Source organism: Actinomyces sp. 594 (genome assembly GCF_019325145.1).
In the GTDB taxonomy this organism is placed as follows: Bacteria; Actinomycetota; Actinomycetes; order Actinomycetales; family Actinomycetaceae; genus Actinomyces.
In genome coordinates, this window is sequence record NZ_PIZC01000067.1 from 1 (window position 1) to 57,671 (window position 57,671).

Sequence of the window (57,671 nt, forward strand, 5' to 3'; positions counted from 1 at the left end):
GCGTGCACCCACCAACGACACACCCACCTTCCCGCACCATCCCAACGATCCCAACCCGCACCCCCTCAACCCTGATGAGAAACGCTCAATCTATAATGATTGGTACGACCTGGAGGGCGCTCTGGATGCTTGAGCGTACTGCTGGCCGCTGTCTGCCGGTTGATGCGCTCGTGCGTGACCTTACCACAGCATGCGGGGCGTATTGTCTTTGTGCTCAGGTGTTCAACGAGGGTCGCTAGTCAAGTCTTTCAGGAGTAACACATGGCTTATGTCTATTTGCATGAGGAAGACCTACGGGCATTCATTGACGCTCTGAAGAGTTTCGTTTCCTCGAATAACGATGAGTTGGACTCCATTAGCAGGAGTAACTACCAGTACGGCGATCCTGCCGAGATCCGTGACAAGGTCGAGTGGTGGTCGGTTCCCCGGACGCGTATCAGTGACCTGTCACGGACGGCAGAGGAGCTGCAGGTGCGGCTGGATCAGGCCGTGGAGATGAACTCCAACGGGATCACGCCGATGGACGGTGACATGATCTCCTACTACTTGCCCGACGGGGTGGAGGACACCCCAGGTAACGTCAAGGCCTACAACGGTAACGCGGTAGCCAACGGCGCGAAGGACGCAGAGGCGCTGCAGCAGGCACGTAAGAGCGCCGATGGCGTTTCCGAGGACGGGCGCACCGTCGAGGAGATCCTCAATGACATGGAGAACAACCAGGACGTGCCCGCCTACGGGTATGCGGTGGTTCAGACCCTGGGTGGTGTGGACGGGTACCTGGATGAGCTGCTGCAGCTGCAGTGGCATTACACGACTGCTAGTGGCGACCAGATCTCCATCGATCAAGAGGCTGTTGATCGGGCTGTCAATGTGTTGGGGCGGGTGCTGGCCTCGGCAACCCAGTCCGGCAAGGCGCCCGCGGGTCATGACTCCTGGTCGGATGCGATGTATCAGGCGGTGACGGTCAAGGGGCACCGGGGGCGGATGTCGGCACTGAACGCCCTGATGGCCGTGGATGGGGCGGTGTATGACACAGCCACGTTGGTTGATCTGGCCGACCGCTTGGAGGACCTGCCCTTCGATGGATCAGCCGCCAGCACCACCCCCAACTCCCTGCACGGCTGGAACCACCCCGTCTACGGCTTCATATACAACGAGGGCACCGCGCTGCAGGGCTACTCGATGGATCCCTTGTATGGGGTGACGATGGCCATGGGTAACAATCCTGAGGCTGCCTTCAAGTACCTCAACCCGGATGGGCAGATGAGTGGCGGGCAGTGGGTGCCTGGGGAGCAGTCCGAGAAGCGGTGGGAGTTGTTGACGGGGCGGGAGTGGGACAGTGAGGTCGGCCTGGACGGTTTTACCGCCGCCATGGCGGGTAACTCGGCCATGCGTGGCAGCGGGGATGCGGACACCGCCGCCGCGGCCACCTGGGCCGTGGCCAGGTCCATGGAGTTCGCCGTCGACCAGGTGCCCTTCGCGAACTACACCGAGACTATGAAGGAGAACCTGTCCGTGGTGGTGGCCAACACCGCCGATCAGGGCGTCAAAGTCGCCATTGGTGCGTCCCCCGAACAATTAAGCCTGGCTGGTGAGATGGATGACGCCAGTTTGTACAGCACGCTGGTCTACCGGCTCATTGATAACGAGAACGCCGCCGCCACTATCACCTCCGCCTTCACCAGTGCCGCCATGGCCGAGTACCCCAACATCACCGACTCGGAACAGCTTGAGGACAAGTACGAGGAGATCGGGTGTGTGTATGGGTATCTGGATGCGATCGGAAGTGAGCGCCTGGTTGATCTTGAGGAGGCCTCTGCGGCCGAGAAGAAGGCTGCCGAGGACGCGATGGGCACCATGGTGAGCGTGCTGACTACCGTGGTTGGTGCCGGCGTAACCGGCAAAGGTGTGAAACTAGCCTGGGATGTGGGCAAGACCGTGACCAAGCCGATAATGGTCGACCAGCTCACCCCCGACGACCTCCCCGATGTTGACGTCCCCGATACCGGCACCCCCTCCTCGCTGGAGTCACAGGCATACGCCGAGGCCGTCAACCAAGGGCTGATCACCGACCCGGAGGCCTTCGACTCAGAGTATCTCCAGCATTCGGGCAGCGGTAAGCCTTACTCGTGGTACACCACCAACCCCGACGGCACCACCACCTTCAACCTCGACAACCCACCTACAGATGAGCAGAACAAGCAGATCCACTACTGGGCCGACGATATCGGTCCCGAACATGACCCTGACAACGTCCTCACCGGTGCCGACGGAGCCATCGATGACGGTATTGGCAAAGGGCAGCGCCTGGTCCAGGGCAGTGACGGTGAAGGAGGTAAGGACGGTGATATCACCATCAAAAGGGGGTAAAATTACACGCTCTTGCTACAGTGCCCGGCGGCAGTCGCGCTGGTGGTGCGGTCGAGTCGCCGTGGCAGTGTGTCTAGTCGTTTCTTTGGCTGCGTGTGGTGTCTTTAGTGGTTCGGGTGAGCCCACGCCGTCTCCGGATACGCCGCTGGCGGATGAGACTATCTGTGGTGTCTTCCCCAACCGGGACCTCCAGGAGAGCCTAGGTTTCAACACCTACTGGTACAGCTACATCACCAGCCCCACATCGAACGTTGAAACCGGGGAGACCGGTTACAGCTACCGCTGCGATATGGACTCTGATCGCGATCCCTTCGGACTGATTGAAATCCGCTACGGCATCAGTATAAAGCTTTATACCAGCGATGGGCCGGTTATATTTGACGAGGTTCCTGCCTCGTACCCTGATACCGCCCGGGAGGTGGCTTTTGAGGGTGTGGAGGGTGAGGGCTGGGCATGGACCGACAGCGTTGAGATCTATGTGGCCTGGCGGTACAACGACACCCAGGTGCTGCTGGCTCGCCTGACCTACTGGGGCCCACCAGAGGACCTGGATGAGCAGGTGGACAGGTTCCATGCCGTTCTTGAGCCTGCCCTGGCGAGCATCCCCGAGTTGGCCTCCACAACCAGTACACGCGTCGTAGTTCCCTCCCCTACGCCTGAGGCCGAGGATGCGGCCACCAGCGCCGACGACTGATTCCTGTCACTGCGCCGAACCATAAGGAGAACCATTCAGCATGCAACCCTCAACCCGTGTATCGCGTCCCGGTCGGCATCGCCCGGCGGCTGTCCTGCTGGCACTGTTGCTGGCCTGTGCACCTCTGGTGGCGTGCTCGTCTGACTCCGATGACAATCCCTTGAGTATCCCTACCTATGATCCGGAGGCTGCGGCGTCAGCGGAGGCGTCGGAGTCCGCGTCGGCTGCGGCTTCCGCTGAGGCGGCCGGCGTGGTGACAGCCGAGTCGCTGTCCACCGACCGCTACCAGGTCACCTCCATCCCCGAGGACCTGGACGAGCTGCAGACCGAGGTACTCAAGGCCTTCATCCACTACGACCAGGTCACCTGGAACATCTGGTTCACCGGCACCGGTGTAGAAAACGCCGAACCCCTCATGGTCGAAGAAACCTACCAGAGTCTTAAAAACAGTTACGAGCAAGTCAAAGGTGAAACAGTGGAAGGCGACTTGCGTGTATCGGTCACTGCGGTATTTGTCTACGATGCGACTAACGCTCAGGTGCTAATTTGTGACGACCGGTCCGATCTGGTTTCGTATGACGCTTCAGGGCAAGATAATTCTGACCCGGAGACACTCCAGGGGCGCTATGAGGTCTTGATTACAATGACTTACGAGGATGGAACATGGAAGGAATCTGAGGAAAATCGACTCTCCCTCAACGAATGCGTGGTCGAGTAGTGAAGTTATATAGGCGATTGTCTGTTGTTGTTTCACCCTTTCTCGCCCTTTTGCTTCTGGTCGGTTCATCGCCTGCTTGGGCCAACCAAGTCAAAGGAATGGAAGTGAGTTCGTCTTCTGGTTCGGTTGTGCAGGGTGGGGATGGTTCGGTGACGATTAGTGTCATGGCGACCTCCACGTCGGCTGCGGCGGATGGGTCGGCTGGTTCTGGTGGTGGTGGCGCGATGGTGTCTTCGCAGTCGGTGACTACTGCGGTGCATCCGGTGTGCTGGTACGTGCGGCTGCGCTCGGGTGCGGATACGGCCGCGATGATCGAGGGTGGTGGGCCGGAGATGGCCGAGGCGGTCGGGGGGATGTTCGTGGGCTATGAGCAGTACGCCGACGACACTGGCGGGCACTGGTACCGTGCCACGTGCGACTACAAGTACTTCCTGGGTGATGACCCCAGGGATTACAACGACTACGCCCGGGCGTGGCTGGAGGGCAGGACTCCGGTCTACCTGCCTGACGGCCAGGCGCCCCCGGAGCCGGTGATCGACGGGGCGACTCTGGCTCAGGCTGCGTGGGATGCGGTGACGATCCCTACGGCGACGATCTCGTATAACCCGATGTATGGGGATGTGGGGGCCACGATTGTGGGCTGGGATACCTGGGTGTGGGCCACTGGTGACACGCCCAGGGAGGTGCAGGTGTCGGCTACGGCGGGGTCGACTACGGCTACGATCACGGCGACGGCTTCGATGCTGACTTTGCAGCCCAAGGACGGCGCCGCCAAGTGCACGGGGTTCGGGGTCCCGTGGAGCCAGGAGAACGACTCCAGGGGTACGGACTGCATGATCGTCTTCAACCGCTCCAGTGCCCACTTCAAGGACTCTGTGACGCCGGTGGACGTGAAGGTGTCCTACGCGATCAGCTACACCGCCAGCGACGGGGCCACCGGAACCATGGACACCCACACCATGTCGGCGACCACCAGCATCCCGGTGGCGGAGATCCAGGCCATCAACACCAGGCCAAGTACGGAGCCGTAGGGATGACGTGTGGAGGCTGGTGTCGATGGTGGGTGGTCCTGGTCTGTGGCGGAGAAGGGAGGCACGAATGGTGAGGCCGCAATCAAGCGAGACTAGACAGCGAGGTCATGTCATTCGGAGGCGTGCCGAATTGCGGATTCCAGGCAGACGTGCTTGGGCTGTTGTCGTTGCCTCATGCTTGGTCGTGATTTCGGCAGGGTGTGGGCTCATTAATGGTTCGGGTGAGCTCACACCGCCGCCGGATACGCCGCTGGCGGATGAGACTATCTGTGGTGTCTTCCCCAACCAGGACCTCCAGAACGCCCTCGGATTCGACACCTACTGGTACAGCTACAGCACCGGCTCCACGTCGAATGTGGAAACCGGCGAGTCAGGTTACCGCTACAGCTGCAACATGGAATCCGACAGTGACCCCTTCGGGTTGCTCAACATCGACTACGGCATCAGCACACCTTTTGATACCGGTTACGAGCTGGTGGAGTTCGATGATATTCCTGTTGAGTTCCCCGACACCGCCCAGGAGGTGACTTTCGAGGGTCTGGAGGGTGAGGGCTGGGCATGGACCGACAGCGTAGAGATCTATGTGGCCTGGCGGTACAACGACACCCAGGTGCTCCTGGCCCGACTGAACTACTGGGGCCCACCAGAGAACCTGGATGAGCAGGTGGACAAGTTCCACGCCGTTCTTGAGCCTGCCCTGGCGAGCATACCCGAACTGGCCTCCACAACCAGTACACGCGTCGTAGTTCCCTCGCCCACGCCCGAAGCCGAGAGCGAAGCCACCGACCCAGACGACTAACCAACCCCTACACCCCGCGCTGCAAAGGAGAGCTGTCTAGCATGCAACTATCAACACACCTGTCCCGCCCCTGTCGGCACCGGCTAGTAGTTGGCCTGCTGGCGGTGTTGCTGGCCTGTGCGCCTCTGGTGGCGTGCTCGTCTGATTCCGATGACAATCCCCTGAGTATCCCTACCTATGATCCGGGGGCTGCGGCGTCAGCGGAGGCGTCGGAGTCCGCGGCCGCCGGGTCGGCATCTGCGTCGGCTGCGGCTTCGGTGTCTGCTGCTGCGCCCACGCCGGAGTCGTTGTCTGATCAGGAGCTGGGCTATCACATGGTCTCCATCCCCAAGGACCTCACCGAGGCCCAGACCAAGGCACTGGTCGACTATGTCGCCTACGACCAGGTCACCTGGCGCATCTGGTCCACCGGCCAAGGCATCGAAAACCTCCCCGCCGTCGCAACAGGCGACGCGCTGGTCACGATTGAGCAGGACGCTCGCGCCCTGAACGGCCTGCGCCTGCACCCGCCCCTGCGAGTGACAATCACCGAGGTTTCCGTCGCCGATGACGGCACCTACGCAGAACTCAACTCCTGCAGTGACCGTACGCAAGTCACTGTCGCCGATGCCGACGGCAACGACATCACCGGGCCCGATTACCAAGGCTACGCGGAGTACCACGTGATCATGGTCCCAGGCCCGGACGGAAACTGGCTCACCACCGCCGAAACCACAGTCTCCAACGACAAGTGCACTGCGGAGTGATGGTCGATGCGTTCCCGGACGATCCATGCCCTGCTCGCCGCCGTCCTCGCCCTGGCGTCAGCCCTCCTAATCAACGGCAACTCATACGCGCAGCAGGTGGCTATAAACCAGGGCTCTCGGGCCGGCTCGCCGTCTGCTGGTGTGTCGTCGTCTGGTGATGGTGGTGGGTCGATTGAGGCTTCGGTGACCGTGACCTACACCTCCCCCGGTAGCACACCTGCCAGCCAGGCAGTGACTTCCTCCGGCCAGGTTGTGCAGGTTCCGCCCTCATGCGGGTACAAGCCGACCTACACCGGCCCCGAGATCGCAGCGATCTACCGCCAGGAGCCCGAGAGCTTCCGCAACGCCCCCGAAGACGCCCCCGGAGTCAAGCCCCTGTACGCCGACTGGGAGGACCACGCCGAGGACACCAATGGCAAGTGGTGGCGCTCCTACTGTGATCCCTCGGTGTTTCCCGACTCCCAGAGCTTCGTGAAGGCACAGCACGAGTTCAACAGCAACAACCCCACAGTCATCTGGGTCGCCACCGATGATTCCCCGCCGGCCCCGCACATCGACCCCGCCACCCTGGCCACCACCGTCTGGGAAGGCGCCAGCATCCCCGCCCCCACCATCGACTACAACCCCAAGGTCGGCAGCAGGCAGGCAACCGTGGTCGGCTTCGCCACCTGGATCTGGACCACCAACAACACCCCCAGCCGAGTGCAGATCCAGGCCACCGCCGGCTCCACCAGGCTCGACCTATCAGCCCCCGACAGCGAGGTCGACTGCACCGGATTCGGCATCCCCTGGACCCAGCAAAACGACCACCTGGGCACCAACTGCATGATCATGTTCACCCGCAGCTCCGCCCACCTGCAAGACTCCGTCACCCCACTGGACGCCAGCATCTCCTACACCGCCACCTGGACCTCAACCACCGGACAAGCCGGCACCCTCAACCCCCTCACCACCACCACAACCACCACCATCCCCGTAGCCGAAATCCAAACCCTCAACACAAGACCAACCAAACAACCATGACATCACAGGGAGGCTCGTGTGGGATGGGCCGGCGGCGGCGCCCCAGGTCGAGGGGACGGTGATGTAGGCAAAGACGGTGTCATTGCGATCAGCCGGGATTAGTCAGCCAGGTTAGGTTGCTCTTGGCGGTATGCCAGGCCGCAGGTTCGAGGCAGCGTGCTTGGGCTGTCGTATCCGCGTGTTTGGCTGTGACCTCGGCGGGGTGCGGGCTAATTGATGGTGCGGGTGAGCCTGCGGTTTGCCGCGGCGGACTTGGGGACCGCGTCCCGGTACCCGGCAACGGTACCGTCTGCTACGCCACTTCGGGGTTAACAACGCCCGTTAACGGCCTGCTGAAGGGCCCGCAGGTATACAGCAGCACGTTAAGTAGCGTTGTTAACGCCCAGCCGACGCACCAGACACCTCACTCGGGCACAACCACCACCCTCAAACCGGAAGAGCCAGTAGGGGAGGTGAACGCGCAACTCAACCGTGGCGCCGATGATGACCCGGGGTCAATTCATGGTCTGGACGGTCCGGGAGGAGGATCCGGCGCAATCACGATCACGCAGCTCTGACCGGCTAGACTCGCCGCGCACCGAGTGACCCGCAAGGAGAGGACTTGAGATGGCCGGGAAGACCGCCGAGGACGGTTACGGGGACATCCCCGGAGAAAGGGCCCTCACCGACAGGTCGGCGCCGGCCGCGCAGCGGATTGCTGACCTGGCGAAGGTTGCGGGGCGTCCCAGTAAATCCGTGCTGGTGGAGGACCCGGAGCCGCTACTGAATGCTATGCGGGCGGGGCTGAGGCTCTCCGAGGTGTATGTCCTGGACTCAGTGCGCCCGCCCCGGGAGCTTGTGGCCGAGTGCGAGCGTAGACGGGTTCCTGTCACTGTCATGGCCGCCGGCCTGGCGACTGAGCTATTCCGGTCCGACAAGCGCCCGGAGATATTCGGCGTGGCCCGCGTGCCTGCACCGGTGGAGCCCGAGCAGCTGCTTGAGGCCGACGGCGACCTGCTGATTCTTGACGGCGTGCGGATCGTTGGCAATATCGGGGCGATCGCCCGCAGTGCCTACGCCTTTGGCGCCGCCGGGATCGTGCTGGTGGGCTCCGGGCTGGCCTCCATCGCGGACCGGCGCCTGATCCGCGCCAGCCGGGGCTACGTCTTCTCGGTGCCGGTGGCGCTGATGGACTGGCCGCAGGTGCAGGCACTGATCGCCGACTTCACCCGCGCCGGCGGGCATGTGGCCGCAGTGGACGCCGGGGCGACGGGCTCGCTAGACCGGCTCTCGGCCTGGGAGGGCAGGCTCGCCCTGATCCTGGGGGCCGAGACTACCGGGCTGACGCCGCAGGCCCGGGCACTGGCGCAGGCGGCAGTGAGCATCCCGATGAACCCGGCGGTGGAGTCGCTGAACGTATCGGTTGCCGCAGGTGTGCTGCTACACCGCCGCGCCTGGCGCAACCTGGCGCCGACTGCCCAGTAGCCAGCACCGAACCGCAGCCCCGCGATGCGCGCCGCATAGCACGACGGCGGGCCCCATCCTCACCGGGAGGAGGAGGCCCGCCGTCGTTGTGGCCGGAGGTGCCGGGCGGATCAGGCGCGGGTTGTGCGGCGTACCTGGTCGAGCCAGGCCCGCCGTGCAGTCAGTGCCGCCTCGGCCTGCGCCTGCGCCTTGGCATCACCGGACTGCCTGGCTGCGGCCAGATCGGCCTCGAGCCCAGCAATGGAATCCTCCAGCTGGCTGGCCAGCCCCTGGGCACGAGCCTGAGTCTCCGGATCCGTGCGGCGCCACTCGGCCTGCTCCGCCCGGCGCAGAGCATCCTCGACGGCGCGCATGCGCGACTCCAGCCGACGCACCGCGTTGCGGGGCACGCGGCCCGTCTCGTCCCATGCCTCCTGGATGGGCCGCAGCGCCTTGCGGGCGGCCTTGGAGTCCTTAATCGGGAGCAGCGCCTCAGCCTTGGCGGCCAGCTCCTCCTTGACCTTCAGGTTGTCGGCGTACTCGGCGTCGGTAGCCTCGTCCTTGGCCCGGCGGGCGTCGTAGAAGACCTGCTGGGCGGCGTGGAAACGCTCCCACAGGGCGTCGTCCTCCTTGCGGGAGGCGCGGCCGGCCTTCTTCCACTCGTTCATGAGCTCGCGGTAGCGGGCCGACGTTCCGGCCCAGTCCGTGGAGTTGGACAGCTCCTCTGCGCGCTTGATCAGCGCCTCCTTGGCGGCCTTCACCTTGGCCTGCTTGGCGTCCAGTTCGCTGAAGTACTGGCGGCGGTGGCGGTCGAAGGTGGTGCGGGCGTGGCTGAACCGCTTCCACAGGGCGTCCTCTGACGAGCGGTCCAGGCGCGGGCCCCGGCGCTGCGCCTCCTTCCACTGCTCCAGCAGGGTGCGCAGCTGCGCACCGGAGGACTTCCACTGGGTGCGGGCCGGGTCCTGGGCGGCGACGGCCTCGGCACGTTCCACGATTGCGGTGCGGTCCTTCAGTGCCTGCTCCTTAGCGGCTGCGCGCTCCGCGGCGACCGCCTGGCGACGCTCCACGGCCACCGACTTCAGGGCCGCGAACCGAGCGCGCAGAGCCTCCAGGTCGCCGACGGCGGTGGGCTCCTTGAGGGACTCCTCCAGATTCTTGATGGTGGAGTCGATCTCCCGTACCGACAGGTGCGGCAGCCGGGCCGCGAACAGGTCCACGTTGGAGCTCAGGTCCAGGTAGCGGCGCACGTAGTAGGCCATGGCCTCGGCGATCGGGACGCCGGGGAACTGGCCGACTTCACGCTCGGTGCCGCCGTCCTGCACGTAGACGCGGCCCTCGCCGTCCACCCGGCCCCACTTGGCAGCGTCCATGGCGGCCTCCGGGTCGATCTCCGGCTCGGTCGGTGCGGGCTGCTCGTTGGCCTGCTGGCTGTCTGCAGGCTTGTCATCGGCTGCAGGCTGTGGCTCAGCCGTCGGTGCGGCGTCGTCCGACGCAGGCGAGTCCGCTTGCGAAGAGGACGCATCGGGCTGCGTCTGCTGCGGCGCCGTCTCTTCCTGAGGCTCAGTCGCGGCAGTGTCCTGCGATGACGTCTCGGCGGGTTCCGGCGTCGGCGCGGCGGACGACTGTACGGGCTGGGGGGCGTCGGTGGTGGTGGCCTGCTCGTCGGCAGCGGGTGCCGCAGGCGTAGTTGGGGTAGCAGCCTGCCCGGCGGCGGCCGCGGGCTCCACCTCGGGTGTGGTGGACTCGGCCTGGGGCTGTGTCTGCTCGGTCATTGCGCTCCTTCACGGATCTGACGGGGTTGGGGCGGGAGGTTCCGCTCCGTTCCGTTCACGTCCGGCACACGGCCGGACGACGACACGCCGCCGGAGGGCGGCAGTTGGTGCCGAGCCTACCCGTCGGCCGGGTGACGGGGAACCGCAGTGGTTGTTCGCGAATCACCCCGTAGCGGACAGTGCGGTGGCGTAAGCCACTCCTATAGTTCCGCTACGATTGCGGCCATGCTCATTGAGCGCACCCTTGCTGCCGTTTTCGGATCCAACTGTTACGTCCTGGCCGCTGAGCCGGGAGCCCCGGCGCTGGTGGTGGATCCGGGTGCCGGAGCCGCCCGCGGCGCGATGGCGCTGATGCGCTCGAGTCACCTGCGGTTGGGGGCCATCCTGCTTACCCACGGGCACGCCGACCACGTCTGGGACGCTCAGCGCCTGATCGACGCCGCAGTGACCGAGGGACGCGTGGATGCCGGGCCGGGCGGCACGGCGGACCCCACCAGCGTGCCGGTATACATTCCCCAGCCGGATCATTACCGCCTCGACGACCCCGCCGCCACTACTGGAATCACGGTTGACGGTAAGACCTTCGCGGACCTCGCCGGCAGCGCCTGGCTGCGCCCGGCGGATGTGCGTCCCTTCCCGCAGGACGGCTTTGTCCACGCGGTTGAGTTGGTTCCTGGTGTGGCCGTCCGGGCAGTGCCGGCACCCGGGCACTCGGAGGGCTCCACGCTGTTCTTCCTAAACGCCAGGCTTGGCGATAACCAGTTGCTGTTCGAGGCGGAGGCGCTGGATGATCCCGCCGACGCTGACGAACGTGACTACCTAGTAGCGCTGGACGGGGATGTGATCTTCAAGGGCAGTGTGGGCCGCACAGATCTGCCCGGCGGGGACCAGTACCAGATGTGGGCGACGCTGCGGCTGCTGGCCAGCGCCGTAGATCCCGACACAGTGCTGCTGCCCGGGCATGGTGCAGCCACCACCATGGCTCACGAGCACCATGCCAACCCCTACCTGGCCGAGGCCAAGGTGCGCGGCGGCGAGACCGGTGCGTGAGCGCCGGTCGGGGCGGGCACGGCGCAAGACACGGCGAGACCGGCGCGTGAGCGCCGGCACTCGCCTCTACTACGACCGTTTGCACCCTGGTGTGCGGCATATAGGCGTTCACCAGGGTGCAAAAGTTCGCAACAGAGGCAACGAGGCAACAGAGCCTGTACGCGTGCGCCTGGCGTCGGTTGTTGCCGGCGGTGTCATGGTTCGGCAAGACGGCATGACACAATGCGGCCCATGGCTCCAGCACAGGTCCGACAGGCGCAATCGTCTCTCTCAGGCTTCCCCGAGTGGCTTCCCGCCGCCCGCATCGTCGAGCAGCAGTTCCTCGACACCCTGCGCCGTACCTTCGAACTGCACGGATTCAGCGGGATCGAGACCCGGGCCGTCGAGCCGCTGTCAGAGCTGACTCGCAAGGGTGAGACCAGTAAGGAGGTCTACCTGCTCTCACGCTTGCAGGCTGATCCCGGCGAGGCGGAGGAGACGGACCCGAGCAAGCAGCTCGGCCTCCACTTCGACCTGACCGTCCCCTTCGCCCGCTACGTGCTGGACAATGCGGGCACCCTGCACTTCCCGTTCAAGCGCTACCAGATCCAGAAGGTCTGGCGCGGCGAGCGCCCGCAGGAGGGCCGCTTCCGCGAGTTCGTCCAGGCGGATATCGACGTGGTCGGTGATGGCAGCCTGCCGCTGTTCCACGACGTGGAGATGCCACTGGTCATGCACGAGGCTCTCTCCGCACTGCCGATCCCGGCCGTCACCATCCACGTGTCCAATCGGAAGGTCGCCCAGGGCTTCTACCAGTCGGTCGGCGTCGGCGAGGAGAAGCTGGCGGAGGTGCTGCGCGTGGTCGACAAGCTAGACAAGATCGGGGCCGGCCGGGTGGCCACCGAGCTGGTTGACGGCGTCGGCATCACGGAGGAGCAGGCGGACGCGGCCCTGCGGCTGGCGCGGATCACCGGCGCTGACGCCGAGCAGCTGCGCGCAGATGTCCTGGCCGCGCTCAACGGCGCCGACCCCAGCGAGTTGCTGGTCCAGGGCTTGGACGAGCTGGCCGAGCTGCTGCGCTCCGCCGCGCACCGCCGCCCCGGCGCCATCGTCGCCGACCTCAAGATCGCCCGCGGGTTGGACTACTACACGGGCACCGTCTACGAGTCCTTCATGGCCGGCCACGAGGACCTGGGCTCGGTGTGCTCCGGCGGCCGCTACGACTCCCTGGCATCCGACGGCAAGCGCACCTTCCCCGGAGTGGGCATCTCGATCGGCGTCTCCCGCCTGCTCGCGCGCGTAATTGGCGCCGGCATGCTGGACGTGACGCGCGCCGTGCCCACGGCCGTACTGGTCGCGGTCACCGATGAGGCGCACCGGTCTGCCTCCGACGCCGTCGCCGACCAGTTGCGTGCCCGGGGCATTGCCGCGGATGTGTCCCCGACGGCGGCGAAGTACGGCAAGCAGATCCGCTTCGCGGACAAGCGCGGTATTCCCTTCGTGTGGTTCCCGGGCGCCGACGGCGAGCCCGGCTCGGTCAAGGACATCCGCACCGGTGAGCAGGTACAGGCGGAGCCAGCCACCTGGTGGCCCGCCGATCAGGCGGACCTCGCTCCCAGGCTGCACGCAGCCGACGATGCCGCCGGCCGTGCGGGGGAGCGGAGCTGAGCCATGAGCGCTGACGCGGGAGCAGCGCAGGCGCCTGGGCGTGACGTGGACGGTGCCGGCGCCGAGACTGCCCTGCGCCGCCTCCAGGGGGACCTGGCGGCGCTGTCCCTGCCGTACGCGCTGCCGGATACAGCCGCGGCCGAGCGCACCGCCAGAATCGTGGGCGACCAGCTGGGCGACTACGTGCTGCCCCGCGTCAACGCGATGGACGCGCCTCTGCTTGCGGTGGTCGGAGGCTCAACCGGAGCGGGCAAGTCCGTACTCGTGTCCTCCCTCGTGCGGCGGCACGTGGCCGTCTCCTCGGCGGTTCGGCCAACAACGCGGCGCCCCCTGCTGCTGCACGCCACCGGTGACGGCGCCTGGTTCGACGGCGACCGGGTGCTTGGCTCGCTGGCGCACGTGCGCGTCACCGAGGGCTCGCCCCCGACGCCCGCGGGTGCACGCACGCCCCGGGAGGTTGAGATCCGGTCCTGCTCCGCGCTTCCGCAGGGGCTGGCGCTCCTGGACGCACCTGACGTGGACTCCGTGGTCAGCGACAATCGGGAGTTGGCTGCCACGCTCCTGGCTGCCGCCGACCTATGGATCTTCGTCACCACAGCCTCCCGCTACGCCGACGCCGTCGCCTGGGCGCACCTGCATGCCGCAGCGGCCCGCGATGTGGTCACCGCGGTGGTCCTGGACCGTGTCCCCGAAGGGGCGGCTCAAGCCGTCAGCGAGGACTTGCGCCGTCGCCTGCAGGCGGCCGGGCTGTCCTCCTCGCCGGTGTTCGTAATCCCGGAGACCGCGCTGGATCCAGACGGTTTCCTGCCCGACGCGAGTGTCGCACCGCTCAGGCACTGGCTCGGCACGCTTGCGGCAGATGCCGCCGTGCGACGTCAAGTAGCCCGGCGCACCCTCACCGGAGCGCTGGCCCGCGCCCTACAGGACGCCGCCACCGTCCTGGAGGCGGTGCGGGCGCAGGAGACTGAGCGCACGCGCTTGGCGGACACAGCCGCAGCGTGCCACGCGGAGGCCCGTGACCGGATCACCGCCGCCACGCAGGACGGCTCACTGCTGCGCGGTGAGGTCCTGGCCCGGTGGCAGGAACTGATCGGCACCGGCGAGCTCCTGCGGGGACTGCAGTCGCAGGTCAGCCGCCTGCGTGACCGCGTCACCGCCGCGGTGCTGGGGCGTCCCGCACCTGCCGAGCGTGTTGAGGAGGCCATCGAGTCCTCCCTGGCCTCACTACTACTCAGCCAGGTGCAGCAGGCCCGCCTGGAGACTGAGCGGGCCTGGAGGCGTGCGGGGTCCGCCCCGTACCCGTTGTCAGCCGCACTGTCCGCGCTGCCGCCGCCGACGCAGCAGGCTCGGCGCGCCGAGCAGCTCGTGCGCGACTGGCAGGGCGACGTGCTGGACCTGGTGCGCGCCGAGGGGGCGGATAAGCACCTGACCGCCCGCCTGCTGTCCCTGGGGGTCAACGGGATCGGTGTCGCGCTCATGGTCGTCGTATTCGCCCACACCGGTGGCCTTACCGGGGTGGAGGTGGGCATTGCTGGCGGCACCGCCCTGGTAGCGCAGCGCGTGCTGGAGGCGGTGTTCGGCGACCAGGCAATGCGTGACCTCGCCAGGCGCTCGCGCCTGGCCCTCGACGAACGGGTAGCGGTCTTCCTCAACGAGCAGCAGTCAGTCTTCACGCGCGCCCTTCCAGACCCGTCTCCACCTTCCGAGCAGCTGCAGGCGCGCATGCGGGAGACCGCCGTGGCAGTGGAGTATCTGACCGGGGGTGGAGCGTGAACCGGAGCCACCGGCGCCTGCCACCTATGCCGGACCCCATCTCGACCGCGGACCCCCTGGGGGTGCTTGCCCGCCTGGTTGAGGTCGGTGAGGGCCTCGTGCCAGCAGACCTGATCGATACCGGGCGCGCCCTGGTGGAGCGGGCCGGCCAGCGCCGCCTCATCGCCCCGGGCGTCGGAGTGGTTGCGCTGCTAGGGGCAACGGGCTCAGGCAAGTCCAGCCTCTTCAACGCGATCTGTGGGGCCGAGCTGGCGCCGGTCGCGGTTACCCGGCCGACGTCGACCCAGCCGATTGCCGCGCTGCCTACCGCGCCACCACCCGCGGTAGACAGCGCCGTCGGCAGGCTCCTGGACTGGCTCGGAGTCCACGAGCGCGTCCGGATACCCGAGACTCCCTCCTGGGGCCCGTCAGCCGTTGGGGTCGGACCAAGCACCGTCCTGCTGGACCTGCCCGATGTCGACTCCGATGTCACGCGGCATCGCGCCGTAGCCGAGCGGCTCGCCGGGCTGGTCGACGTCCTCGTGTGGGTCCTGGACCCGGAGAAGTACGCGGATGCCGTGATTCATCACGACTTCATCGAGCCGATGGCGGAGCACGCGGCCGTTTCCGTCGTCGCCTTCAACCAGGTGGACCGGCTCAGCGACCGCGACCGTGAGGCGGCGACGCAAGACCTGACCCGGCTGCTTGCCGCCGAGGGCATGGCGGGTGTGGACGTGATTCAGGTCAGTGCCCGCACCGGGCAGGGTGTACCGGAGCTGCGTGCCCGCATCCGTGCAGTGGCCGACGCCGAGGACGTGACTCACACGCGTCTGTGCGCCGACGCCAGGGCCTGGGCCGCGCTGGTGCGGGAACGAATCCCCCAGGAGGGGGTGGATGCGCCCGGACCTTCCGCGGATACCTCCCTTGAGGCGGTTGTGCAGGCCGCCGGCCGCGCCATTGGCGTGGAGCGTATAGCCGACGCCGTCGGAGCCTCTATGCGGCTCGGGGCAGCCCGCCGCGTCGGCTGGCTGCCTGCGCGCTGGGTGTCCCGGCTGCGCCGTGATCCGTTGCGCGCCATGCACCTGGGGGCCGATGTCCGCGGGCACCGACCTGCGCCTGACGGCCCCACGCCGGTGGTTGCGCGCACCTCATTGCCAGCGCCGGACGTGGCCGCCGACGCGGCCATGCGCGTAGCCACCGAGGCCTACGCCGCCTCGCGGACCCGCCAGCTGCCGGATGCCGCGCGGGAACAGGCCACAGCGCGCCTGCGTGAGGGCGCGAAGCAGCTCTATGATCAGCTCGACGCCGCCGTGGCCCGCACGGACCTGGAGCAGGCGGCTTCTCCGCGCTGGTGGGCGGTGGCGAATGCCGCGCAGGTGCTTACCACGCTGATGGCACTGGTCGGTGGGGCCTGGCTGGCGGTCCTGTACCTGATGGATCGCTACCTGCTGCTGCCAGTGGATCCGCCCCGCTGGGGACACGTGCCCTGGCCGACGATCCTGCTACTGGCTGGTTTGCTGGGAGGCCTGGCGCTGGCGGCGGCAGGAACAGCCCTGGCGCGCGTCGGCGCCGCCCGTCGTCGCGCGCGTGCGCGTGAACGGCTGCAGCGGGCGGTGGCCGAGGTGGTAAGCACTAGTGTGGAGACGCCCCTGGAGCAGGAGCTCGCGCGCTACGCAGAGGTGAGCGGCCTGCTGGACACTCTGTGCCCGCCGTCGCGTTGAGCCCGGGCTCAGGAGCCGTCGGCGTCCGCTGATGCGGGCGCATCGGTCCCCAGTGACTCAGCCGCACGGGCAAGCGCCTCACCGGCGCCCTCGTACAGGTTGATAACCACGTCGACGCCCGCGTCCCGCATGGTGGCGGCCTCATCGTCGTAGCGGGCGATCGCCAGGACCCGGCCGGCGAACCTTGTGCGGTCCAGCCATTCCAGCACGTGCACATTCGCACCCGGCGAGGACATGGCCAACACCACCGTGGAGACCTGCACGGCTCCCAGCCGCTCCCAGAACTGCCGGTCGGTGGCGTCGGCCTCAATGACGTTGAATCCCTGACGCGTCAGCTCCTCCACCTTGGTGGCGTCATTGTCGATACCGAGCACGCCGCTATGCCCGTCGGCGTACAGCCGGGTGTAGGTGGAGCGTCCGGCGCGCCCCATGCCGAACACGACCGTGCTGACGCCATCCAGCGGCAGGGGCTGCTCGTCCGGGTGCAGTGCGGCTACCGGCCGGTGGGGCAGGAGCGCGGACATCCACTGCACCAGTGCGACTGGCTTGTGGTTGACCGTGGCGGACACCACGAAGGACAGCGCTAGCGCCAAGGAGACCGCGGCGGGCCACTCCCGGCCCAGCAACCCGTGCTCGGAGGCCGTGCCCACCACTATCAGCGCGAACTCGCTGTATGCCGTCAGTGCCAGGCCGGTGAGCACCGAGGTGCGGCGCCGCATGCCCAGCGTACGCACCACCAGGGTGTACACGAGCGAGCGCACCGGCAGCAGGAGTAGCAGCACGCCCGCGAAGGCGAAGGACGCGGTCTCGGGGATACCGTCCAGCCCGATGGCGAGGAAGAACCCCACCAGCAGGATCTCCTTGATGGTGAACAGGGCGCCGGACAACTCCTTCGCGGCCGGGTGCGAGGCTAGTAGCGCGCCCATGATGAGGGCGCCCAGATCACCGTCGATGCCAACCAGATCGAACAGCAGGTAGCCGGGAAGCAGCGCCATAGACATGCCGAACAGGGCACGCATCTCCCGGTGGTCAATGCGGTCGAGCACTTTCCCGAACAGCCGGGATGCCGGCCACAGCAGCACCAGGGCGGCTGCCCACGGGCTCGGCGTACGCCCTGACACGGCGGTCATGTAGGCGACTGCAGCAATGTCCTGCAGCACGAGCACACCGATAGCGATACGCCCGTACAGGGAGCCGGCATCATCGCGGTCCTCGAGTAGCTTGACAACCACCACCGTCGAGGAGAAGGACAGGGCGAAGCCGACTGCCGCCACGCCCGCGGGTGTAGCGGCGCCCAGCTGCAGGCCCGCCGCCAGCATCGCCGCCACAACCGCCGTGCCGAGGACGGTCAGCACCACCATGACGATGAGTGCCGTGCCCGCTACCTCCCTGCGGCGCAGTACGCGCAGGTCAAGCTTGAGCCCAATGGTGAACAGCAGGACCGCAACCCCGAGGTCTCCCAGCACCTCTACGAACCCCAGGTTCGGCAGCGGCGATGATCCCAGCACGAATCCGGCGGCCAAGAACCCGACCAGCGGCGGTAGCCGCAGCAAGGTGGCGGTGAATCCGAAGACCACCACGGCCAGTAGATACACGGCGGGGATCATGCCCTCTCCTCTCTGCGGCCGGGTTCCTAGCCGGTACCGTCACCGCCCGTCGCGATTACCGCGGAAGCCTCCCTTGCGGCGGCCGTCCCAACCGCGGTTGTCCCAGCGCCCGCTCCTGTCATTCCTGTCGTTGCGGCGGTCATCACGGTCGTAGCGCCGCCTGAAGCCGCCGCGATCATAACGTCCGGAACCGCGGTCATTGTTCCGTCCGCCCCGGTACCCGCCACCGGAGCGACCACCCCGCGGACCATCCCAGCCGTGCCCGGGCCCCTCGTCCACACGAATACGCAGCTCCCGGCCGGCGAAGGTGGCGTGGCGCATGTTCTCCAGCTGCTCCTGGCTCAGCGGCGTGTGGATCTCCACCAGGGAGAAGGACTGCATGATGTCGATCTTGCCGATATCCGACCCGGAGATAGAGCCCTCATTGGCCAGGGCGCCGACGATCGCCCCCGGCAGCACCCGGTCTCGGTGTCCGACCTCAATGCGGTACACGGTGCCTGAGCCGTCCTCATGACGTCGACGCCCGCCGCGACCGGCACCCGGCTTGCCGTCGATGCGGTCTCCGCGGCGCCCGCGACGGTCGTCGCGGCCGCCCTCGAAGGACGCTGACACGAAGGAGCCGTCCTCATCCAGGAGCTCCTCACGGCTGCCGCGCCGCGGCCGCTCCCCATCGCGGCGTCGGCGCGGGCCCTCGTCACCAACCGCCAGCGCCAGCAAAGTAGCGGCGAGCTCGTCGGCGTCCACCCCCAGCTCCTCGCTCTTGGCGGCTACCAGCTCGGTGTACATCTCCAGGCGCCCGCGCTCGTACCGGGCTGCGGCCCGCTCAAGCAGCTTGCCGGCGCGGTGCGCCGAAACGTCGGCGGGGGAGGGGAGGGTGACCTCCTCCAGCCGGGTGCCGGTCAGGCGCTCGATCTGGCGGAGCTTGCCCTTCTCCTTCGGGGTCAGGAAGGTGACGGCCTCGCCGTGGCGACCCGCGCGGCCGGTGCGGCCGATGCGGTGCACGTAGGCCTCCGCCTCGCGGGGCACGTCAAAGTTGACAACCAGGCCGATGCGGTCCACGTCCAGGCCGCGGGCGGCAACGTCGGTGGCGACCAGTACGTCGAGGGTGCCGGCGCGCAGCCGCTCGACCAGCCGCTCGCGCTCGCGCTGAGGCACGTCGCCGGAGATCGCGGCCGCCTGAATGCCGCGGCCGGCAAGCTCGATGGCCACGTCCTCGGCGGTGGACTTGGTGCGCACGAACACCAGGGCGGCTTCAGCGTCGGTAACCGCCAGCACGCGCGCGGCCGCCCCGATCTTGTGGCGGAAGGGCACCACCGCGTAGGTCTGGTGGACGGTGTCCACGGTGGAGGCCTGACGGGCTACCTCCACACGCACCGGGTTGTCCAGGTGCTGGCGGGCGACCTCCTGAATGGCGGGCGGCATGGTGGCGGAGAACAGGGCGGTGCGGCGCTCGGCCGGAATGGTGGCGGCGATCGTCTCCACGTCCTCGGCGAATCCCATGCGCAGCATCTCGTCGGCCTCATCCAGGACGAAGTACTTCACCTCATCCAGGCTCAGAGCGCCCTTCTCGATCAGGTCGATGATGCGTCCGGGGGTGCCCACGACCACCTGGGCGCCGTCCCTGAGCGCCCCGATCTGCGGCCCGTAGGGCGCGCCGCCGTATACGGCGACGACGTCGAGTCCGCGTGAGCGGGACGCCATGTCGGTGATGGCCTCGGCGCTCTGCAGCGCCAACTCACGAGTCGGCGCCAGCACCAGGGCCTGTACCGCGCCGTCGCGGGCGTCGACGGCGTCCAGCAGCGGCAGTCCGAAGGCAGCGGTCTTGCCTGTTCCCGTCTGGGCGATGCCCACGACGTCGCGTCCGGACAGCAGTACGGGGATGGCCTCACGCTGAATCGGGGTCGGAACCTCGAAGCCCATGTCCTTTACCGCCTTCAGCAGGTCGGCCGGAAGCCCAAGAGCATCGAAGGTTACCTCTGCGGGAGCCTCCGCGGAGGCCTCCGTATCCTCCTGATCCTCCCGCGTCTGTGCCGCGTCGTCATCTTCCTCGACGTCCGCGTCTTCGGCGCCGGCCCCGTCCTCTGGGGCATCACCGGCGGCGAGGTCGTCATACTCGTCCTGCCCGGGGTCCGAGTCGGTCTCGGGGTACTCGGGGTCGTTCTCCGGAAGGTTCAGGTCGACGTCGTCCTCCTCGTGCTCGTCCTCGAGGCCCTCCGGATCCTCAGGGGAGTCGGAGGACGCCGGAGTGTCAAAGGAATCCGCCGACGGGGGCGAAACGAAGGCGGGGCCGGAGTCGGCATCGGCAGGAGCGGCGACGGTGTCCGCATGCTCGTCCGAGGCAGCGCCCTCCGGGCTCGCCGGGCTCGGTGCGGCGGAGACGTCAGAGGGTGATGTGCTTACAGGCGCGCCGCCGATCTGCGCGCTGAACAGGTCGTCGATGCCCAGGGGGGCCTCATCGGGGGTGCCGAAGGGCGCAGAGGGCCCAGTCGGGGTAGATGTCATCTTTGCTTTCCCGTATCTGGTTCCGCTGTGTGGAACCGGTCGCGGAGTGTGGGGGAGACCGGGCGGCCTCCGCTCTTGCCGCGCCGCACCCACCACAGCTGCCCGGCTTTCCGCCGCGTAGTACACGGCTGAATTCGCGGGCTTCACGTACATACTCACGGGATCACGCTCGGCGCCGCTGACTTGAGGCGGCAGAACGAGCCGTGAACGGGGTTCACAGCACGGATCACTCCTGGTACCAGCTTAGGGTTAGCGCGCCGCGGCGGGCGGGCCAATTGCGCTTGCGCGCAACAACTCACACGTGAGTCCGGTCTCTTCGGACCTGCGAATTGGGCTCTTTAGGTTTGCGGGTGCGCATTGAGGGCCGGGCCGCGGTGTGGTGGTCGCGCTCGGTTCGGCGGGGTCGCGCGCGGGGCGGCAGGGTCGGCCGTGTGGGCGGCGCGGAGGGGGCGTTGGAGTTGTTGAGGCCATGCGGCTGCTGGAGCGGGGCGGTGGCGGTTGGTGGCGCCGGCCAGCGACCGGTTCCGGCGCTTCCGGCGGTGCCTGTGATTCTGCTACCGCGCCCGGGCGCCGCAGGCAAAGACGTGCCCATGCGCGCGCACGTCACAGCCGGCGAGTGCCACGCCCACGGCGCCGTGCGGGCTACGCCGGTGTCAGCCAGCTACAGACAACCACGTATGGACCACGCCCACGGCGCCGTGCGCGCCACGCACCGCTGCGAGGAGCCGCGAACCGGGCCCGCTCACCCGTGCGCCCCCCGGGGGTGACCCCAACTCATGTATTCCCGGGCGGCGTCTGGTGGACTCGCTCGCGCACCCCGGGGGTGACACATCGGCGCTTCCCGCGCGGCGGCACAGCCCCAGCGTGACGGCACGGTCCCCTTGCGACGCTTCGGCACTTCGCATGACGGTTCGTACCTTTGCACCGACGCTACGTACCTTTCGGCGACGCTACGTACCCCTACCGTACGAACCGTCACCACAGAGTACGAATCGTCGACCAGAACGTACGAACCGTCAACCAGGGGCATACCAGCCGCCACGCCGAGCCACAAGCCGCCACCCACCCAGCGCGCACACGCACCCAACCACCACGCCCACAAACCGGAAGAGCCTCGAATCAACACGCCCATACATGACACCGAGATATTCGAGACAATACTGAAACCCGTGTTGCGCGCGCAGCGCAGGGGATGTGCGATGTGCGGAGTATTCCCCGGCATCGCGGGCAATATGCCGAGCGGCGCCGGGGGCTGCCGGGCCGGCGTCGAGGTCGAAAATGCGGGCTACGTCTCCCATGCGCCCAACATTTCAGTGTCTCTCAGACAATTTGGGCGGTACCATCGTGACGCGTTGGGCATGACCCGCGTGCGCCACTTCCGAGCTCCTCGAAGGCCCTGTATTTCGAGGCTGACGAGGCCGCCCGAGAACGCCTGCTGGTTGTACCCGTCGTCACCGTGCCCGCGTCGCAACGGTTCCCGAATAGACCAATAAACCAAGGCCAACAGACGAGTTCCGATTCAATGCCCCAACTTCCGCGTCACGCCAAGGCGATACGTCCGACCCGCAGACCACTGCTGCGGGCCGCGCTGACTCTGCCCGCCGCGCTCGGATTGGTCTTCGCGACTTCCGCCGGAGCCGGCGCCGTCGTCGGCGGGCACGCAGCACCCGCAGCGTACGCAGCCAAGCCTGCCGTAGCCGCTGTCTCGACGACGGCTACGGCAGCGGGATCGGGAGCGCCCGGAGGGGCCGGTATCGGGGCGGACATCTTCGTGACCGCCGATGCCGCCACGACCCCAGCCGACACGGCAGCGCCTGAAGCAGTAGGCGCCTCCCGGCAAGCGGCTCCCGTCGCAACCGCCTCGCAAGAGACGGAGGCCAACACGCGAGACGGCGGCGCGCTACTGCCTGCCGCAGACGATGCCGAGGCCGCCACGCAGTCGGCGACAGCTCCCGGTACTACGGCCTCTGCATCAGCGCACCGTGGCGCCGCGAGCACGATGATGGTGGCGGTGAGGGATCCCGGCGCCACCTACGTCTCCTCGAGCAGCAGTGACCGCCCACTACTGATGTTCTCCGGCTGGACTGACGCAGCAGGGCGGCCCCTGGGCGCGACGGGGTCGGTTACCGCCCCGGTTCAGATCCGGATTGTCGATGACTCCGGCTCGGTGCAATCTGCAACCATCTTCCCGGTGTTCACCGGCGGCCGCTCGAACTATGCCCTGCCGCTGTGGCCCTTCACGCAGGCCATGGAACCGCACGTTGGCGTATACACCATGCAGTGGCGCGGTTCGGCGCAGGAGCAGTGGTCGACCGTAGACACCCTGACCATGGATGTTCGGCTGCCCGAGCCGACGACCGGAGCCACGCTCACGTACTCCGACGGCGCGCTGATCGGCACCGGCTGGTCCTTCGACCGCAGTACCAACATCGCCGGAACCTTCAAGGTCGCTCTGACCGTATCCGATCCCGCCGGCAGTGCCAGAACTGTTAACGTGCGGGCCCGCTTCTACGGAACGCGCTTCGTGATCTCCGCCGGTGCCCTTGAGGCCGCAGGGGTGCAGCTGGCGGAGGGGTACACCGTGTCCGCAACTGCGACCGGGGGGCAGGCCGGTGCGGTTTCGGTGCGTATCCCCGCAGGCGGTGGGGGCTCGGCCCCCGCTACCCCGACCGCGGCGGCAGAGTCCCAGCCGACCGCGGGCCCGACAGCGGCTCCGAGCGCGCAAGCGACTGTAGCCCCGACCGTCGACGAGGTGCCCACCCCGGTCCCGACCGGCGAGGTCCAGCCGACCGAGGCCCCTACTGATGCGCCTACCGAGTCTCCGGAGACCGAGGCTTCTACTGATGCGCCTACCGAGTCTCCGACGGCACAGGCGCAGCCGACCGAGTCCTCGCAGCAGCCCACTGGTGAGCCGACGGCGTCGCCGAGCATCGGGGTGCCCGATGAGACGCAGCCCCCCGCAACTGGGGCGACCACCGCCCCGGCCGCCCCCGGGCTGCCGAGCGCGACGGCGTCACAGGCGTACACCGGCCCCGGGAGTCCTGCACCCGGCGCGCCGTCGGCACCTGCCGCCGATCCGCGCCCAACGGCTGTTCCAACTAGTTTCGAAACGCTCAATGAGGGCGTAGACGTGGATCCCCTCATCCTGCAGGAACCGCCCACCAACCCGCCTGCGGGCTCCCCGGCGCCGGACGCAGTCACTCCGCCGGAGGACTCCGGCTCCGGTCCCGTGGCGCAACCCGCCAACCCGAGCACCGCGGCCGACAGTATCCGGCCCAGTGCCGCCCCCGCATCCCCGGTTCAGGATGCCAGCGAGCTAGGCCCCGACAATGCGGGTTCACTGTCCGGAACCCGGCAAGGGGCCAGGATTACCCTGATCTTCCCGGTAGCCAAGGTTCATGAGGGCGACTGGGTTGCAGTGTTCGTGTTCCCCGGGGCGACCACTGCCGGCTGGGTCCAGGTAGACGCCGATAACTCCGTATCCGTGGACATCTCCACGCTGGACCCAGGAAGCTACAAGATCGCCGTGGGCAACCGCGATAGCGAGCTACTGGGATGGGCACAGCTGGAGATCGCCGAGACCGGCAGCACCCAGGACGACTCGGCGACGGGCGCGTCGGTCACCCTGATCACAGGCGAGGACCTCACTGGTAGCGACGCCGGGCTCGGGGCGGACGGCTGGAAGCTCGTATCCGCCGGCTTGCTGCTGGTACTGGGCGGGGCTTCCTTCCTGATACTGGCGGTCCCGACCCTGAACCAGTCGGGAAGGCGGATGACTGACCGATTCACCGGGCGATTCACCGGCTGATGACGTGTATGCTTGTTACAGCCGCGTAACGAGAGGAGGGGTGTGGTGAAAGGACTGCGGGTTGCCGTCCCGCGCACCCTTGGGGTACGCGCAGGCGCGTACGCGCGCGTACTCGCAGTGCTGCTCGCACTCCTCCTGACGGTGGTGCCCGGCGCGGCCGCCCGCGCCGACTCGGTGATGGGTGACTCGACGATGGGCACGGCGTCAACCGTCAGCCCGTCCACGATTGCGGTCGGCGGGACGCTTACCTACACGCTCTCGGGCTTCCCGCAGGGTGCCTCCGTGGAGATCCTGGTTGACGACCACGACTCCGCGCCCGGCGGAGACTCGGGTGTCATCGGTGAACTCACGGTAGGTGAGGACGGCACCTACGCCGGCGCTCTGGCACTGCCCGGGTACATTTCCAAGGGACCACACTGGCTGCGTTTCCGGGTCACGGCGGGTGAGGACATTCCGACCAACGCCGTGCGCACCCTCGACTACACCAACAAGAGCCCGTACTTCAACGTTGCCGACGTCACCATCATCGGCGGCGAGTCAGCGGCCAAACCGCCCGCACCAAGGCCCGCCGAGGCTACGGAGCCCGCGGAGGCTGCGGCGCCAACCGACACACCGACCAGTACCCGCGCGGCGGCAGGACCCGCCGCAGCCGGGGGCGTGTCCGGTAATTCGTCGTCAGGCGGGAGCTGGGCGGCGGCGTCATTGCCGGTGGTCACGACTGTGCTGTTCGCGCTGGGTGCGATCCTGCTGGTGCTCACCGTGATCGTGCTCATCGAGCGCCGTCGGCTAATCGCCTACGAGCGCGACCTCGAGTACGCGGCCCGCCGGTGAACCGTGGGCCGCTCAGCCGGGGCCGCGCTCGGCGTAGTATCGCGCCGGCGCCCGCCCGTCTCGCGGTGCGCCCCGCCGGGCGCCGGCTCAGCGCCCCCAACGGAAGGAAAACAGCACCGTGATGCGAACCCGTGACGCAGGTACTCTGCGCGCAGCCGACATCGGAGAAGTCGTCACTCTTGCCGGGTGGGTAGATCGCCGTCGTGACCACGGCGGCGTCGCCTTCATTGATCTGCGTGATGCCTCCGGCATCGCCCAGGTTGTCATCCGGGAGGAGGTCGCCCACGACCTGCGCGCCGAGTACGTGCTCCAGGTGACCGGTGAGGTCTCCGCACGCCCCGAGGGCAACGCCAACCCCAACCTGCCCACCGGGGAGATTGAGGTAGTCGTCTCCGACGTCGAGATCCTCAACCCCGCGGCGGCGCTGCCCTTCCAGGTCTCCGACCACGCCGAGGACTCCGGCCAGGTGGGGGAGGAGACCCGCCTGAAGTACCGCTACCTCGACCTGCGCCGCACCCCGATGCAGCACGCCATGCGGCTGCGCTCCAAGGTTTCCCGCGCTGCCCGCCGCGTGCTGGATGGACACGACTTCGTGGAGATCGAGACGCCCACGCTGACCCGCTCCACCCCGGAGGGCGCCCGTGACTTCCTGGTGCCGGCGCGCCTCGCACCGGGGTCCTGGTACGCCCTGCCGCAAAGCCCCCAGCTGTTCAAGCAACTGCTCATGGTGGCCGGCATGGAGCGCTACTACCAGATCGCTCGCTGCTACCGCGACGAGGACTTCCGCGCCGACCGCCAGCCGGAGTTCACGCAGCTGGACGTGGAGATGAGCTTCGTGGATCAGGAGGACGTCATCGCCGTCGCCGAGGACATCCTGAAGGAGGTGTGGGCTCTGATCGACTACGAGCTGCCCACCCCGATCCCGCGCATGACCTACCACGACGCCATGGAGCGCTACGGCACCGACAAGCCGGACCTGCGCTTCGGACTCGAGCTGGTAGACCTCACCGAGTTCTTCAAGGACACCACCTTCCGGGTCTTCCAGAACCCCTACGTCGGCGCCGTGGTCATGCCCGGTGGGGCCGCGCAGTCCCGCCGCACCTTCGACGCCTGGCAGGAGTGGGCCCGCCAGCGCGGGGCCCGCGGCCTGGCCTATGTCACGGTTGCAGAAGACGGCACCCTCGGCGGACCAGTCGCCAAGAACATTACCGACGCCGAGCGCGCCGGCCTGGCGGCGGCCGCTGGGGCGAAGCCAGGGGACTGCATCTTCTTCGCGGCCGGCACCGTGGACGCATCCCGCGCCCTGCTGGGCGCCGCCCGCCTGGAGATCGGCAAGCGCTGCGGGCTGATCGACGACGACGCCTGGTCCTTCGTGTGGGTGGTGGACGCACCCCTGTTCAAGCCGTCGGCCGAGGCCAAGGCCGAAGGCGACGTGGCCCTGGGCAAGTCCGCCTGGACCGCGGTCCACCACGCCTTCACCTCGCCCAAGCCGGAGTGCCTGGACACCTTCGACACCGACCCCGCCTCCGCCCTCGCCTACGCCTACGACATCGTGTGCAACGGCAACGAGATCGGAGGCGGCTCCATCCGTATCCACCGCCGCGACGTGCAGGAGCGCGTCTTCAATGTCATGGGCATTGGGCCACAGGAGGCACAGGAGAAGTTCGGCTTCCTGCTGGACGCCTTCAAGTTCGGCGCCCCGCCGCACGGCGGCATCGCCTTCGGCTGGGACCGCATCGTGTCCCTGCTCACCCACGCGGACTCCATCCGTGACGTGATCGCGTTCCCCAAGTCCGGTGGCGGCTACGACCCGCTCACCGACGCCCCCGCGCCGATCACGCCGGAGCAGCGCAAGGAGGCCGGCGTCGACGCCGTCCCCGAGTCGGCGGAGTAGGGAACCAACCGCGGGCGACCACAGCGAATGGAGATACCCGGGCCGGGCCGAGATGGCCCCGCCCGGGTTTTCGCAACCGGGCCGGCGCATGATTCTCTGGATCCTCCCACCGGCCTGCCGGACCTGCCCAGGTGTGAGCGATTCATTGCCGCAGCATTCGGTTACCGGTCAACAGTCCCCAGGCGATGACAACGGCACTGGCCACGAGCTGGGCGAGCAGTATCTGCTCCGGCTTGGCCACCCCCGCGGCGAGGAGCGCAGTCGGCAGGCCTACCAGTGCGGCCGCGTCGGGACCGCTGACCAGCATCTCGACCGCGCCCGGCGGCAGTGACCCGATCGGTGAGGCGACCAGACCCAGGGAGAAGTCCGGCGTGGGCCGGAATCCTGAGCGCAACGCCGCTCCGGCCCAGCCACAGCCCGCCACCAGCACCAGGCCCAGTACCGCCCACGCCTCACCGGCGGTCGCAGGCAGTCGGCCTGCGGTCAACAGGCGCACGAGCACCACCGGAACCGTCCAGAGGATCATCACCACCGTGGGCACCAGCAGGTGCCCGCACCGGACCAGCAGGGGACTGGCCGGCCAGGAGGCGTCGGCTCCACCGTCGAACCAGGCGCGCCGAGCAGGTTCGGCAAGAGTCAGCACCGCCACCCAGCCGCCGATCAGGTGGAAGACCAGCGCTCCCACGGTGCCGACCCCGCTGGACATCACGGGGAAGAGCGCAATGACCAGGCCCGCCAGCAGTTGCAGGGCCCGCCGCGGCTGGCGCCGCAGCAGCAGCCAATCCGCCTGGGCCACTCCCAGCAGGGGACGCAGTCCGCGCGGAAGGCGGAGGGCGAAGCGGACCAATGGCAGGCGAGAGGAGCCGGATGGGCGTCGCGCCGGAGCCGACAGCAGACGCCCCAACGCGCGCGTGTCCAGGGACAGCAGGGACACCTGTGCACCCAGATTGCGCGCTGCCACCTCCGCCAGGCGTGCGTCCGGCACATCGACCAGCCGAGTCCGCAATCGCCACCACCACGCCACGGCCGCCACGCCTGCCAGCAGCCCAGAGGCCGTGAATAGGGCTCCGCCCGCATGATCCGGGAAGGGAACACCGCCGACACCGGCGGCAAACGCGGTTGCCGCCGCAATCAGCACCGCCGCTCCCGCCCCGCGCACACCCGCGTCGTTCACCTGTGCCTGCACCAGCGCCAGGAGCAACAGCTCAGCGGTACTCCCGCCGAGCAGTATCATCCCGGCGGCCGTCGTCGGTTCGGCGCCCGCCACCACCGCCATCAGGAGCCCGGTGGCGGCGCCTACCGCCACCGCCAAGCTCATCTCCGCCCGCGCCACCGGATCAAGCAGACCGCGCCGGTCCCCGGGCATGGGCAGCCACCAGGTGACCTCGTAGGGACGCAGGAACAGCGGACCCAGCCGCCGCAGCGGATCCAGGAGCAGACGCGTCAGCACCAAGATCAGCAGCAGCACCGCCCACACCGGGGCCACGACGGTGGACCCGTTACCGGACGGCGTGGAGCCGGTCCCCAAACGCCCCAGGTACGGCGCCGCCATGGCGCCGATCACGGCGGCGGCCAGCACGGTGTCGTAAACGTCTCCGAGTAGCGCCCAGCGGCTGCGCGTGCTGACCGTGTGAGCGCGCGCCCATCTGCGCAAGTCCCGGCCCGAGGGCAGCTCGGCGGAGCGGTGCGCGGGCGCTTTCATAGCGTGCCTTCAGTGATGGCGCGTACTCCGTCGGCGACGCTGAGTGGGCGGGTGTCATTGCCGACCAGCAGTACCTCGGTCGCCGCGGTGCCTACAAACTCCGCGTCATGACAGGCGAGCAGTACCCCGATTCCCGCCTTCCGCTCAGCAACTAGCCTGCGGGCGAGGGCGCGGCGGGTGACGTGATCCAGACGCTGCTCCGGCTCATCCAGCACCAGTAGGCGGCGGGGACGGGCCAGTACCGCGGCCAGCGCCAGGCGGCGCCGCTGTCCCGATGACAACTCATCGGGCAGGGCATGCGCCGCAGCCGCCAAATTGAACTCGTCCAGAAGTTCGGCGGCGGTGCGCTCCGGCGCGGGGGTGGAGTGTCCATAGCAGACCAGGGCGAGATGCTCGGCGACGGTCAGGGTGGGGAAGAAGGACTCCTCGCCCAGGTCGCGCGCCACCGCCCGGCGCTGCCGCCCCGAGCGCGGGTCGGGCATCCGCCCCAGCAGCGTCACCTCGCCGTCGATGGGTGGGAGCAGGCCGAGGCAGGTGCGCAGCAGAGTGGATTTGCCGGCACCGTTGACACCGACCAGTGCCAGGACCTCACCGGGGCGGAGCGTGAAGCTCGCCGGGGCGCACACCGCGTGTTCGCCATAGCCCACGCTCAGATTACGGGCGGTAACCAACGCCTGGCCGCCCACTGCAGGTGTACGTGACCCGGGCATGGCGGTCCTCCTCGACCCTAGCGGTTGCGCCCGATGCTACCGGCCCGGGCAGCAAAGCGCGCCGCCGCGCAGGTCAAGAAAGTACCGGTGCCCGGCATAGGCGCCGGAAGACCGCCGTGCGCGTCCGGAACGATGCTTCAACCAGCAACCGCGGATTGAGCCGCGGCACCGACACGACGGAGTGAAACACATGCGCCTTGCACCCCCGAAGATCCTGATCCCCGGGCTGATCGCCATAGCCGTATTCATGACCGGTGACGGCTTCGAGCTGACCTTCCTGTCCAAGTACCTCGTCTCCCTCGGCTTCGCCGCCACCCAGGCGTCAACGGTCATCACCGCCTACGGCCTGATGGCCGCCCTGGCAGGCTGGGCATCCGGCGTCATGGCCGAGACCTTCGGGGTCCGCCGGATCATGCTCATTGGAGCCGGGCTGTGGATCAGCCTGCACCTGATGTTCATCGGCGTAGCCATCCCCTCGGGCCTCTACCCACTGATCCTGGTGGTCTACGCCGGCCGCGGACTGGCCTATCCGCTGTTCATCTACTCCTTCGTCGTGTACATCACCCAGAAGGTTGCGCCGGCATCCCGCGCCTCCGCCATGGGCTGGTTCTGGACCGCCTACTCCATCGGCATCGGCTGCCTGGGCTCCTGGATCCCCGCCCGCACCATCAACTTCATCGGCGAGCGGGGCACGCTGTGGTTCTCCCTGGCCTGGACCATCACCGGCGGCCTGCTCTGCCTACTGTTCGTCGGACGTGGCGAGCCTCAACCGGTGCGCGGTGACCTGCGCGACACGCTGCGACAACTGTCGGTAGGGGTGACCATCCTCGGTACCAACCGCGAGGTGGCCCTGACGGCGATCGTCCGCGTCATCTGCAACCTCAGTCTCTATGGCTTCCCGGTCATCATGCCGCTGTACCTGACCACGGCCGGTTACGGCGAGGAGTGGTTCACCATGCCGCAGTGGATGACCATCTGGGGCATCCAGTTCGCCGTCACCGTCTTCGGCAACCTCTTCTGGGGCTGGATCGGCGACCGCTACGGCTGGATGCGGCAGATGCGCTGGTACGGGTGCTGGTTCTGCGCCGCCGCCACCCTCGGCTTCTACTACGTGCCGCAGTTCCTGGGCGGCAACATGATCGCCCTAGGCGCCGCCGCCGTACTCCTGGGCATGGGCGTGACCGCCTTCGTCCCCATGGCCGCCGTATTCCCCGCCCTGGCGCCCGAGCACCGCGGGGCCGCCATCTCCGCCAACAACCTCGCCTCCGGCCTGACCACCTTCGTCGGCCCCGGACTGGTCACCCTGCTGCTGCCGCACATCGGCGTCGCCGGAGTGTGCTGGACCTATACCGCCCTGTACCTGCTGGGCTCCCTGATCACCGTCTTCATCCACCCCGACCAGCCCGGCTTCGACCGCAATGGGCGGCGCCTGCCGGCCACAGCCGACCGCCGCGTGACGGAGGTGGATGCCTGAACCCATCCAATCGCCGACCCTCCTTAAAGCCGCGAATCACACCAAACTCCCGCAACCAACCCACCAGGAGAAGAAACCATGAAGGCTGTAGTTCTAGAGAAGCGCAACGAGATCAACGTCCGCGAGGTTCCCGGTGACCTCGTCTGTGGCCCCGGCCAACTGCGCATCGCCCCGCACACCGTCGGCATCTGCGGCTCGGACGTCCACTATTACACGCACGGGCGCATCGGCAGGTACATCGTCGAGGCGCCGATGATCCTGGGCCACGAGGCCTCCGGCACCGTGCTGGAAGTCGGTGAGGGCGTCACCGACTTCGCCGTCGGCGACCGTGTGGCCATGGAGCCGGGCGTGCCGGACATGAGCTCGCGGGCCTCCCGCATGGGCATGTACAACGTCGACCCCGCCGTCTCCTTCTGGGCGACTCCGCCGGTGGACGGCTGCCTGGTTGAGGAGGTCATCCACCCGGCCGCCTTCACCTACCACTTGCCCGACAACGTCTCCTACGGGGAGGGCGCCCTGCTGGAGCCGCTGGCCGTCGGCATGCACGCAGCCACGAAGGCCGCCATTCACCCAGGCGACGTCGCCGTCGTCTCGGGCTGCGGCACGGTCGGCATGCTCACGGCCGCCGCGGCTCTCGCCGGCGGCGCCTCCACCGCCATCGTCTCCGACGTCTCCCCGGTCAAGCTCGAGATCGCCTCCCAGATCCCCGGCGTGGTCACCGTGGACCTGCGCGAGCAGCGCCTGCTCGACGTCGTGAACGAGCGCACCGCCGGCTGGGGCGCCGACGTCGTCTTCGAGGCCTCCGGCCACCCGTCGGCCTATGAGGACCTGTGGAAGCTGGGCGCCCCCGGCAACCGCACCGTGCTGGTCGGCATCCCCGTGGACCCGGTCACCGTGGATGTCACCGAGGTGCAGGCCCGTGAGACCCGCATCGAGACGGTCTTCCGCTATGCCAACGTCTACCAGCGGGCAATCGACCTGGTGGCTGCCGGCAAGATCGACCTCAAGCCCTTCATCACCGACACCTTCCCGATGGATCGGGCCAAGGAGGTCTTCGACCGGGTGGCCGAGGGCCGCCCCGGGGACGTCAAGCTGCAGATCACGGTGGGCTGAGCCGAGGCCACAACCGTGCAAAGGGCCAGCCATCGCAACCGGCCACGGGCCGGTGGGCGGGGCGCGCACAATGAACGCGTGTCCTCCCCACCGGCCCGCCCCGGCACGCTCCCACGCCCCTCCGCCCCGAGCGCCGAGTCCGCCTCGGGAGCGAAGTTAGACGTGGGTGACCTGGAGGTCATCGTTCCCGACGTCGGCACCTCGGTGCGCTGGTGGACGCACGGATATCCCGACCCGCTCGCACGCTGGCACCACCACCCCGAGATCGAGTTCCATCTGATCCGCGCGGGCTCCGGGCAGATGCTCGCGGGTGACCGCACCGTCGACTTCGACGCCGGCCAGGTCACCTTGATGGGCCCGCACCTGCCGCACAACTGGCTGTCGGACCTGGCCCCCGGGGAACTGCTGCCCGACCGTGACGTGCTGTGCCAGGTGCTGCCCGAGCGATTCACGGCGGCTTCCACGCAGCTGCCAGAACTAGCCGGCATGCGGGCGCTGGTCGACCGCGCACGTCGGGGCATCCTGCTATCCGGGGCGAGCCGTGCGCGGGCAGCCACACTGCTGGAGAGGATGGGACAGCGCGGACCCCTCGGGCGGCTAGCCGCGCTGCTAGAGCTGGTAGACGTCTTCCTGTCCGCACCCGACGACGAGGCGCGCCCCATCGCCACCGCCGGCTACATACCCAGCCTCGACGACGCCACCGCCGCCCGGATCAACACGGTGCTCGACTACGTCGAGGCCAACCTGGCGGGGGAGATCTCCATGACTCGGGCAGCGGAGCTGGTTGCGCTCAGCCCATCGGCGTTCTCCCGGTTCTTCCATGTCACCGCCGGGATCACCTTCTCCGAACTGGTGCGGCGACGTCGCATCGCACGGGCCTGCCACCTGCTGCGCACCACCGACCTGCCGGTGGCCCGGGTATGCGCGCTGAGCGGCTACACCAACCTGGCCAACTTCAACCGCCGCTTTCGGGACGAGACCGGCACCACCCCCAGCGCCTACCGGCGCGGAGGCGCCTGAGCCGGCCTGCACATGCAGCCTGGTGCGAAAGCAGCGCGGAACAAGATGACGTGATCCGTGGAACAATATGCCGCATGTCACGCTACATTGAGTTGCACCCCGTCACCCCGCAGGCACGACTGGTCACCAAGATCGTCGACCGGCTCCGGGACGGTGAGCTCATCGCCTATCCCACGGACTCCGGCTACGCACTCGCCTGCGCGCCCGGCAACAAGGAGGGCCTGGAACGCATACGCGCCATCCGCCAACTGGACTCCAAGCACAACTTCACCTTCGTGTGTGCCAACTTCGCCCAGGTCGGCCCGCTTGCGATCGTCGGCAACAACGCCTTCCGGCTGATCAAGCGGCTGACTCCGGGTCCATGGACCTTCATCCTCAAGGGCACCAAGGAGGTGCCGCGGATGACGCTCAACCCCAAGAAGCACACCCTGGGCGTGCGCATCCCCGACCACGCCATCGCGCAGGCGCTGGTCAAGGAATTCGGCGCCCCGATCCTGTCCTCCACCCTCATTCGTCCCGGACAGACCACGCCGGAGTCCAACGGCTGGGAGATTGAGGAGGAACTCGGCCACCTGATCGACGTCGTCATCGAGGGGCCGGTGACCTCCACCGAGCCAACCACCGTAATCGACCTGACTGCGGATGTTCCGGAGGTTGCCAGAGAGGGCGCGGGCGATACCAGCCTGCTGTGAGACTGGAAAGCATTCCGTGCTGGTCGCCGACGCATGCCGGTGACCAGCACGGAAAGGTTGCAGTACGCAACTCGACGTCGGCGGCGGACAGCCTCACTGGTGCCTGAGTTCAGGAGCGGGCGGCTGCGGGGCCCTCCAGACCGTATCGCTCGTACACGCGCCTGAGCGGCTCAGGCGCCCACCAGTTCAACCGGCCCAGCAGCGTCATGGTGGCAGGCACGAGCAGCATACGCACCAGGGTGGCGTCCAATGCGACGACGATCGCGAGCGCCAGCCCGATCTCCTTGACGATCAGCAACTCGCCGCTGACGAATCCCAGGAACACAATGACCATGATCAGGGCGGCGAAGGTGACGATACGGCCAGAGCGCTGCAAGCCCTTGGCCACAGCCGTGTCGCTGTCCGCTCCGGCGTCCCAGTACTCCTTGATCCGGCCCAGCAGAAACACCTCGTAATCCATGGCCAGGCCGAAGCCGACGCCGATCGTGGTGACCACCACGTAGGCTTCCACCCCGCCGATGGGGGTGAAGCCGAGCACGTCAGTCAGGTGCCCCTCCTGGAACACCCAGGCGAGCACGCCCAGGGATGCCGCCAGTGAAAGCAGGTTGATCACCAGCGCCTTCAGCGGCACCAGCAGGGAACCGGTCATCAGGAACAGCAGTGCGAAGGTAACCAGCACGATGAATCCGGCCACCCATGGCAGGGCCGCCAGCGTCGCCAGGCGGAAGTCGAGCTGACTGGCCGCCTGCCCCGTCACCCACATATCGGCGGGCGCTGCGAGCGTGCGCATGGTGGCTACTGCGTCCTCCGCCGCACGTGAGGACGACTCATCCGCCAGGTCGAGGTAGACCACCGTATAAGCGCCCGCGGTCGCCACGCGTAGCACCTGCGCTACGCCCTCGGACGTGGCCAAGTCGGCATTGATGAAGTCGGTTACCCGCTCGCCGGTGGCGGCAATAATCACGGTAGCGTCCTGCTGGGTGACGGCGGAGTAGTTCTCCTCCAGGACCGTCAGGTAGGTGCGCTGGTCGGAGTCTGCGGGCAGCAGCTCGGTTGTGGAGGTCAGCGAGTGCAGGTTCCGCGCGGGGGAGGCCAGCACTACCAGGGCTACCACGCAGGCGACCAGCACCACCCAGGCCATGCGCTGGACCTGCCTGGCGATCCACCGGAACACGCCCCGTTCACCGGTGGCGTCCCCCGTGCGGCGCAGTACGGCTCCGACCAGTGGGAGGCGCTGCAGAAGCGACGGGCGCAGCATCCGCCGGCCCAGCAGCACCAGTACCGCCGGCACCAATGTGAGTGCGGCGGCGGCCGCGATCAGGCACGACGCCAGGCATGCCACACCGATGGAGCGCAGGGTCGAGGTTCCCACAAGCACCAGCCCGAGCATGCAGGCGGCCACTGTCAGTGCGGAGAACAGCACCGTGCGGCCGGCCGTGGCCAAGGTCGTTGCCACGCAGTCTGCGATCAGTGTGTCCCGCCGTCCGGTGCGGCGCCGACGCTGCCTACCGCCGGTGCCTGCGCCCTCCGCGGCGTAGGAGCGGACCAGCTCCTCCCGGTACCTGGAGGTGACTAGCAGCCCGTAGTCGATGGACAGGCCTAGGCTGATCACCGTCACAATGTTGATGACGAAGGACTGCAGCTCCATGGCGAAGCTCAGGGCGTACAGCACTCCCATGGTTCCGGCGATCGAGACGAAAGCGCCCAGCAGCGGCATACCGGCGGCGAGGAAGCCGCCGAACACAAGCACCATGACAATCAGCGCCAGGGGGAGTGAGATCAGCTCGCCCCTGAGCAGGTCGCTGCGGACCTGATCGCCCACGGTGTCGACCATCAGGGCGTCATCGGAGACGATGCCGCGCACGGAGGGGTCCACCACGGTCAGTTCACCGGGCACCTGGGCCAGGCGTGCCTCGACTCTGGTGACCAGCTGGGCCAGCTCGCGGGCGTAGGCGGTGTCATCGGCGGGGGCGACTTCAGCGCCGTTGGGGTCGGCGGTAACCACGATCAGGAAGCCGTCCAGCTCTGCCGAGGCCAGCATCTGGGCGGCCGGCTCGGAGAGCATTCCGGGCACGACGAAGGGGTCGATCACGTTCTGCTCACCCACCAGTGCGCGCAGGTCAGCGTGCGCCTCCTCCAGCGCGTCGGCAACCGCCTGCTGGGACTCAGAGGCGGAGATATCGATGTCCGTGACCAGGAGCGTCACCGTCTGCGCGTCCCCCGACAAGGTCGCCAGGATCTGCTCGCCCTCGGCACTCTGGGTGCCGGCGACCGCGGTACTGCCTGCCGATGCGCGGTCGAACAAGTTGGGCCCGCCCAATCCCGTCACGGATGCGACCAGCAGCAGCAGCGCGACAACCAGCCAGGTGCCGACAATGATCCAGGCGTCCTTGACGACGCGGCGGGAGAGCCAGGCAAGCATGGGGCTAGTCTTACAGACCCTCCCAGCAGAAATGGGCCGCCGCTCGGTCTCGGCACGGATCGGGTGTTGAATCATATGCATGAATCAGGGCACCGACCTGTTTGAGAGCGCGAGTACCGACGACGTCGGCATCCCCTCCGATGCGCACGCGCCTTTAGCTGTACGCATGCGCCCGCGTACCCTGGACGAGGTACTCGGCCAGGACCACCTGCTTGCGCCCGGTTCTCCGCTGCGGCGCCTGGTCGAGCCGCCCTCCGGGCGTGCCTCCGGCGCGGGCGTGTCCAGCGTGGTGCTGTGGGGGCCGCCCGGCACCGGCAAGACGACCCTCGCCTACCTCGTGGCCCGCGGCTCCGGCCGCCGCTTCGTGGAACTGTCAGCCGTGACCGCCGGCGTGAAGGACGTCCGGCAGGTCGTCTCAGATGCTCGCCGTCGGCTGGCGGCGGGGGAGGAGACGGTCCTATTCATCGACGAGGTACACCGCTTCTCCCGCTCCCAGCAGGATGCGCTGCTGCCCAGCGTGGAGAACCGGTGGGTAACGCTGATGGCGGCCACCACCGAGAACCCCAGCTTCTCCGTGGTCTCTCCGCTGCTGTCGCGCTCCCTGCTGCTGACGCTGCACCCGCTTGGGGCCGACGCCGTACGTGCCCTGATCGACCGCGCCCTGACCGATGCCCGGGGCCTGGCCGGCGAGGTCTCGCTGGCTGATGACGCCCGCGAGCAGATCGTGCGCATGGCGGGATCCGATGCGCGCAAGGCGCTGACCGTGGTTGAGGCGGCGGCCGGCGCCGTGCTCGCCGCTGCTCCCGGTGGCGGTACTGCGGGGCCGGTGCCGCAGATCGGGCTGGCCGACGTCGAGCGCGCCGCGGATGTCGCCGCCGTGCGCTATGACCGTCAGGGTGATCAGCACTACGACGTGATCAGCGCGTTCATCAAGTCAATGCGCGGTTCGGACCCAGACGCCACCTTGCACTACCTGGCCCGGATGATCGTCGCCGGGGAGGACCCGCGCTATATCGCACGCCGCATCACGATACACGCCGCCGAGGACGTTGGCCTGGCGGATCCGACTGTGCTGTCAACGGCGGTGGCGGCGCAGCAGGCGGTCGCCCTGATCGGTATGCCGGAGGCGCAGCTGGTGCTGGCCCAGGCGGCGCTGGCGGTAGCCACTGCGCCGAAGTCGAACGCCGTGACCGTAGGCATCAGCGAGGCCATGGCGGATGTGCGCGCCGGCCGCGCCGGGCAGGTGCCCCCGCACCTGCGCGATGCCCACTACGCCGGCGCCGAGCGGCTGGGCCACGGCGCCGGCTACCGCTACCCGCATGACTTCCCGCACGGCCTCGTGGCCCAGCAGTACCTGCCTGCGGAGCTGGAAGGTGCCGAATACTACCGGCCTACCGGCAACGGCTTTGAGGAGCAGCTGTCCCGGCGGCTCGCCGCCGTTAAGCGTATCGTGCGCGCGCACCGGGACGCCGAGGAGGAGGGGCACAGGTGATGAAGAGGACGCGCACCGCGATCCGACGCCCCTGGGTGAGGATTGTTTTGACGGGGCTGGGCGCCGGGTTCCTGGCGGGGCTGTTCGGCGTCGGCGGGGGACTGGTAATAGTGCCTGCGCTGACGGCTTTTGTTGGCATGGATCAGCGCCGGGCCGCAGCTACTTCACTGGTGGCGATTGTGCCGACTTCAATCGTCGGCGCGGTCTCCTATGGCGTGCAGGGGCAGGTGTCGCTCGTGGCCGCGGTGTTCCTGGTCCTCGGCTCCCTGATCGGCGCCCAGATCGGCGTGCGACTGCTGCGCGCCCTCCCGGCGCGGATTCTGCCTTGGATCTTCGTCGCCTTCGCGCTGTTCGTCATCGTCTCGCAGCAGATCGTGGTGCCCGTGCGCGACGCCGGGCTCACGCTGACCCCGGGCAGCGGCGCCGCTCTCGTGGGCGTCGGCCTGGTGGCGGGCGTGCTGTCCGGCCTGGTGGGCGTGGGCGGTGGCGCGGTGATCGTTCCTGGCACGCAGTTGGCGGTCGGTATGGGGGACCTGCTGGCGCGGGGCACCTCCCTGGTGGTGATGCTGCCCACCGCGCTGTCAGGAACAATCACCAATCTGGGCCACGGCGTGGCCGACGTGCGCATAGGGCTCGTCGTAGGAGTAGCGTCGGCCGCTGCGTCCCCAGCGGGAAGCGTCGTCGCCGGCCTGGTCAGCCCACGCACGGGCTCGGTCCTGTTCAGTCTGTTCCTGGTGTACGTGATCATCTCCACCCTGCTGCGTGCCCGTGGCTCCTCCCCACGTAGTGCCGCGTAGGACGCAGGCGAAGTAAGGCGGCGCCTCTGCGTGAGGATGCGGTTGGCGAAGTCGAGCTTGACGAAGCCGGTCAAGCCCAGCTCTTCGCGTTTATGGCGTGTGGTGGTTCAGTGGCTGGGTGCGTGTGCGCGCTGGGTGGCTGACGGTTCGTACCTCGTGGCGGCGGTTCGCGTGCCCGTGGTTGGCGGTTCGTACCTGGTGGTGACGGTTCGTACGTTCTGGTCGACGATTCGTACCTGGTGGTGACGGTTCGTACTGTAGGGGTACTAGCGTCGTCGAAAGGTACGAAGCGTCGGTGTAAAGGTACGAACCGTCATGCGAAGTGCCGAAGCGTCGCGCGGGGCGCACGAGCCGTTCCGCCCCCCGACGTCGGCGCCCGCCGTACCGAAGATGTTCTCATCTGCCCGAGTACGACCTCCGCGCGGCGAAGACGACCTCATCAGCCCGAGAGCGTCCTCGGCGCGGCGAAGACGACCTCATCAGCCCGAGAGCGTCCTCGGCGCGGCGAAAACGTCCTCATCAGCCCGAGACCCTCCACGATGTGGAGGGTTTGGGGAGTATGAGGTCGTATTCGGTCGGTGTGGGGTGGTCGAGTACGACCTCATACGCCCGAAGACGTCCTCGTGAGCCCGAGAGCGTCCTCGGCGCGGCGAAAACGTCCTCATCAGCCAGAGTACGACTACCCGAACGCGACCCTCACACCACATCGCAGTCCGGGCCCCGCCCCAGCGCCGGGCCCAGCTCTAGCACCGAGTGCCGCCCGCGCAACCAACAACACGACCAGCCCCAACCCAAACACAACCACCATCCGCCCGAGAATGACCTCTGATCAGCCAGAACGTCATCATCAGCCAGAAACCCCCGCATGTGGAGGCCGTGTTCATCCCGATACAAATACCGCCGAGCGAGCCGATAGAAACACGTCGCCGACCTGCTCACTCCGGACGGACTCGGCTTGTTCCGGTGGACTCTCGGCGGATTGGCGTAGGGCAGGCGGTATCCGAGTGAGGAGCGGCTCACAACTGGTGGCTTCGGCGTGCATCTCTGGCCGCCACCGCGCTAATGTTTCCGGGTTGCCTGCGGCGCAGCACGACCAGCGCGTCCGGGCACTCCTGGGGTCTTAGCCGGCATGGCTGACCCCGCACCTGGGCATCCGCCCACGGTGTGCGAACCGATCCGACAGGAAGAAGTCTATGAGCTCTTCACGCTCCCGCCGCCAGGTGCGCCTCTCGCGCGCCCTCGGCATTCCGCTCACCCCCAAGGCCGTTCGCTACTTCGAGAAGCGTCCCTACGGCCCCGGCGAGCACGGCCGTGCCCGCCGCCGCACCGAGTCCGACTACGCCGTCCGTCTGAAGGAGAAGCAGCGCCTGCGCGCCCAGTACGGCATTCGTGAGGCCCAGCTGCAGAAGGTCTTCGAGGAGGCCCGCCGCGAGAAGGGCCTGACCGGTGAGTCCCTGGTCGAGCTGCTGGAGATGCGCCTGGACGCCCTCGTCCTGCGCGCCGGCTTCGCCCGTACCATCGCTCAGGCCCGCCAGAGCGTCGTCCACCGCCACATCATGGTTGACGGCAAGGTCGTGGACCGTCCCTCCTTCCGGGTCAAGCCCGGCCAGACCATCCAGGTGCGCCCCCGGTCCCAGGTCATGGTTCCCTTCCAGGTGGCTGCTGCCGGCACGCACCGCGATGTGCTGCCGCCCGTCCCCGAGTACCTCAGCGTCGAGCTGGAGAAGCTGCAGGCACAGCTGGTGCGTCGTCCCAAGCGTGACGAGGTCCCGGTGACCTGTGACGTGCAGCTGGTCGTCGAGTACTACTCGCGCTGATCCCGCGTCTTTCACGACGCCGGGACGCTCCGGACCGCATTCAGGTTCGGGGCGTCCCGGCGTTTCGGGGTAATCTCGCCCCGGCCCCAAACCACTGCGTGCCGCGCGCACGCCCGACCCGATACGAGAACAGGACGAGGCACCCTCATGCGCACGTCAGAGATCCGCTCACGCTGGCTCGACTACTTCGCCGCTAACGATCACGAGATCCGCCCCTCCGTGTCCCTGGTGTCCCCGGAGCCGTCGATCCTGTTCACCGTGGCCGGCATGGTGCCCTTCATCCCCTACATCCTGGGCACTGAGAAGGCCCCGTGGCCGCGTGCCGCCTCGGTGCAGAAGTGCATCCGCACCAACGACATCGACAACGTGGGTCGCACCACCCGGCACGGCACGTTCTTCCAGATGAACGGCAACTTCTCCTTCGGCGACTACTTCAAGGAGGGGGCTATCGACTACGCCTGGGACCTGCTCACAGGCAGCCGTGAGGAGGGCAAGTACGGCCTGGACGGCGACCGGCTGTGGATGACCATCTGGGAGGAGGACCAGGTCTCCTTCGACCACTGGACCCGGGTGATCGGCGTGCCCGCGGAGCGCGTGCAGCGGCTGCCCTTCGCGGAGATCTCCTGGTCCACCGGACAGCCTGGCCCCGCCGGCGCCTGCTGCGAGATCCACTATGACCGCGGCCCCGCGTACGGTCCCGACGGCGGCCCCGTGGCGGACACCGCCGGGGACCGCTTCCTGGAGATCTGGAACCTGGTCTTCGACGAGTTCATACGCGGCGAGGGTGAGGGCCATGACTTCGAGCTCATCGGCAAGCTGGACCAGACCGCAATCGACACCGGGCTCGGCCTGGAACGCCTGGCGTTCATCATGCAGGACAAGCCCAACATGTACGAGATTGACGAGGTCTACCCCGTCATCGCCGCCGCCGAGGCCATGAGCGGCAAGACCTATGGCCGTGGCGCGGCCGGCCCGGAGGCCGGGGACGCCTACCTGGACGACGTGCGCCTGCGGGTCGTTGCCGACCATGTCCGTTCCGCCCTGATGCTCATCGGCGACGGCGTACGCCCCGGCAACGACGGTCGTGGCTACGTGCTGCGGCGCCTGATCCGCCGCGCGGTGCGTTCCATGCGCCTGCTTGGCGTCGGCGAGGCCACCCTGCCCACTCTGCTGACGGCCTCCAAGGACGCCATGAAGGCCTCCTACCCGGAGCTTGAGACCGGGTGGGCGACCATATCCGACGTCGCCTACGCGGAGGAGGAGGCCTTCCGCCGCACCCTGGCCGCAGGCACCACCATCCTGGACACCGCCGTCGCCTCCGCCAAGCAGGAGGCCTCGGCGTCGGGCCGCGGCCGTCCGATCGTGCCCGGCAAGGCGGCCTTCGAGCTGCACGACACCTACGGATTCCCCATTGACCTGACCCTGGAGATGGCCGCCGAGCAGGGCGTGGAAGTGGACGAGCCCACCTTCCGCACGCTTATGGAGGAGCAGAAGGAGCGAGCCCGCGCCGACGCGCGCGCCAAGAAGGCCGGGCACACCGACGTGCGCGTCTTCCAGGACATTGAGAAGCAGATGGGAGGCGGCTCGGAGTTCCTCGGCTACACCGAGTCGGCGGCGGACGCCAGCGTCACCGGCCTGCTGGTCGACGGCGCACCCGCCCCGGTGGCCACCGCCCCAGCTGAGGTCGAGGTCATCTTGGACCGCACCCCCTTCTACGCCGAGATGGGTGGCCAGCTGGCCGACCACGGCACGATCCGGCTGGCCGACGGCGGTGTCATTGAGGTGCACGACGTCCAGGCGCCCATCGCCGGCCTGTCCGTGCACCGTGGCACGCTCACCGAGGGAACGGCCAGCCTGGGTGAACGCGCCTACGCTGAAATCGACACCGTGCGCCGCCTGGCCATCGCCCGCGCGCACACGTCCACCCACATGGTTTACGCGGGCCTGCGCAACGTGGTGTCCGAGGACGCCACCCAGGCCGGCAGCGAGAACTCGCCCGCCCGGCTGCGCTTCGACTTCCGGCACGGTACGGCGCTGACCGGTGGGCAGATGGATGACATCGAGGCCCTGGTCAATGACAAGGTCGCGGAGAACCTGCCCGTGACCACGGAAGTGATGGGCCTGGAGGAGGCCCGCGCCTCCGGCGCAATCGCCCTGTTCGGTGAGAAGTACGGCAAGCAGGTGCGAGTCGTGACCATCGGTGACGGGTTCGACCGGGAGCTGTGCGGCGGTACGCACGTGCCCTCCACCGGGCACATCGGCCGCGTGGCGCTGCTGGGCGAGGGGTCTATCGGCTCCGGCGTGCGCCGCATAGACGCGCTCGTGGCCGACTCCGCCTACGGCTTCCAGCGCAAGGAGCACGCCCTGGTCTCGCAGCTGTCCACGCTGGTGGGCGGCCGACCCGAGGAGCTTCCGGGAAGAGTGGAGGGCCTGATGGCCCGGCTCAAGGAAGCAGAGAAGAAGCTGGCCGCCGCCGAGCAGGCGGCCCTGGCTGCCCGCGCCGGCGAGATCGCAAAGTCGGCTGCCCGCGCCGGCGAGTACCTGCTGGCCACCGCGTCTCTCGGTGCGGTCGGCTCAGCAGACGCACTGCGCGCCCTCGCCCTGGACGTGCGTGGGCGGCTGCCCGAGTCGGAGCCGGTTGTGGTTGCCGTTGCCGCTGAGGCCAACGGCCGTCCACTCGTAGTCGTCGCCACCAACCCCGCCGCCCGTACCCAGGGCGCCCGCGCAGGCGCCCTCGTGCGCACCGCCGCCAAGACGCTCGGCGGTGGAGGCGGCGGCAAGGACGACGTCGCCCAGGGCGGCGGCCAGGACCCCGCCGCGATTCCGGCCGCCCTCACGGCCGTCAGCGCCGCACTGACGGCCTGACCGGCACGCAAATACCGGGGGAGGCGCTGTGAGGACCGGGGTGCGGCTGGCCTTCGACGTCGGCAAAGTACGGGTGGGAGTGGCCCGCTGCGACGCCGACGCCATCCTCGCCGTACCCGTGACCACGCTGCACCGCGACCGCTACGGTGCAGACCTGGAGGAGGCCGCCGATCTGGTCCAGGACCTGGACGTGCTCGAAGTGATCGTCGGTCTGCCCCGCTCCATGAGCGGCGGTTCCTCCCGCTCCACGCAGGACGCCCGGCGCTGGGCGGGCGAGCTCGCGGCGCTTATCTCGCCGGTGCCGGTGAGGCTGGTCGACGAGCGGCTCAGCACCGTAACCGCCCACCGCGAGCTCCACGAGTCAGGACGTCGAGAAAAGAGTTTCCGCAGTGTTGTAGACCAGGCCGCCGCCGTGGTCATACTTGAACAGGCCCTCGCCACCGAGCGCAGCACCCACGCGCCCGCCGGCGAGCCGGTCGTACCCATTCAGAGAGGCAGACAGTGACCGAGGACGACTTCTTCTCGGCGGTCGGGGCACAGGCGCCCGACGCCGGTCAGCCGGAGAACAGCCGCCGTCGGCGTCACCGGCGCCAGGCCGAACGCACTCGCAGGCGCCACCGGCGGCGTCGGCGGGCTCTGACTGCCTTCGTACTGGTGGTGGTACTGGCCGCGGTCGGATTCGTGGGCTACCAGGCGGTCGGTGTGATCCGGGGTGCCCAGCCGGCCCAGACCGCCGTTACCGACTACACGGGCGCGGGCACCGATGACATCGTGGTCACCATTCCGGACGGCGCCACCGGGGCGGACATCGCCCAGATCCTCGCGGACGCGGATGTGGTGGCCACGGCCGGGGCCTTCAAGAACGCCTACTCGGCGAACTCCAACTCGGCCAGCATCCAGGCCGGCACCTACACGCTCAAGAAGCACATGTCCGCAGCCAACGCCGTCGCGCTGCTGCTGGATCCCTCGTCCCGCTCCGACCACACGCTGACCATTCCAGAGGGCGCCACCAAGGCGCAGGTCAAGGAACGGCTCATGAGCGTGGGCGGCTACAGCGACGCGGATGTGGAGCAGGCCTTCGCCTCCGGCAGCGCCATAGGCCTGCCTGAGGCGGCCGGCGGTGACGTGGAGGGGTGGCTGGCCCCCTCCACCTACGACATCGCCGAGGACGCCAGCGCAACCGATGTGGTCGCCTCCATGGTCTCCACCACCCTGGCCCGGCTCAGCAAGGCCGGCGTGGCCGAGGCAGAGTACGAGCAGGTACTGATCAAGGCCTCCATCGTGGAGCGGGAGGTCTCCAACCCGACCTACTACGGGCAGGTCGCCCGGGTTATCGACAACCGCCTGGCGGACACCAAGGGCGAGACCAAGGGCATGCTCCAGATGGACTCCACCGTGCTGTACGGATTGGGCCGTACCGGCGGTATGCCCAGCGCCGAAGAGGTGGCAGACTCCTCCAACGCCTACAACACCTACCAGCACGCGGGGCTTCCGCCCACGCCGATCGGCAGTCCCGGCGAGGCCGTCATCCAGGCTGTTGTGGCGCCACCTGAGGGGGACTGGCTGTACTTCGTCACCGTCAACCTCGAGACCGGTGAGACCGTGTTCGCCACAACAAACGCCGAGCAGGAGGAGAACAAGAAGCGGCTGAACCAGTACTGCCAGGACCACCGGGAGGTCTGCTACCCGGAGACCGCATCCCCCAGTGCCAGGGCCACTGCTACGGCAGGCGGCGAGTAAGGCGCATGGCTGCAACCGGCCCTGCAGTGGGCCCCGTCTCCGCCCCGGCCCGCGCCCGGGGGCACCGTGCCGCCGTCATCGGATCACCGGTCGCTCACTCCCTGTCACCGGTGCTGCACCGCGCCGCCTACGCCGCTCTGGGCCTGGATGACTGGACGTATGAGCGGCGGGAGACCACGCCGGCGGATCTGCCCGCGCTATTGGAGGAACTAGCCGCGCCGGCCGCGGCGGGACCCGTGTGGGCCGGGGTCAGCGTCACCATGCCCCACAAGCAGGCGCTGCTACCCCGGCTGGACGTCGTCGACCCGCTGGCCGCCACCGTCGGCGCGGTCAACACGGTCGTCGCGCAGCGTTCCGGGCGGGGCGCCGCCCTGCTGGCCGGCTTCAACACCGACGTCGCCGGCATTGTCGGCGCCATGCGTGAGACCGGAGCCGGTACCGCTGGAGGCGTCGGCGGTCGGGCCGAAGCGGGCACCGGTGCGGGGCGGTGCCGCGCCGTCGTGCTCGGCTCCGGGGCCACCGCCTGCTCCGCCTTGGCCGCGCTGACCGAGTTGGGCGCCACCGACATCACCGTCGCCGCCCGCCGCCATGCCGGCCCCGGCCGCGTACTGACCGCCGCCCACCGCATGGGGCTGGAAGTGACGGCCTTGCACTGGCGGCCCGGTGACGCCGCCTCCGACGCCGAGGTGGCCGGGGCGGCCGCGCAAGCCGACCTACTGGTGTCCACCCTGCCCGCGGGAGCCGCCGACACGCTGGCGGCGCCGCTGGCGGCCGCCTTGAGCGGCGCCTGCCCCCGTGCCGGCGCGGTCATGCTGGACGTGGTCTACGCCCCCTGGCCCACGCCGCTGGCTCGGGCCTGGGCCCGCGCCGGCCGCCCGGTGGCGCCCGGCTGGCTCATGCTGCTGCACCAGGCGGTACCGCAGGTGACTCTCATGACCGGCAGGACCCCCGAGCTCGCGCCGCTGCGGCGCGAGCTAGAGGCAGCCCTGGCCGACCGCGCGGGCGTGGACACCGCCGGGGCTGCCGGCGCGGACGTGGGATGATCACCCCATGCTTCGATGGATGACCGCCGGAGAATCCCACGGCGAGGCCCTCATCGCGATCATTGAGGGCGTGCCTGCGGGTGTTGCCATAACCAGCGAGCAGATCCGTGCCGCGCTGGCGCGCCGCCGCCTCGGCCACGGGCGCGGCGCCCGCCAGAAGTTCGAGGCCGATGAGCTGTCGATTCTCGGCGGTATCCGGCACGGGCGGACCCTGGGCAGCCCCATTGCCCTGCGTATTGGCAACTCGGAGTGGCCCAAGTGGTCCACCGTCATGAGCGCCGACCCGGTCCCGCAGGCGGCACTGCGCAAGCATGCCGGCACCGGTGACGAACGCGAGATCGCCCGCAACCTGCCGCTTACCCGGCCGCGGCCCGGCCATGCCGACCTGCCCGGGCTGCTCAAGTACGACCTGCCCGAGGCGCGCCCCGTGTTGGAGCGCGCCTCCGCCCGGGAGACCGCTGCCCGGGTGGCTCTGGGCGCCGTCGCCGAGGCCGTGCTGGAGCAGGTGGCCGGTGTCCGCCTGGTCAGCCACGTGGTACGCATAGGCTCCGTCGAGCTCCCGCAGGCCGTGCCCGCACCCACTCCCGACGACGAGCAGCGGCTCAGCGACGACCCGGTGCGCTGCACCGACCCGGCCACCAGCGCCGCGATGGTGGCCGAGATCGATTCCGCCCGCAAGGACGGCGATACGCTTGGCGGCGTCGTGGAGGTTATCGCGACCGGCGTGCCGATCGGCCTGGGCACCCACGTGCAGGCGGACCGGCGGCTCGACGCCCGCCTGGCCGGCGCCCTCATGGGCATTCAGGCGGTCAAGGGCGTAGAGATCGGGGACGGCTTCGCGGAGGCGGCCCGCCGCGGCTCGGCCGCCCACGACGAGATTCTCGGGTTGGACTCCGGGGTGGTTGAGCGCGTCACCAACCGGGCCGGAGGTATTGAGGGCGGCATCAGCAACGGCTCCGCCTTGCGGGTGCGCGCTGCTTACAAGCCAATTTCTACTGTGCCTCGGGCCCTGCGCACCGTCGACCTGGCCAGCGGCCAGCCCGCCACGGGCCTGCACCAGCGCTCCGACACCACCGCCGTGGTGCCCGGCGCGGTGATCGCCGAGGCGATGGTGGCGCTCGTGCTCGCCGACTCCCTGCTGGAGAAGACCGGTGGGGACTCGGTGGACGAGGCGCGCCGCAACCTGTCCGGCTACCTGGCCCGCGTCTCGGAACGTACTCGTTGGTGAGTGCCGAATGGTGACTGGAGCCGTATGCATGCCCCCACGCCGAAGGAGCCATGAGCTATGACCCCCACCTGCGCCGACCGGTCCGAGCGCCTGGCGCACGTAGCCGTCGCCCCGGACCTCCTCCCGCTTGTACTCGTCGGCCTGCCCGGCTCGGGCAAGACCACCGTGGCACGGCTACTGGCCACCGCGCTCGGCGTGCAGGTCACCGACACGGATGCGGAGATCCGCCGTCGCGCCCGCATGACCATCCCGGAGATCTTCGCCGCCGAGGGCGAGGAGGGCTTCCGGGACCGCGAGACCCGGGCGCTGCGGGAGGTGCTGACCGGAGAGGCAGCCGCCCACGGTGTAGTGGCGCTGGGCGGCGGCGCGGTGCTGCGCGAGGAGAACCGGCGCCTGCTGCGGGGGCACCAGGTGATACACCTGGTGGCCAGTCCCGCCACGGCAGCTGCCCGCGTCGGTGACGGCGCCGGGCGGCCGCTGGTCGGGCGGGCAGGCCTCGCCGCTGACTCCGGTACGGCAAAAGCGGCCCCGGATGGTGCCCACGCCGATGTGCGCGCTCGCATGGAGACTCTGCACGGCGAGCGCGCGGACCTGTACCGGCAGGTCGCCACTCTCGCCGTGCCCACCGATGGGCTCACCCCCGAGCAGGTCGCCGCGCTGGTGCTGGTGTCCCTGGGGAAGGCGCCCTCTCAGGCTGCCGGCGCACTCGCCGCGACCGACGGCACCCAGCACGCCTCCCGGTCCGCGGCGCCCCGACAGCTTCACACCGGTGGTGTCACCCGCATCACCGTTCCGGGCGCGGCTGGCGCCCGCCCCTACGACGTGGTGGTGGGCACCGGACTGGCGGAAGCAGTTACCCGGGCCGTGGCGCAGGCACCCGGGGCCGCCGCCGGCGGGGTGGCGATAGTCCATGCCGACTCCCTGGCCGAGGTCGCCGCCGAGTACGCGGCCGCACTGGCCGGGGGCGGCCTGCGGGTGGCCCGCATCGAGGTGCCCGGTGGAGAGGGTGCCAAGCAAGCGGCTGTGCTCAACCGGATCTGGGAGCGGCTGGGCGAGTTCCACCTGGGCCGGGACGGATGTGTGGTCGGCGTGGGCGGCGGCGCCACCACCGACCTCGCCGGCTTCGCCGCCGCCACCTGGCTGCGCGGTGTGCCGATCGTGCAGGCGCCCACCACCCTGCTGGCGATGGTCGACGCCGCCGTGGGCGGCAAGACCGGCATCGACACCGAGGCCGGCAAGAACCTGGTGGGCGCGTTCCACCCGCCGGCCGCCGTTATCGCCGACCTGGCCGCCCTGGCCACGCTGCCCGGTGCGGAACTGCGTGCAGGCATGGGGGAGGTCGTCAAGTGCGGTTTCATCGCCGATCCGGTCATCCTGGACCGGGTTCTCGCCGCGCCCGGCCCGCCGCGTGCCGACTCCCCGGTGGTCGCCGAGCTGGTGACGCGATCGGTAGCGGTCAAGGCGGCCGTGGTGGGGGAGGACCTCACCGAGTCGGGGTTGCGGGAGATACTCAATTACGGGCACACCTACGCCCACGCCATTGAAAAGGTCACCGGATACACCTGGCGGCACGGGGAGGCCGTCGCCGTGGGCTGCGTATTCGCCGCCGAGGTCGCCCACCGCCTGGGATATCTGGACGCCGAGACGGTGGCACTGCACCGCCGTGCCTTCGCGGCCGCGGGCCTGCCGGTGGCCTTTCCAGAGGGGGCCGGGGACTTCGACACGCTGCACTCCGCCATGACCGCAGACAAGAAGGTACGGGCCGGCAGGCTGCGCATGGTGCTGCTGGACGGGATCGGCCGGCCGGCGCGCGGCGTGGAGCCCGGCCTGGAGGTGCTGCGTGCCGCCCACGAGGCGGTCACGGCTGTGCCCGCAGCAGATGCGGGAGGCCGGGAGTGAGGCCGTCCGGCGTCGTACTAATCGGCGCCCCCGGCGCAGGGTGCAGCAGCGTCGGCCGAGCCCTGGCGGACGCCACCGGGATGCCTCTGCTCGACCTCGGGCAGGAGACCGCCGCGGCACTGGGTACCGCGCCCGAGCTCGCCCTGGTGGCCGTTCCCGAGGAGCGCTACCGGCGCACCGAGAGGGCCACCGCCCGGTGGGCGCTCGCGCAGGCTGCGGGTGGTGCTGTCATCGCCCTGGGATCCGGCTGCCTGAGTGACGATGGCGTGCGGACGGCCCTGACACGGGCACGTGCGGAAGGGGCTTGCCTGGTGCACCTGACCGCCACCCCGCGGCGCCTGGCCACCCGCAACGGCCTGGACGCCCCGCGGTCCGTCGCCCTGGGCAACGTGCACCAGGCGTTCACGCGGATGCTGCGCGAGCGGGAGGAGGCCTGCGCTCGTGTGGGCGCCGAAGTCGTCGACACCACCGATACCACCCCCGCGCAGGCCGCCGCCGCGATACTGGACCTGGAGCGGTCCGCCAGGGGCGCCCTCGACCGGGGGACGGACGACGCATAGGCTGAGTGCATGTATGTGCCGCGGCACTTCGAACTGCCTGATGACTATGTCACTGAGTTCCTGAACGGTCCCCGTACGGGCAACCTCATCACCGTGCACGCCGACGGCCCGGCGGCCACGCTCGTGCCCTTCTACCGGGACACGGAGCGCAACGCGCTAGTGACTCACCTGGTGCGTAACAACCCCCAGGTGCGTGAGCCGATCACCGGTCCCGGGCTGGTGGTATTCGACGACGTCGACGCCTACGTCTCGCCCCGCTGGTACGCCACCAACGAGGTCAAGGCCAATGTGCCGACCTGGGACTACATCACTGTGCACGTTTTAGGGTCGGTGCGCATCGATCCCAGCCCCGAGGCGGCGCTGCGCGCGGCACGCCGGCTCACCGAGTTGTCCGAGCCGGACGACGTGCTCGGCGCGGTGGGGAAGGAGAAGCTGGAGCGGATGGCGCGGGCGATCGTGGCGGTCGAGGTCGGCATCGAGCGGGTGCAGGGCAAGGCCAAGATGAGCCAGAACCGGCACCCCGATGACATCCGCTCGCTCGCCGCCGAGCTGACCCGCCAGGGGCAGGACCGCATGGCCGAGTTCCTGCTGGAGGTCTCCCTGCCGTATGCCGAGCAGCGCTACGCCACGCTCGCTCGACTGGGCGAGGTGCACGCCCTGCGCGAGGACGTAAAGGGCGTCACCGACTCCCACTAGCCGCCCCCTCGCCGAGGTCGGTCAATGTGGCGCTGGGACATCGCGCAGGCCGTGACCGGCATGACAGAGCCCGTCCGGGGGAGCTGACAGGTGATGGCGGTAGGCTTAACCGGTCTAAGACTTCCAACAATCCTCTAGCGAGTTAGGAACCGCACGTGGCAACGACGAACGACCTGAAGAACGGCATGGTGCTCAACCTGGAGGGCCAGCTGTGGCAGGTAGTCGAGTTCCAGCACGTCAAGCCGGGCAAGGGCCCTGCGTTCGTGCGTACCAAGATCAAGAACGTCCTGTCCGGCAAGACCGTTGACAAGACCTTCAACGCCGGCCTCAAGGTGGAGACTGCCACCGTGGACCGCCGTGACATGCAGTTCTCCTACAAGGACGGCGACGACTTCGTCTTCATGGACGTCAAGACCTACGAGCAGACGTATGTGTCCGCCGACGTCGTCGGGCAGGCGGCCGACCTAATGCTGGAGGGGCAGGACGTCATCGTCGCCTTCCATGAGGACACCGTGCTGTTCGTGGAGCTCCCGGCGGCCGTCGTGCTGACCATCTCCCACACCGAGCCCGGCCTGCAGGGCGACCGCTCCTCGGCGGGAACCAAGCCCGCTACCCTGGAGACCGGCGCCGAGATCCAGGTCCCGCTGTTCCTCAACACCGGCGACAAGGTCAAGGTTGACACCCGTTCCCGCTCCTACATCTCCCGCGTCACCGACTGACCGCCGATGACCGAGTCCATACCGGTTGAGCCGGAGGCGGCGCAAGCGCCCTCCGACGACGCTGCCGCCTCCTCGGCTCAGCACCCCAAGTACCCGGTCACCGCCCGCACCAAGGCGCGGCGGCGTGCCGTCGAAGTCCTCTTCGAGGCCGACCAGCGCGGGTTGCTCCGCGGCGACTCAAGCGTGCAGAACCTCCGGGAGCTGGCCGCGGAGCGGGCATTCCACTCGGCCAACCACACCGAGGCCCCTGCGTATACGCGCCAGGCGCTGGCCGGCGTCGCTGATCACCTCGCCGAGATCGACGAGACCATCGAGACCTATTCCCACGGGTGGGTGCTCAGCCGCATGCCGGCCACGGACCGGGCCATCGCCCGCCTGGCCACCTGGGAGATCGTCTGGAACGACGACGTCGATGCGCCGGTAGCCGTCGACGAGGCGATCACGCTCGCCCGCATGCTGTCGACCGATGACTCCCCCCGCTTCCTCAACGGGCTGCTGGGGCGCATCGGCGACCTTGCAGACACGTTGCGCTGAGCGACGAACGTCCGCAGCCGCGACGCCGCTCCATCCACAACCTTCACCGAGAACGGCACAAGCAACACGCCCAGACCGGTCGAAATGGCACCGCCCCCACCATGCACGAACGTGCGGTGGGGGCGGTGACTGTTTGCCCCGCGGCAGGCACTATTGCCGTGACGATACAAGTTGGCCGGCATCGGGCCGGCCCGTCACGAAGGAGTGCTCTCATGGCTGAGAAGACTGAGCGGATTGTGCTGGCTGATTTGGATGATGGTGTGGGGTGGCTGATACTGCAGGTGGTGTGAGAGTGCCGCCGTCGGGGTCGCGCAGGCACACCGCCTGGGCGCGGCCCCACGGCGCGCGGGCGCCCACTTTGCATGGGCCCGCGCGGCTCAGGAGCATCCCCGTGCGTCGTCGGCGTGGCCGCGAGCGAGGAGAGACTGTCAAAATCGATGACAATCGCCCCCGTGCGCCCGGAATGCCTTCAACAGAATGGCGCGGTACCAACGATCATCGATATACGGCAGATGCCTAGAGGCCCCGTTTGTCATCAATTGTGACAGCGAGTTGATGATGAACCGGCCGCACGTGCATGGGGCGTGGTCGGCGGTGTGATGCCGTATGCGGGACTCCGGGCCTGTGCGCAGGGGACATCCGGCGCAGCTGATGGGGGACTGGCTAAGAGGGCGCTCGTCAGGGGTCGGCGGTCGCCCGGCGAGTGCCCGGCGGCCGACGTTCACCGGGCGGACACCTCCCGCACTCGCCGAGCCGCTGCGCTAACATCGCCCCGAACGACATCCTTGAAGCCCGTCCAGTGAGGCGGAGAAGGAGGTCCACGCACCGTGGCCGCAGCACAGTCCACCGGGAAGCAGATCCTCGGCGCAGCCGAGATTCAGCGATCCCTCGTCCGCATCGCCCACGAGATCCTGGAGCGAAACCACGGCAGCAGCAATTTGGTGCTTCTAGGCATCCCCTCCGGAGGAGTCCCACTGGCGCGGCGCCTGGCCGCCGCCCTAGAGGTCGCCGCCAAGGAGTCCGGCGACCCCGCCGGCGCCCCGCCGGTCGGCACCCTGGACATCACCATGTACCGCGACGACCTCGGCCGCCACCCGATCCGCGTGCCCCAGCCCACCCGCATCCCGGGGGAGAGCCTCGAGGGCCGCACCGTGATCCTCGTCGACGACGTGCTCTTCTCCGGCCGCACCATCCGCGCCGCCCTGGACGCCCTGGGAGCCATCGGCCGCGCCGACGCCGTGCAGCTGGCCGTGCTGGTGGACCGCGGCCACCGCGAGCTGCCCATCCGGGCCGACTACGTGGGCAAGAACCTACCCACCTCCCGCAACGAGAAGGTGGTTGTTTCCCTGACCGAGCTCGGCGCCGACGGCGACGCCGTCACCATCGTCGACGCCGCGACCCAGGAGGCTGCCCGATGAAGCACCTGCTGTCCGCCAAGGACCTGTCCCACGACGAGGCCGTGATGATCCTCGACACCGCCGAGGCCATGGCCGCCACCCAACGCCACGCCGTCAAGAAACTCCCCACCCTGCGTGGCAAGACCGTGGTGAACCTCTTCTTTGAGGACTCCACCCGCACGCGGCTGTCCTTCGAGGCCGCCGCCAAGCGGCTGAGCGCCGACGTCATCAACTTCTCCGCCAAGGGCTCCTCCGTGTCCAAGGGGGAGTCGCTGAAGGACACCGCCCAGACCATCATGGCCATGGGCGCCGACGCCGTCGTGGTGCGCCACTCCGCGTGCGGCGCCGCCCACCTGCTCGCACACGCCGGCTGGATCAACGTGCCCGTGCTCAACGCCGGCGACGGCACCCACCAGCACCCCACCCAGGCGCTCCTAGACGCCATGACCCTGCGCCGCTGGTATACGCCCGGCGGCCCCACCGGGGCCACGCGCGCCGGAGACGGCAGCCCGGCGCCCCAGGGCCGTGACCTGGACGGCGCCCGCGTCATCATCGTCGGCGACGTGCTGCACTCACGGGTGGCCCGCTCCAACGTCGACCTGCTCACCACTCTGGGTGCCCACGTCACCCTGGTCGCCCCACCCACCCTGCTGCCGGTAGGCATGGAGTACTGGCCCTGCGACGTGTCCTATGACTTCGACGCCGCCATCGCCGCCGTCGAGCCCGACGCCGTGATGATGCTGCGCGTGCAGCGCGAGCGCATGAGCGCCGCCGGCGGCGGGTTCTTCCCCAGTCCGGGGGAGTACGCCCGTGGCTATGGCCTCGGCGCCGCACGCCGCGCCGCCATGCCCGAGCACGCGATCGTCATGCACCCCGGCCCCATGAACCGTGGCCTGGAGATCACCGCCGACGCCGCCGACGACCCGCGCTCCCGCGTGGTCGAGCAGGTGGGCAACGGCGTCTCCGTACGCATGGCCGCCCTGTACCTGCTCCTCGCCGACGAAGGGAACCAGCTGTGACCGCCCATCTCCTGCCCGGGGTCCGCCCCTACGGCGAGGACGCCACCGACGTCCTCATCATCGACGATACGATCGCCGCCATCGGCCCCGACGCCGCCGCCCAGGCCCCCGCCGACGTCGTCCGCCACGACGACCTGGCCGGCCTGGTGCTCCTGCCCGGGCTCGTTGACATTCACACGCACCTGCGCCAGCCCGGTGGCGAGAGCGCAGAAACCGTCTACACCGGCACCCGCGCCGCCGCCGTCGGCGGCTACACCGCCGTGTTCGCCATGGCCAACACCACCCCCGTGCAGGACAACGCCGGCGTCGTCGAGCAGGTGCTGCACCTGGGCAACGAGGCCGGCTGGGTGGACGTCCACCCCGTCGGGGCTGTCTCCGAAGGGCTTAAGGGCGAGCACCTGTCCCAGATGGGTGCCATGGCGCACTCCGCCGCTCAGGTGCGCGTCTTCTCCGACGACGGCAAGTGCGTGTCCGACCCGGTGCTCATGCGCCGTGCCCTGGAGTACGCCAAGTCCTTCGACGGCGTGATCGCCCAGCACTCCCAGGACCCCCGGCTCACCGAGGGCTCCCAGATGCATGAGGGCCGCGTCTCGGCCGAGCTCGGCCTGGCGGGCTGGCCCGCCGTCGCCGAGGAGTCGATCATCGCCCGCGACGTCCTGCTGGCGGGGCATGTCGGAAGCCGCCTGCACGTGTGCCACCTGTCCACCGCCGGCAGCGTGGAGATCATCCGCTGGGCCAAGGACCGCGGCATCGACGTCACGGCCGAGGCGACCCCCCACCACCTGCTGCTCACCGATGAGAAGGCCCGCACCTACTCGCCGCTGTACAAGGTGAACCCGCCCCTGCGCACCGCCGCCGATGTGGAGGCGGTCCGGGCGGCGCTGGCCGATGGCACCATCGACGTGGTCGGCACCGACCACGCCCCCCACCCGCGTGAGTCCAAGGACTGCGAGTGGCAGGCCGGCGCCTTCGGTATGACCGGCTTGGAGACCGCCCTGCCGATCATCATCGCCACCATGGTCGAGCCCGGACGCATGAGCTGGCGGGACGTCGCCCGTGTCCTGTCCGAGGCTCCGGCCCGCATCGGCCGGCTGAACGATCAGGGCCGACCGCTGGCCGTGGGCGAGCGCGCCAACCTGGCAGTGGTTGACCCCGGAGTCCGCCGCGTGGTGGACCCGGACGCCCAGTGGACCCGTTCCAGTAACACCCCCTACGCCGGTATGGAGCTGCCCGGGCGAGTCATGGCCACATTCCTCCATGGCCGTCCCACCGTCCTGGATGGCGAGCCGGTAGCGCGGAACCCAGAGGTGACCGAACAGAAGGAGAACGCATGAGTGCCCTAAGCCCAACACCCGTGGCCGCGTACGGCGGCTTCACCAGCCCCGCCCTGCCCGCCTCCGCGCCGATCGAGCGCACGACGGCGCTGCTGGTCCTGGAGGACGGCTACGCGCTGACGGGTCGCTCATACGGCGCGATCGGCTCGACGACCGCCCGGATCGTCTTCAACACCGGCATGACCGGCTACCAGGAGGTCCTGACCGATCCCGACTACGGTCAGCAGATCGTAGTAATGACCTCCCCCCACATCGGCAACACCGGAGTCAATGATGAGGACGGCAAGTCCGACCGGTTCTGCGTAGCCGGAATAGTGGTGCGCGACCCGTCCCGGCGCGCCTCCTCCTGGCGGGCCCGCCGCGAGCTCGAGGCGGAGCTGGTCGCCCAGGGCATCGTCGGCATCTGCGAAGTGGACACCCGCGCCCTGACCCGCCACCTGCGGGACCACGGCACGATGCGCGCCGCGATCTTCTCCGGGGATGCCCTGCCCGACGGCGTCGCCGAGTACCCCGGCTATGCGCCCACCGAGGCGGCTATCGAGTCCTGCCTGCGCACCATGCGCAGTGCCTCCGCCGCCCCCGCAGACACCACGATTCCGAGCACCCCCCAGGAGAACGCCTGATGCCCCGCCGTACCGATATTTCCTCCGTCCTGGTCATCGGCTCAGGCCCGATCGTCATCGGCCAGGCCTGCGAATTCGACTACTCCGGCACCCAGGCCTGCAGAGTGCTGCGTGCCGAGGGCATCCGCGTCATCCTGGTCAACTCCAACCCGGCGACGATCATGACCGACCCGGACATGGCCGATGCCACCTACGTAGAGCCCATCACTCCCGAGGTCGTTGAGGCGATCATCGCCAGGGAGCGCCCCGACGCCCTCCTGCCGAACCTGGGCGGGCAGACCGCCCTGAACACCGCCATGAGCCTGGTGGAGTCTGGGGTCCTGGACAAGTACGGCGTGGAGCTGATCGGGGTACGGGCAGAAGCCATCAACGCCGGCGAGGACCGGGAGGAGTTCAAGCGCGTGGTTGAGCGCTGCGGCGCGGAGGTAGCGCGCAGCGTGATCGCCCACACCATGGACGAGTGCCATGCCGGGGTGGAGGCGCTGGGCGGCTACCCCGTGGTGGTGCGCCCGTCCTTCACCATGGGCGGCCTTGGCTCCGGCTTCGCCTACAACGCCGAGGACCTGGAGCGTATTGCGGGCCAGGGCCTGTCCGACTCGCGCACCACCGAGGTGCTGCTGGAGGAGTCGATCCTGGGCTGGAAGGAGATCGAGCTTGAGGTCATGCGCGACCGCGCCGACAACTGTGTGCTGGTCTGCTCCATTGAGAACGTCGACCCGGTGGGCGTGCACACCGGGGACTCCATTACCATCGCTCCGGCCCTGACCCTCACCGACCGGGAGCTGCAGCGGCTGCGGGATGTTGCCGTCGCCGTCATCCGTGAGGTGGGTGTGGACACCGGCGGCTGCAACATTCAGTTCGCCGTGCACCCGGAGACCGGCCGCGTGATCGTCATCGAGATGAACCCCCGCGTGTCCCGGTCCTCGGCACTGGCATCCAAGGCCACCGGCTTCCCCATCGCCAAGATCGCCGCCCGCCTGGCCATCGGCTACACGCTGGACGAGATCCCCAACGACATCACCGGCTCCACCCCCGCATCCCTGGAGCCCGCGGTGGACTACGTGGTGGTCAAGGTCCCGCGCTTCGCCTTTGAGAAGTTCCGCGGCGCCGACCCGACCCTGACCACAACCATGAAGTCGGTCGGGGAGGCCATGGCCCTGGGCCGCTGCTACACCGAGGCCCTGCAAAAGGCTATGCGCTCGATCGACAAGCCCGGCTCCGTGTTCCACTGGGACGGTCCGGCCCCCACGCCGGAAGAGCTGCCCGGGCTCATCGAGTCGCTGCGCACCCCCACCGAGCACCGGCTGGTAGACCTGCAGCAGGCCATCCGCGGCGGCGCCACCCCGGAGCAGCTCTTCGACGCCACC

42 protein-coding genes and 1 pseudogene (1 of these 43 running past the window's edge) are annotated in these 57,671 nt (G+C 68.7%); 37 read left to right on the forward strand and 6 right to left on the reverse strand.

Translation table 11 applies throughout. From position 1 onward, the window contains the following. Positions 1-261: 261 nt before the first annotated feature. The 8 genes from GZ998_RS11840 (at position 262) to GZ998_RS11875 (ending at position 8,845) form a co-directional block, all read left to right on the forward strand. Entirely contained in the window at positions 262-2,370 is a 2,109-nt protein-coding gene (locus tag GZ998_RS11840; RefSeq protein WP_219109944.1) for a DUF6571 family protein, read from the forward strand. Positions 2,371-2,455: 85 nt separating this feature from the next. Next, a complete protein-coding gene (locus GZ998_RS11845) occupies positions 2,456-3,064 on the forward strand; it encodes a hypothetical protein (protein ID WP_219109945.1) in 609 nt (202 codons plus the stop codon). 40 nt (positions 3,065-3,104) lie between these two features. Then, positions 3,105-3,782: a hypothetical protein gene (locus GZ998_RS11850; protein ID WP_219109946.1), complete on the forward strand. Its 678-nt coding sequence runs from the start codon at positions 3,105-3,107 to the stop codon at positions 3,780-3,782. Positions 3,783-4,006: 224 nt separating this feature from the next. Next, positions 4,007-4,813 carry a hypothetical protein gene (locus tag GZ998_RS13240; RefSeq protein ID WP_257505978.1) on the forward strand — a complete coding sequence of 269 codons (807 nt, stop codon included), beginning with the start codon at positions 4,007-4,009 and terminating at the stop codon, positions 4,811-4,813. A gap of 184 nt (positions 4,814-4,997) precedes the next feature. Further along, positions 4,998-5,612, forward strand: coding sequence for a hypothetical protein (locus tag GZ998_RS11860; protein WP_219109947.1), 615 nt, complete (start codon positions 4,998-5,000; stop codon positions 5,610-5,612). A 41-nt stretch (positions 5,613-5,653) separates the two neighbouring features. Further along, positions 5,654-6,358, forward strand: a complete 705-nt coding sequence (locus GZ998_RS11865) for a hypothetical protein (RefSeq protein ID WP_219109948.1) — start codon at positions 5,654-5,656, stop codon at positions 6,356-6,358. A gap of 6 nt (positions 6,359-6,364) precedes the next feature. Continuing rightward, complete coding sequence (locus GZ998_RS13245) at positions 6,365-7,381, forward strand: hypothetical protein (RefSeq protein WP_257505979.1); 1,017 nt, start codon at positions 6,365-6,367, stop codon at positions 7,379-7,381. Between the two features lie 606 nt (positions 7,382-7,987). Further along, positions 7,988-8,845 carry an RNA methyltransferase gene (locus GZ998_RS11875; RefSeq protein ID WP_219109949.1) on the forward strand — a complete coding sequence of 286 codons (858 nt, stop codon included), beginning with the start codon at positions 7,988-7,990 and terminating at the stop codon, positions 8,843-8,845. Between the two features lie 110 nt (positions 8,846-8,955). Here GZ998_RS11875 and GZ998_RS11880 read toward each other — a convergent pair whose 3' ends face one another. Continuing rightward, positions 8,956-10,596: a DUF349 domain-containing protein gene (locus tag GZ998_RS11880; RefSeq protein WP_219109950.1), complete on the reverse strand. Its 1,641-nt coding sequence runs from the start codon at positions 10,594-10,596 to the stop codon at positions 8,956-8,958. Positions 10,597-10,821: 225 nt separating this feature from the next. Here GZ998_RS11880 and GZ998_RS11885 point away from each other — a divergent pair, with 225 nt between their 5' ends. The 4 genes from GZ998_RS11885 (at position 10,822) to GZ998_RS11900 (ending at position 16,766) form a co-directional block, all read left to right on the forward strand. Further along, entirely contained in the window at positions 10,822-11,646 is an 825-nt protein-coding gene (locus GZ998_RS11885; protein WP_219109951.1) for an MBL fold metallo-hydrolase, read from the forward strand. Between the two features lie 222 nt (positions 11,647-11,868). After that, positions 11,869-13,293 carry a histidine--tRNA ligase gene (hisS, locus tag GZ998_RS11890; protein WP_161924081.1) on the forward strand — a complete coding sequence of 475 codons (1,425 nt, stop codon included), beginning with the start codon at positions 11,869-11,871 and terminating at the stop codon, positions 13,291-13,293. Positions 13,294-13,296: 3 nt separating this feature from the next. Continuing rightward, positions 13,297-15,066: a dynamin family protein gene (locus GZ998_RS11895; protein ID WP_219109952.1), complete on the forward strand. Its 1,770-nt coding sequence runs from the start codon at positions 13,297-13,299 to the stop codon at positions 15,064-15,066. A 26-nt stretch (positions 15,067-15,092) separates the two neighbouring features. Beyond that, on the forward strand, positions 15,093-16,766 hold the full coding sequence (locus GZ998_RS11900; RefSeq protein WP_219109953.1) for a GTPase family protein: 1,674 nt from the start codon (positions 15,093-15,095) through the stop codon (positions 16,764-16,766). 8 nt (positions 16,767-16,774) lie between these two features. Here GZ998_RS11900 and GZ998_RS11905 read toward each other — a convergent pair whose 3' ends face one another. Both GZ998_RS11905 and GZ998_RS11910 read right to left on the reverse strand, forming a co-directional pair. Continuing rightward, positions 16,775-18,373 (reverse strand): cation:proton antiporter family protein, encoded by a 1,599-nt coding sequence (locus GZ998_RS11905; protein ID WP_162679999.1) that lies wholly within the window; start codon positions 18,371-18,373, stop codon positions 16,775-16,777. Positions 18,374-18,412: 39 nt separating this feature from the next. Beyond that, on the reverse strand, positions 18,413-20,875 hold the full coding sequence (locus GZ998_RS11910) for a DEAD/DEAH box helicase (protein ID WP_219109954.1): 2,463 nt from the start codon (positions 20,873-20,875) through the stop codon (positions 18,413-18,415). 1,522 nt (positions 20,876-22,397) lie between these two features. Between GZ998_RS11910 and GZ998_RS13250 the strand changes: the two genes are divergently transcribed. The 3 genes from GZ998_RS13250 to aspS all read left to right on the forward strand — a co-directional run bounded on the left by GZ998_RS13250 (position 22,398) and on the right by aspS (position 27,408). Next, entirely contained in the window at positions 22,398-24,683 is a 2,286-nt protein-coding gene (locus GZ998_RS13250; protein WP_257505981.1) for a hypothetical protein, read from the forward strand. Between the two features lie 45 nt (positions 24,684-24,728). Next, complete coding sequence (locus GZ998_RS11920) at positions 24,729-25,514, forward strand: hypothetical protein (protein ID WP_308807248.1); 786 nt, start codon at positions 24,729-24,731, stop codon at positions 25,512-25,514. 118 nt (positions 25,515-25,632) lie between these two features. Next, positions 25,633-27,408 (forward strand): aspartate--tRNA ligase, encoded by a 1,776-nt coding sequence (gene aspS / locus GZ998_RS11925; RefSeq protein ID WP_161924075.1) that lies wholly within the window; start codon positions 25,633-25,635, stop codon positions 27,406-27,408. 142 nt (positions 27,409-27,550) lie between these two features. On the opposite strand, the gene GZ998_RS11930 is transcribed toward aspS, so the two are convergent. Together GZ998_RS11930 and GZ998_RS11935 are read right to left on the reverse strand one after the other, a co-directional pair. Further along, on the reverse strand, positions 27,551-29,110 hold the full coding sequence (locus GZ998_RS11930; RefSeq protein ID WP_219109956.1) for a DUF6297 family protein: 1,560 nt from the start codon (positions 29,108-29,110) through the stop codon (positions 27,551-27,553). Next, on the reverse strand, positions 29,107-29,820 hold the full coding sequence (locus tag GZ998_RS11935) for an ABC transporter ATP-binding protein (protein WP_162679577.1): 714 nt from the start codon (positions 29,818-29,820) through the stop codon (positions 29,107-29,109). Before GZ998_RS11935 ends, GZ998_RS11930 begins: the two co-directional genes overlap by 4 nt. 190 nt (positions 29,821-30,010) lie before the next feature. On the opposite strand from GZ998_RS11935, the gene GZ998_RS11940 reads away from it, so the two are divergent. The 4 genes from GZ998_RS11940 to GZ998_RS11955 all read left to right on the forward strand — a co-directional run bounded on the left by GZ998_RS11940 (position 30,011) and on the right by GZ998_RS11955 (position 34,119). Next, positions 30,011-31,294: an MFS transporter gene (locus GZ998_RS11940; RefSeq protein ID WP_219109958.1), complete on the forward strand. Its 1,284-nt coding sequence runs from the start codon at positions 30,011-30,013 to the stop codon at positions 31,292-31,294. Between the two features lie 78 nt (positions 31,295-31,372). Then, the gene (locus GZ998_RS11945) at positions 31,373-32,407 is read left to right on the forward strand and encodes an NAD(P)-dependent alcohol dehydrogenase (protein WP_161924072.1); all 1,035 of its coding nucleotides are present in this window, start codon (positions 31,373-31,375) and stop codon (positions 32,405-32,407) included. Between the two features lie 78 nt (positions 32,408-32,485). Beyond that, entirely contained in the window at positions 32,486-33,427 is a 942-nt protein-coding gene (locus GZ998_RS11950) for an AraC family transcriptional regulator (protein WP_162679576.1), read from the forward strand. A gap of 74 nt (positions 33,428-33,501) precedes the next feature. Then, a complete protein-coding gene (locus GZ998_RS11955; RefSeq protein ID WP_219109961.1) occupies positions 33,502-34,119 on the forward strand; it encodes an L-threonylcarbamoyladenylate synthase in 618 nt (205 codons plus the stop codon). Between the two features lie 109 nt (positions 34,120-34,228). On the opposite strand, the gene GZ998_RS11960 is transcribed toward GZ998_RS11955, so the two are convergent. Continuing rightward, on the reverse strand, positions 34,229-36,541 hold the full coding sequence (locus GZ998_RS11960) for an MMPL family transporter (RefSeq protein WP_219109963.1): 2,313 nt from the start codon (positions 36,539-36,541) through the stop codon (positions 34,229-34,231). Between the two features lie 79 nt (positions 36,542-36,620). Between GZ998_RS11960 and GZ998_RS11965 the strand changes: the two genes are divergently transcribed. The 18 genes and pseudogenes from GZ998_RS11965 to carB form a co-directional block, all read left to right on the forward strand. Further along, complete coding sequence (locus GZ998_RS11965) at positions 36,621-38,033, forward strand: replication-associated recombination protein A (RefSeq protein WP_219109965.1); 1,413 nt, start codon at positions 36,621-36,623, stop codon at positions 38,031-38,033. Further along, positions 38,033-38,830, forward strand: coding sequence for a sulfite exporter TauE/SafE family protein (locus GZ998_RS11970; protein ID WP_219109967.1), 798 nt, complete (start codon positions 38,033-38,035; stop codon positions 38,828-38,830). Before GZ998_RS11965 ends, GZ998_RS11970 begins: the two co-directional genes overlap by 1 nt. 1,193 nt (positions 38,831-40,023) lie before the next feature. Continuing rightward, a complete protein-coding gene (gene rpsD, locus GZ998_RS11975; protein ID WP_161924066.1) occupies positions 40,024-40,647 on the forward strand; it encodes a 30S ribosomal protein S4 in 624 nt (207 codons plus the stop codon). Positions 40,648-40,794: 147 nt separating this feature from the next. Further along, positions 40,795-43,512 carry an alanine--tRNA ligase gene (gene alaS, locus GZ998_RS11980; protein ID WP_219109969.1) on the forward strand — a complete coding sequence of 906 codons (2,718 nt, stop codon included), beginning with the start codon at positions 40,795-40,797 and terminating at the stop codon, positions 43,510-43,512. Positions 43,513-43,540: 28 nt separating this feature from the next. After that, complete coding sequence (gene ruvX, locus GZ998_RS11985; RefSeq protein ID WP_161924065.1) at positions 43,541-44,017, forward strand: Holliday junction resolvase RuvX; 477 nt, start codon at positions 43,541-43,543, stop codon at positions 44,015-44,017. Continuing rightward, the gene (mltG, locus tag GZ998_RS11990) at positions 44,014-45,252 is read left to right on the forward strand and encodes an endolytic transglycosylase MltG (RefSeq protein ID WP_162678549.1); all 1,239 of its coding nucleotides are present in this window, start codon (positions 44,014-44,016) and stop codon (positions 45,250-45,252) included. The genes ruvX and mltG overlap by 4 nt, the downstream gene beginning before the upstream one ends. Positions 45,253-45,257: 5 nt before the next feature. Next, a complete protein-coding gene (locus GZ998_RS11995) occupies positions 45,258-46,295 on the forward strand; it encodes a shikimate dehydrogenase (protein WP_219109971.1) in 1,038 nt (345 codons plus the stop codon). A 7-nt stretch (positions 46,296-46,302) separates the two neighbouring features. Further along, positions 46,303-47,523 (forward strand): chorismate synthase, encoded by a 1,221-nt coding sequence (gene aroC / locus GZ998_RS12000; protein WP_219109972.1) that lies wholly within the window; start codon positions 46,303-46,305, stop codon positions 47,521-47,523. A gap of 57 nt (positions 47,524-47,580) precedes the next feature. Next, positions 47,581-49,422, forward strand: a complete 1,842-nt coding sequence (gene aroB, locus GZ998_RS12005; RefSeq protein ID WP_219109977.1) for a 3-dehydroquinate synthase — start codon at positions 47,581-47,583, stop codon at positions 49,420-49,422. After that, positions 49,419-49,982, forward strand: coding sequence for a shikimate kinase (locus GZ998_RS12010; RefSeq protein ID WP_162678545.1), 564 nt, complete (start codon positions 49,419-49,421; stop codon positions 49,980-49,982). Before aroB ends, GZ998_RS12010 begins: the two co-directional genes overlap by 4 nt. 9 nt (positions 49,983-49,991) lie before the next feature. Next, entirely contained in the window at positions 49,992-50,678 is a 687-nt protein-coding gene (locus tag GZ998_RS12015; protein WP_162678544.1) for an FMN-binding negative transcriptional regulator, read from the forward strand. 155 nt (positions 50,679-50,833) lie between these two features. Next, a complete protein-coding gene (efp, locus tag GZ998_RS12020) occupies positions 50,834-51,397 on the forward strand; it encodes an elongation factor P (protein WP_162678543.1) in 564 nt (187 codons plus the stop codon). A gap of 6 nt (positions 51,398-51,403) precedes the next feature. Next, positions 51,404-51,931, forward strand: a complete 528-nt coding sequence (gene nusB / locus GZ998_RS12025; protein ID WP_161924058.1) for a transcription antitermination factor NusB — start codon at positions 51,404-51,406, stop codon at positions 51,929-51,931. A gap of 827 nt (positions 51,932-52,758) precedes the next feature. Beyond that, entirely contained in the window at positions 52,759-53,349 is a 591-nt protein-coding gene (pyrR, locus tag GZ998_RS12030; RefSeq protein ID WP_161924057.1) for a bifunctional pyr operon transcriptional regulator/uracil phosphoribosyltransferase PyrR, read from the forward strand. Further along, positions 53,346-54,347 (forward strand): aspartate carbamoyltransferase catalytic subunit, encoded by a 1,002-nt coding sequence (locus tag GZ998_RS12035; RefSeq protein ID WP_219109978.1) that lies wholly within the window; start codon positions 53,346-53,348, stop codon positions 54,345-54,347. Before pyrR ends, GZ998_RS12035 begins: the two co-directional genes overlap by 4 nt. Further along, positions 54,344-55,681, forward strand: coding sequence for a dihydroorotase (locus GZ998_RS12040; RefSeq protein ID WP_219109980.1), 1,338 nt, complete (start codon positions 54,344-54,346; stop codon positions 55,679-55,681). Before GZ998_RS12035 ends, GZ998_RS12040 begins: the two co-directional genes overlap by 4 nt. A gap of 53 nt (positions 55,682-55,734) precedes the next feature. Then, a pseudogene (locus tag GZ998_RS12045) lies at positions 55,735-56,256 on the forward strand (carbamoyl-phosphate synthase domain-containing protein); the annotation flags it as partial. A gap of 47 nt (positions 56,257-56,303) precedes the next feature. Then, on the forward strand, positions 56,304-57,671 hold the 5' portion of the coding sequence (gene carB, locus GZ998_RS12050) for a carbamoyl-phosphate synthase large subunit (RefSeq protein ID WP_219109985.1). Its footprint extends 1,968 nt past the window's final position; only the first 1,368 of its 3,336 coding nucleotides appear in the window; it begins with the start codon at positions 56,304-56,306; the stop codon falls past the right edge of the window.

Bases quoted from the DNA above. Each gene is read 5' to 3' on its own strand.
- GZ998_RS11840 (WP_219109944.1), top strand. From the start codon at position 262: ATGGCTTATGTCTATTTGCATGAGGAAGACCTACGGGCATTCATTGAC.
- GZ998_RS11850 (WP_219109946.1), top strand. From the start codon at position 3,105: ATGCAACCCTCAACCCGTGTATCGCGTCCCGGTCGGCATCGCCCGGCG.
- GZ998_RS13240 (WP_257505978.1), top strand. From the start codon at position 4,007: ATGGTGTCTTCGCAGTCGGTGACTACTGCGGTGCATCCGGTGTGCTGG.
- GZ998_RS11865 (WP_219109948.1), top strand. From the start codon at position 5,654: ATGCAACTATCAACACACCTGTCCCGCCCCTGTCGGCACCGGCTAGTA.
- GZ998_RS13245 (WP_257505979.1), top strand. From the start codon at position 6,365: ATGCGTTCCCGGACGATCCATGCCCTGCTCGCCGCCGTCCTCGCCCTG.
- GZ998_RS11875 (WP_219109949.1), top strand. From the start codon at position 7,988: ATGGCCGGGAAGACCGCCGAGGACGGTTACGGGGACATCCCCGGAGAA.
- GZ998_RS11880 (WP_219109950.1), bottom strand. From the start codon at position 10,596: ATGACCGAGCAGACACAGCCCCAGGCCGAGTCCACCACACCCGAGGTG.
- GZ998_RS11885 (WP_219109951.1), top strand. From the start codon at position 10,822: ATGCTCATTGAGCGCACCCTTGCTGCCGTTTTCGGATCCAACTGTTAC.
- hisS (WP_161924081.1), top strand. From the start codon at position 11,869: ATGCGGCCCATGGCTCCAGCACAGGTCCGACAGGCGCAATCGTCTCTC.
- GZ998_RS11895 (WP_219109952.1), top strand. From the start codon at position 13,297: ATGAGCGCTGACGCGGGAGCAGCGCAGGCGCCTGGGCGTGACGTGGAC.
- GZ998_RS11900 (WP_219109953.1), top strand. From the start codon at position 15,093: ATGCCGGACCCCATCTCGACCGCGGACCCCCTGGGGGTGCTTGCCCGC.
- GZ998_RS11905 (WP_162679999.1), bottom strand. From the start codon at position 18,373: ATGATCCCCGCCGTGTATCTACTGGCCGTGGTGGTCTTCGGATTCACC.
- GZ998_RS11910 (WP_219109954.1), bottom strand. From the start codon at position 20,875: ATGACATCTACCCCGACTGGGCCCTCTGCGCCCTTCGGCACCCCCGAT.
- GZ998_RS13250 (WP_257505981.1), top strand. From the start codon at position 22,398: ATGCCCCAACTTCCGCGTCACGCCAAGGCGATACGTCCGACCCGCAGA.
- GZ998_RS11930 (WP_219109956.1), bottom strand. From the start codon at position 29,110: ATGAAAGCGCCCGCGCACCGCTCCGCCGAGCTGCCCTCGGGCCGGGAC.
- GZ998_RS11935 (WP_162679577.1), bottom strand. From the start codon at position 29,820: ATGCCCGGGTCACGTACACCTGCAGTGGGCGGCCAGGCGTTGGTTACC.
- GZ998_RS11940 (WP_219109958.1), top strand. From the start codon at position 30,011: ATGCGCCTTGCACCCCCGAAGATCCTGATCCCCGGGCTGATCGCCATA.
- GZ998_RS11945 (WP_161924072.1), top strand. From the start codon at position 31,373: ATGAAGGCTGTAGTTCTAGAGAAGCGCAACGAGATCAACGTCCGCGAG.
- GZ998_RS11955 (WP_219109961.1), top strand. From the start codon at position 33,502: ATGTCACGCTACATTGAGTTGCACCCCGTCACCCCGCAGGCACGACTG.
- GZ998_RS11960 (WP_219109963.1), bottom strand. From the start codon at position 36,541: ATGCTTGCCTGGCTCTCCCGCCGCGTCGTCAAGGACGCCTGGATCATT.
- GZ998_RS11965 (WP_219109965.1), top strand. From the start codon at position 36,621: ATGAATCAGGGCACCGACCTGTTTGAGAGCGCGAGTACCGACGACGTC.
- GZ998_RS11970 (WP_219109967.1), top strand. From the start codon at position 38,033: ATGAAGAGGACGCGCACCGCGATCCGACGCCCCTGGGTGAGGATTGTT.
- rpsD (WP_161924066.1), top strand. From the start codon at position 40,024: ATGAGCTCTTCACGCTCCCGCCGCCAGGTGCGCCTCTCGCGCGCCCTC.
- alaS (WP_219109969.1), top strand. From the start codon at position 40,795: ATGCGCACGTCAGAGATCCGCTCACGCTGGCTCGACTACTTCGCCGCT.
- GZ998_RS11995 (WP_219109971.1), top strand. From the start codon at position 45,258: ATGGCTGCAACCGGCCCTGCAGTGGGCCCCGTCTCCGCCCCGGCCCGC.
- aroC (WP_219109972.1), top strand. From the start codon at position 46,303: ATGCTTCGATGGATGACCGCCGGAGAATCCCACGGCGAGGCCCTCATC.
- aroB (WP_219109977.1), top strand. From the start codon at position 47,581: ATGACCCCCACCTGCGCCGACCGGTCCGAGCGCCTGGCGCACGTAGCC.
- GZ998_RS12015 (WP_162678544.1), top strand. From the start codon at position 49,992: ATGTATGTGCCGCGGCACTTCGAACTGCCTGATGACTATGTCACTGAG.
- nusB (WP_161924058.1), top strand. From the start codon at position 51,404: ATGACCGAGTCCATACCGGTTGAGCCGGAGGCGGCGCAAGCGCCCTCC.
- GZ998_RS12035 (WP_219109978.1), top strand. From the start codon at position 53,346: ATGAAGCACCTGCTGTCCGCCAAGGACCTGTCCCACGACGAGGCCGTG.